This is a genomic window from Enorma shizhengliae (assembly GCF_009676995.1).
Lineage (GTDB): Bacteria > Actinomycetota > Coriobacteriia > Coriobacteriales > Coriobacteriaceae > Enorma > Enorma massiliensis.
Genome location: NZ_VTFZ01000008.1, coordinates 57,672 through 115,342, shown reverse-complemented (window position 1 = coordinate 115,342; position 57,671 = coordinate 57,672). Strand labels below are relative to the sequence as shown.

The window sequence follows — 57,671 nt, the reverse complement described above, 5'->3', positions numbered from 1 at the left end:
GCAAGACATCTGCGGCAACTTCATCGATCCCACGGATTACCGCATCAGCGCGCTCAACCTTTCCAATGCAGCCGCCGTTGTCCTCTATGAGGCGCTCCGCCAAACTGACTTCCCCGGCATGGACTGATAAAACGAACCGGGTTCGTTTTATCATTTTTACAGGGCGTCCTCACCGCGCTCGCCGGTGCGAATACGAACAGCCTCCTCGACCGGGGTCACGAAAATCTTGCCGTCGCCGACCTCGCCCGTCTTAGCGACCGCACAAATGATATCGATAAGCTCCTCGACTTCCCCATCTGCCACCACGAGGCACATCTTGACCTTGGGCACCATGTTGAGCAACACCTCGGTACCGCGATAGAACTCCTTCCAGCCACGTTGGTTGCCGAAACCCTGCACCTCCGAAACCGCCATGCCATGCACGCCCGCGCTGGTGAGCGCATCCTTGAGCGGCTCGAGTATCTCGGGTCGAACGATTGCCGTTATTTGCTTCATGGAATCCTCCTGTTGAATACCTTCGCTCTCGCAGGATAGGTGGCGGTTGCCGAGGCTACGGCACCGGACCGTCGCCCGCGTGGCAACACCAGCCGCCCGGGCATTGCCCCCTTGCCTGCGCAACATTCCCGCCGCCGGCTCGAACGGGCGAACCGCCTGTCCATGCTGCGCTGCCCGTTGCCCGCACTACCAGCGCGCCGCTACACATCCAGCCCCGTGTACGCCGGGTACGCGCTCTCACCGTGCTGAGCCACGTCAAGGCCGAGCGCCTCCTCGCCGCCGTCCACACGCAACCGCCCATGGAACACGGCTTTCACCACGAGCGCGATGGCCACATCGAGCACGAGAACGGCCGCCGCCGTAACGAGAATGCCCAGCACCTGGTCGGCAAGAAGCTCCGCATTGCCCGTGTAGATGAGCCCGCCGATCCCCGTCGGCGAAAGCTCCGGCACGCAAAAGATTCCGGTTAGGACACCACCCAGGATACCGCCGATGCCATGACAACCAAACGCATCGAGCGCGTCGTCGTAACCAAGCCGCGCCTTAAGATGCGAGATTGCAAAGAAGCATACCGGCGAAACGACAATCCCCATGACCACCGCAGCCCATGGCTCCACGTAGCCTGCCGCCGGCGTGACCACCACGAGGCCGGCGACGAGGCCCGTGCATGCGCCAACGAGCGTGCACTTTCCCGTTGCCAATCGGTCCACGACCATCCATGAGGCCATACCTGCCGCACTTGAGACCACGGTATTCAGCACCGCGAGCACCGCGATGTGATCGGCCGCGAACGCCGACCCGCCGTTGAAGCCGAACCATCCGAACCAAAGCAGCCCCGCGCCGAGCGCGACGAACGGAACATTGTGCGCGCGGTACGTCTTGAGACCGAAGCCCTTGCGGCCGCCGAGAAACAGGCAAAGGACAAGCCCCGTGAGGCCCGAGCTGATGTGAACCACGTCGCCTCCGGCAAAATCGAGCGCGCCGATGATACCCCCGATGAGGCTTTCCTCACCGCCCCACACCATGTGCGCGAGCGGCGCATAGACCACGACCGACCAGATGCCGATGAACAGCGCGATCGCCCCGAAGCGCATGCGCCCGGCCACTGACCCCGTCACGATGCCAGCCGTGATGAGCGCGAACGCCATCTGGAAAACGATGTCGAGAACCGTTGGGTAGAGGGTGCCGTCGGGCACGCTCTGGGCCTCCGCAAGGAGCAGCTCAACTGTTCCAGCGAGTCCCACCTGGTCGAAACCACCGATGATAGGATTGTCGCCGCCCCCGCCGTAGGCGAGCGACCAACCCACAAACACCCAGGTGAGCCCCGCGATGCCAATCACCATGAGCGACATGAACATGGTGTTGATGACGTTCTTGCGTCGCGAGAGACCACCGTAGAAAAAGGCGAGCCCCGGCGTCATCAGGAGCACGAGCATCGTGCAGACGAGCATGAACGCGGTAGAGCCAGTGTCATACATGCGCATTCCCCCTTCGTATCGAGCGGGGCGTGCACGGCTTCGCGGCTGCACGGCCGCACGGCTACGTGGCTGCACGGCACACTCCACACGCCGCGTGGCAACTCGTCACCTGATGGCACGCCGCGAATCCGATGGCCCGAACTCACGGTGAGACACCACGCCAGCACGCAGGCCCGCTTCCGATGGAATGCGACCATGGTAAAAAGCTAAACGGCCGCTGCCCGGCAGATTCGCCTCGTTTACCGATCTACAACGAGCCGGAAACATCGGCAACCGAACGGCAACGGGGCGGAAAGCACGCGTACACGCAAGAGAAACCAGCCCGCAACGCGCTGGAAACGCGCGTGTGCAGAGCCATGAACGCCATGGGAAGCCTCTCCCGGTCCCGTTGCGGCGCGCCGACAAGAGGGAAAGTCGACAGCCCCCTGTTCGCCATCCATGATCATGAGCTGGTGGTCTCCGGCGCGGGCGCGGGCGCCAGCAGACCGGACGCCCTGGGCGCGGGCGCCGGCGCTTGCAGATTAGAGGACCCCGGCGCCGGCGCTTGCAGACCAGATGCCTCCCCCAACACCGCCGCAGGCGCAGGCGCTTGCAGATCAGACGGCCCCACCACCGCAGGCGCAGGCGCTTGCAGATCAGACGGCCCCGCCGCCGCAGGCGCAGGCGCTAGAACGAAACGTTGCCGAATTCGGAAAGTTCGAGCTCGGGGTTGTGATCGTGCGCCCAGTCCACGTTCCAGGGGCTCGTGAACAGAAGCAGCTTGCTGCCGCGCATGTCTTCCACGCGCAGGGTGTCGCGCGTGAGGTCGAGCGCCTTCACGTCCACCGAGCCGGGTTCGTTGGCGATCCAGCGAATATCGGTGTAGCCGAGCGGCTGGCGGCGCACCTCAACGTGGTACTCGCTCTTGAGCCGCTGCTCCAGCACGTCGAACTGAAGCACGCCCACCACGCCCACGATCACACTTTCCATGCCGGCGCCAATCTCGCGGAAAATCTGGACCGCGCCCTCCTGTGCAAGCTCCTCCATACCCTTCACGAACTGCTTGCGCTTCATGGTGTCCACCTGGCTGATGCGCGCGAAATGCTCCGGCGCAAAGGTAGGGATGCCCGCATACTGCACGCGGCGCTTACCGGCGCAGAGCGTGTCGCCGATGGAGAAGATGCCCGGATCAAAGAGGCCCACGATGTCGCCCGCGTACGCCTCGTCCACGATGGCGCGGTCGTCGGCCATCATGGCCGTGCCCGTGGCGAGCTTGAGCTTTCGCCCGCCCTGCATATGGAAAGCGTCCATGCCGCGCTCGAACTTGCCCGAGCAGATGCGCAGGAAGGCGATGCGGTCGCGGTGGTTCTTGTCCATGTTGGCCTGGATCTTGAACACGAAGCCGGAGAACTCGTCCGATGCCGGGTCGACCTGCTCGCCCGTGAGCGCATCCTTATGCGGGCTCGGTGCCGGCGCAAGCCTCAAGAAGTCTTTGAGGAACGGCTCTACGCCGAAGTTTGTGAGCGCCGAACCAAAGAAGACGGGGCTGAGCTTGCCCGCACGAACGGCCTCGAGGTCGAATTCGTCCGCCGCTCCATCAAGAAGCTCGATGTCGTCCATGAGATTACGATGGTTCTCGGCCCCGATGAGCTCATCGAGCGCCGGATCGCCCAGCTCGGCCTCAATCTCATCCACCTTTTTGGTGGCATTCGCGCGGCCGTCGCCCTCGAAAGCGAGCACGTGGCGGCTCGCGCGCTCGAAGACGCCGCGGAAATTCTGTCCGCAGCCGATGGGCCAGTTCATGGGATAGGTCGAGATGCCGAGCACCGTCTCGATCTCGTCCAAGAGGTCGAACGGGTCGCGCGTCTCGCGGTCAAGCTTGTTCACGAAGGTGAAGATGGGAATACCGCGCAGCGCACAGACGCGAAAGAGCTTAACGGTCTGCGCCTCAACGCCCTTCGCGCCATCGATCACCATGACGGCGGCGTCGGCGGCCATGAGCGTACGGTACGTATCTTCCGAAAAGTCCTGGTGGCCGGGGGTGTCCAAGATATTCACACAGCAGCCGTCGTAGGTGAACTGCAGCACCGACGAAGTCACCGAGATGCCGCGCTGCTTCTCGATCTCCATCCAGTCGGAGACCGCGTGCTTGGCACTGCTCTTCCCCTTTACCGAACCAGCCGCCTGGATGGTGCCGGTATAGAGGAGGAGCTTCTCGGTAAGTGTGGTCTTGCCCGCGTCCGGGTGCGAGATGATGGCGAAGGTGCGTCGCGAAGCGACCTCTTCGGCGATGCTTGGCATGGGTCTCCTCTGCGCAACGCGCCGGCCTGACATGCGCTGGCATGTGGCCGCCGACGCGCGAGGCGACGAGCGGCAGGTGCAAGCGCGAGCATGGCCAGCGGGACGTGCGTCTGTGTTCCGATGATGTGCGATTTCAACCGGACGTATTGTAACGCACTTCGCCCGCGCCCACGGCGTCTGCGCACCCCCTCCGATGCCGAAAGCGTACGCGTCCGAACCGCCGACTCCTCATCGAACTTCATTCTTGGGCAAGATTGTGTCGAAACTCGGCTTCTAGAGCCCTCTTTTCGACACATTCTTGCCCGAGAATGAATTGCGCATGGAACCCCGCCACAGGGCTACTTCGCCCGCGTCCGTTCGTTACGCTCGTTCGCTTGCCGTTGCTCCCCAGAAAGGAAGGGCAGCCTGAACAGCCAACGCGCCAAGCAGCGCACCGCCGGGCCTGCCACGAAGAGCTGCCACAGAAGCGCCATGGGAAAGTTCATCGCCGTAGTTTGCAGCCACGTGGCAACGAGCTGCGAGAGCGGTGGCTGCTTGAACGCGATCGTGGCCACGAAGCTCATCATGGGGCACATAGTCCAGCAGGTGAAAATACCGAGGAATACGGTGATGAGCAGTGCTGGATCCTCGCCCGCCCTGAGGAACTTGAACGTGCAGTGATGCGCGACCTTACCGCCAACGAGCGCTTCGAGGACGATGACCGCCGCCATGAGCGGCACCATGTCTCCAAAGGGCACGAGGAACAGCTCGGTTGTAAGACCACCCGTCATGAGCGCCTGGTTGTAGAGCTCCATGCCGTAAACCATGGCAAACGCCATGAGTATCGAGAAAACGAAGTGCCGAGCGCGCGTGCTAGGCATGCAAACCTCCTGCTCGCCCAGCCCCTCAACACGAAAACGCGCCGCGGAAGGACAACTGGACTTATGCCTTCCGCAGCGCGTTGCTTGCGAGGTATGGTATCACCGAAACGCCCGTAGCAATCAAAAAAACCACGTTGCGATGGCCGGTGCATGCGCGAGGGCCGGTAGGAGAGTGCAGGTGCGACGGTCGGCACGGGCGTGCGGGCGGGTGCAGGGGCGTATGGGAGATCTCGAGGACTGTGCACACGCGAAGGCCGGCATGGGCATGCGGCCCGCGGGCGGGTGTGTGGACCGGTGAATGCGCGGCGGTCGGCAGGGGCGTACGGGTGCGAACGAACGAGCCATCACGGGCGCTCGAACCGATGCGAACGCTCAAGCCGGTTCGGCATGCGGGCGGCGGCTGCCAAACGACAACCGTCGCGCATCAACGCCCGCGCTTCAAGACCGCGCCCACCACGAGCAGGGCCGCGCCCAACAGGACGAGCACGGCGAGCACGTCGAACGTAAACGAGAAGCCCGCGAGGAAGAGCTCCGGGCGCCCCTCCACATAGCCGGTCACCGCATGGCCCGCCAGGGAACTCATCTGCCCGTACAACAGCACCGTGCCGCCCGTCACGCCAGCCGACATACCCATGTAGCGCACGAGCGAGACAAGGCTCCCCGCAAAGCCAAGGTCCTCCGTCTCAACCGACCCCATGACGAGCGCGTTGTTCGGCGACTGGAACAGTCCGGTGCCCGCCGCCATGGCCGCCATAAGCAACACGATAACGACGACGCCCGCATCGTCCGAAAGCCCGCCTACGAACCAGATACCCGCTGCGTAGATCACAAGCCCCACGAGGCACGGCCAGAAGCTGCCGATGCGGTCCGAGAGCGCACCGCCCAGCGGGCCCATGATGGCCATGCCGAGCGGGATCGCCGTGAGAATGAAGCCGGCAACATTCGACTCGTACCCACAGGCGTCCTGCAAAAAGAAGGGAAGCAGGTATTCGGTTGCGCCCACCGCAAGGAAGCAGAGGAACATCGCAGCAAGGTTGGCCGAGAAGACCGCGTTGCCGAAGAGGTCGAGGCGGACAAGCGGAGCCTCCACGCGGCGCTCCACCAACACGAACACCACGAGCAATGCAAGGCCCGCCGCGAGCAAACCCATGAGGAGCGGCGTGGCGCCGTTAGCGAGGTTGGTAAGCGAGAAGAAGGTGAAGAAAATCGCCGGAGCGAGTAATAGGGAACCCGCGATATCGAAGCCCGCGCGCGCGGACCGGTCGGCCTCGGTGCGCGGCGCGTCGCGCGGCAAAGTCTTCAGGCCCACCAGAAACGCCACGATGCCCACCGGCACGTTGATGAGGAAAATCGACTCCCACGGATACACCGCCACAAGCATGCCGCCGATCGTGGGGCCGCACATGAGGCCGAGCGACACGAACGTCGAGGTTATACCGAGCGCGCGGCCTCGCTGGCTCGCAGGGAACACCTCGGTCACGATGCCCATGTTGTTCGCCGTCGCGCTTGCGGCGCCGAGCGCCTGCACCACGCGGGCGCCAATGAGCACGGGAAGCGTCGTTGCAAGGCCGCAGAGCGCCGAGCCCGCTGTAAAGAGCGCAACGCCAACCTGGAAGAAGAGCACCTTGCCGTAACGGTCGCCCAAGCGGCCGAACACGAGCACGGTTACGCAGCATGCGAGCAGGTAGATGCTCGAAACCCATTGGATATCGGCAGCCCCCACGCCGAGCTCGCGCTGCATCGCGGGCAGAGCAACGTTCACGATGCTGCTGTCGAGCGTAGACATGAAGGTCATGGCCACGACGGTGAAGAGCACGACCCATTTGCCAGCGGTCGGACGGGGCGCAGGCACGGAATGCGGCGTCGGCGCGGACGGCGATGCCTGCGTAGAGCGCGGTACACGTTCGCCGCCCTGCGCGGAGTACGGCGACTCTGAAGAGCGCGACGCCCGAGCGGCGCATGGTTCCTGCGCGGCGCACGGCACCTGCGCGGCGCACGTCTCCCGCCCGCTGCGGGCCACTTCGATAGATTGCTTGTTCTCAGCATGATTCATGCGCAAACCTCCCCAGGCAAACGCGGACACATCCACGCGCCTTGGAGCGCGCCTCCCCGGGGCGAACAGCCCCAGGCGCTTATCGCGTGCGGGTGGCCGCCATTGACCGGCGACCGCACCGCGATCGGCCGCAGCATCATAGCACGGCAGCGCCAGCGAACAGCCTACCTCACGGTAAAATCAACCGCCCGCGCGCTCGCCCCGCCCCACCCGCCGCTTGCGTAGCCCGCCGCCCTTCCACAAGGAAAACGTCCGCTGCCCGGGTATAACCAAGGAAAGGTCGTCATGCGGGAAGGAGCCGCCATGTTCTTCAAAAACGTCCTGGTGCCCTACGACGAATCTGAACACGCCCTGAGCGCGCTGCACATCGCGTTCGGCATGGTGGGAGGAGACCCCGAAGCGACGATCCACGTTGTCACAGTCGTGGCGGCAGGGCCGCTCGCCTCGCCCACGCTCAGCAGCGACGCCTTCGATGCGCCCGATAACCTAAGCGAGGAGCTCGAATCCGACGGCATCATGGGGCCCGCGCTCCACCGCATGCGCACCGAGATCCAGCACGTGGTCGATGACGCGCGCGACGATGCCTCGTGCCAGATCGTGACAAGCGCGGCGCTTTCAGGCTCTCCTGTGGAAGGCATCGCGGAATACGTGGACAACCACAACATCGACCTCGTGGTCATGGGGCGCCGTGGCCTTGGAGCCCTCCGCGGCATGCTCGGCAGCGTGAGCTTCGGCGTGCTGCGCTCGGTCGACGTGCCGGTGCTTACGGTGAAGTAAGCAGCGTGCGTTCGCGCCGCTTACCCGATTTCCGCGCCGTACCAGTTCTCAATCATGTGCCGGGCGATGGACGCGCGGCCAGGCAGCTCGACCTCGCCCGACGCGACGGCACGGGCAAGGTCCTCGCGCGTGAACCAGCGCGCCGCCGCAACCTCCTCATGGTCGACGGCGACCTCTGCGGTTCGTGCGTGGGCCCGGAAGCCCAACATGATTGATGCCGGGAAGGGCCAGGGCTGCGAACCGAGATAGCACACCTCGTCGAGCTCCACGCCCACCTCTTCGTGCGCCTCGCGGCGCACCGCGTGCTCGAGGCTCTCGCCCGCCTCCACGAATCCGGCAGACACCGAGTAGAACCGCTCGCGCCACGCCGTGTTGTGCTGCAAGAGGATGCGCTCCTCGTCATCGACGATGGCCGTGATCACCGCGGGCTCGATGCGCGGGAAGAGCAGGCGGTCCGCATCTGCGGGATTCGTGCAGGCCTGCGCCCAGCCGGCGAGCGCGGGCCGCACCGGAGCGCCGCATGCTGGGCAGAACCGCTGCTGGCTATGCCATGCGCAGATCGCAACGGCACTCGTGGCCAGCCCAGCATCGCGCGTCGACGCGCAAGGCGCGAACGAGCGCAGCTCCACCCAATCAAAGTCGCGAAGCGCTCGCTGCGAAAAGGTGACAGCCGAGCGGCCGAGCTCGTGGTCGGCACCGACGGCAGCATTACGAGGCTCATCGACCGCGCGCGTGATGTCGAGGGCGAGATACGGAACAGGCTGTGCAGATGGCCCCATCTCGCGATCGAGCCCAAGATATACAAAGAGCGCTCCCGGCCGATGCTCCTCAGATCGCACATCGGCGGCGCCAACCGCTGCAAGTTGCACCGTCCCAACGGGAGCCTCGGCATCCGGGCGGGGCGCGGCGGGATCGGCGGTGCAATCAAGCGCCGCCGGAGTCGCCGACCCAAAGCGCTTGGGTACGGCGATGAGCCCGTTATCGACGATGACCACCCGCGTGCGGTCGCTTGCAAGCAATCGCCCGATGAGCCCCTCCTCGCTGCGCCGGTCGACATCGTAGTCAATGGTCGTCTGTGCAAGTAGCAACCGGTCCATGAATCCCGTCTCCATGTCTGCGCCTCCCCGTGGCGAGCCTAGCCACATCTATGATACGCGCCCGTCGAATGCGCAGCTCGACGCGTTGAACGCGCGCGCCACGAAACCATTGTCAATCGACCTTGGCGGACGCGCAGCGCTCTGCTATACTCTACCGATGCTGTCCCCATCGTCTAGCGGCCTAGGACGTCGCCCTTTCAAGGCGAAGATCGCGGGTTCGAATCCCGCTGGGGGCACCATATGCAAGAAGTACGAACCCGCGAGGCCTTGAGCCCTGCGGGTTCGTTCGTTTGCGGAGCGTAGTTCATGGCCAGAAAGCGGATGCCGACGAGCCCTTTTCAACTTTTGGGCACTTGCCCGAAGACTCGCCGAGTATACCCGGTCTAAGCGTTATCAAAACAGCAGGTCATCGGCTTGCCATGGTTTCGGCTACTCTGCCCATCGGCGTCCGAGTGCCCAAAAGTTGCAAGCGCCCCGCAGCACCCTCCCCTTTCCGCCTTTCGAGCAGAGTAAACGCAGGAAGCCCCCGCTTCCTCCTGAGCGATTCCGCAGGAGCTCGGCAAAGCCGAGCTCCGAGGACCAGCGAAGGAGGAAGCGGGGGCTTCTTCCGGGAGCGCACCCTACACGTAGAACAGGATGTCGTCGTACGTCGGTACCGGCCAGTAATCGGCGGCAACAATCTCTTCCATGGCATCCACTGCGGCACGCAGCGTCTCCATGGCGGGATTCACCTCATGCGCGTAGCAATTCGCCTGCTCCTGCGCGTCGAGAAGCGCCTCGGCCTTCTGATGCACCGCGTCGAGCGCCTTGATGGACTCGTTGATCTCGGTGATGCCGTTGCACAGTTTGTTGAGCGTGTTCTGCTCGCACTGCATGGCTGCGTCGGCACCGGCAGCGCGAATGGTCTCCAGGCCCTTGGCGACCTTGGTTGCGTAGGCGGTAATCACCGGACGGTACGTGCGGCGCGCCTCGCGAATCATCGTCGTGGCCTCGATGTTCATGAGCTTGTTGTACTTCTCGAGCTTCACCTCGTAGCGGCTGAACGCCTCGGTCTCGGTCAGCACGCCCATGCTCTGCCAAAGCGCAAGGTTCTTGGGGGCCACCATCGCAGACAGCGCGTCGGCCGTGGTGTGAAGATTCGCCAAGCCGCGGCGCTCGGCCTCGGTCTGCCATTCGTCGGAGTAACCGTCGCCCGAGAAGAGGATGCGACGGTGCTCGATCAGCTTCTGCTTGCAGTACTCGAGGGCCTTCTCGGCGAAGTCGTCCTCAGGTGTGCCCTCGAGCGCGTCGGCGAACTCCTTCAGGGCCTCGGCAACGGCGGTATCGAGCACGAGGTTCGGGTCGGAGGGGTTAGCCTCGGAACCCACCGCACGGAACTCGAACTTGTTGCCCGTGAAGGCAAACGGCGAGGTGCGGTTGCGGTCGGTGTTGTCCTGCTGCAGGTTGGGCAGCACGTCGGCGCCCAGGTCGAGCACGCCGTGCGTGGCGTGGACGCTCGCCTTGCCGTCCATGATCTTCTGCACGACCTCGGTGAGCTGGTCGCCCAGGAAGATGGAGATGATCGCCGGCGGCGCCTCGTTCGCACCAAGGCGATGGTCGTTGCCGCAGCTCGCCACCGACATGCGCAGCAGGTCCTGGTACTTGTCGACCGCCTCGATGACCGCCGTGAGGAACACCACGAACTGCAGGTTCTCGAGCGGGGTGTCGCCCGGGTCGAGCAGGTTCTCGTCACCGGCGCTGATCGACCAGTTGTTGTGCTTGCCGGAGCCGTTGATGCCCTCGAACGGCTTCTCGTGCAACAGGCACGTGAGGTCGAAGTTCGTGGCCACGAGCTTCATCTTCTCCATCACGAGCATGTTGTTGTCGATGCCCTCGTTGAGCTCGGTGTACACGGGCGCGAGCTCGTGCTGGCACGGCGCGACCTCGTTGTGCTTGGTCTTCGCCGGGATGCCGAGCGCCCACAGCTCGTCATCGAGCGCCTTCATGTATTTGGAAACAGAGGGGCGGATAGCGCCGAAGTAATGCTCCTCGAGCTCCTGGCCCTTGCACGGCGGCGCACCGAAAAGCGTGCGGCCCGTAATAACCAGGTCGCGACGCTTGCGGTAGGCGTCCTTCTTGATCAGGAAGTACTCCTGCTCGAGGCCCACGCTCGGCACCACGCGCTTCGGTGTCTTGCCAAAAAGCGCGAGCACACGCTTGGCCTGCGTGTCGAGCACCTTCATGGAGCGCAGAAGCGGGGTCTTCTTGTCAAGCGCCTCGCCGTTATAGCCGCAGAAAGCCGTGGGGATGCAGAGCACCTCGTCCTTGATGAAGGCCGGGCTCGTGGGATCCCATGCGGTGTAGCCGCGCGCCTCGAACGTGGCGCGGAGGCCGCCGTTGGGGAAGCTCGACGCATCGGGCTCGCCCTGGATGAGCGCCTTGCCCGTAAATTTGGTGATGGCCGTGCCGTTGCCCACCGGCTCGAGGAAGCTATCGTGCTTCTCGCTCGTGATGCCGGAAAGCGGCTGGAACCAGTGAGCGTAATGCGTCGCGCCGTGCTCGAGCGCCCACGTCTTCATGGCGTGCGCGACGGCATTCGCAACGTCCAGGTTGAGCGGCTCGCCTTCCTCGATGGTTGCAAGGAGGGTCTTGTACACGTCTTTGGGGAGGTAATCCTGCATGACGCTTTCCGAGAACACCATGGTCCCGAAGCGATCGGTTAGGTCTGCCATCGAGGCTCCCTTCGTTCACGCGCCGCGCGCACATACCGCGGCAACAACTGCCTGCTGAACACAAAGCAGGGTAGTCGCGCCATGTTTCCGCGGCATTTCGGACGCGTTGCGGGCGCGATACCATTCCGAGAAGCTAGTGTAACAGCATGAGCGCCGCGGAGGCTCGTTACGGCACGCTACCGGGGCGTGATAAAAATAATTTCTAAAATCAGCCTCACAGCAGTGCGCTCAGCTTCCATAATGCTAACAGTACCCGTCGTCTCGGCGGCACGCCGGACGCTGTCGTTGGCATGCCGGGCTCGCTGCCTGGGCGGCATTCCGGATGCGTTGCTCTGGCGTTGCTTCGGCGGCACAGCGCAGCGCGCCAGCTTGGTAGCGCCACCTCGGCGGCGGCACCGCGCGCCGGAGCCCGCCGGGACCCGCTGACCTCGCGGCACCGCACGGCGCATGATACTGGACAGGGCAACGATTCGAGCACCTCGACCGAAAGGCGAACCATGCACGTTGACGACATCTTTACCAAAGCCCACGCAGCAGGCAAGATCCCCGTTTCGTTCGAGATGTTCCCGCCCAAGGGGGAGCTCACCCTCGACAAGGCCCGCGACGCGGCAAAGAAGCTGAGCGCCTACGGGCCAGACTTCATCAGCGTCACCTGCTCTGCCGGCGGGGGCGGCAATTTCGCCCAGACCGCCGCCATCGCCTCGATGCTCGAGAGCGAGTTCAACGTCAGCTCTGTGGCGCACCTTACCTGCATTTCGCTCACGCGGGAAGGGCTCAAGGAGCGCATCGCCCAGCACAAGGCCGCTGGTGTGGAGAACGTGCTCGCCCTTCGCGGCGATCGGCCCACGAAAGACAGCCCGCTCTACGGCGCCCCAAGCGACTTCTCGTTCGCGGCGCAGATCATCCCCGCGCTCATCGAGGCCGGATTCTGCGTGGGCGGCGCAGCGTATCCCGAAGGACACATTGAATGCGAGAGCCTCGAGACGAGCGTCGAGCATCTTAAGCTCAAGCAGGATGCGGGGGCGAGCTTCTTCGTTACCCAGCTCTTCTTTGATAACGAATACTGCTACCGGTTCCTGGACCTTGCCGAAAAGGCCGGCATCACGGTGCCCATCACCTGCGGAATCATGCCGTTTGTGAGCAAGCAGCAGATTACGCGCATGGTGCTCATGTGCGGAGCGTCGCTCCCATCGCCCGTTATCAAGCTCCTGGCCAAATATGACGATGACCCGGCGAGCCTCGCGCAGGCGGGCATCGACTACGCATGCCGCCAGCTCCAAGACCTCAAGGAGCACGGCGTGGACGGCCTGCACGTCTATACCATGAACCGCCCCTCGGTCGCGTCCGCTGCGATGCAGGCGCTCGGCCGATAGCGCCGGAGCTATCGTGGCCGAACGCGAAACGGCAACAGGGCAAAGCGAAGCCGGACGGGCGCCCTTGCCGCTGGGCGTTCCACGCGTGTGGCGGCCAGGGGCGGGGGCGGCACCGCTCGACCGTGCCGAAATGCTCCGCTACCTTGGATACCACGGGCAAAAGATCGAGCCAGAGCTCGCCGAGCGCATCGATGCCGTCGCGGCCGATGCCGTGACCCGCACAGCTCCCGCTGGCGTCTGGGCAGTCTTCCCCCGCGGAACGGTATACGACACCCCGGTGAAACGCGAACACCCGGTGTCTGCGAACCAAAAGGTGAAACGCGAGCACCCGGTGCCTGCGAACCAAACCCCAGTTGCTGCGGGCCATATCGCGTTCGAGGGCACAGCGCTGGCGCTCACAGGGCGCGACATCTTTCGCCACCTCAAGGACGCACGATATGTCGCCGTTCTCGCCGTCACGCTCGGCATGGCCTCCGAGCAGCGCCTACGCGTGTTGAGCAGCCAGAACCCGCTCGAGGGAGCCGTCTTTGATGCAGCCTGCTCCGCCTTGGTGGAAAGCGCAGCCGATGCGCTCAACTGCGAGATTGAAGCTGCCGCCCAAGCCGCGGGCCTCTCCTGCAACGCACGGTTTAGCCCCGGATACGGAGACCTTCCGCTCGCCGTTCAGCCCACGGTGCTCGCCACGCTCAATGCCACGCGACTCTGCGGCATCACCGCCACGCCAACCAACCTGCTCATGCCCACCAAGAGCATCACGGCTTTCATCGGGCTCTTCGAAGGCGACCCGCACTCGTCGGATGCGGTGAGCTCTTGCGCGGGCTGTCGCGTGGCATCGGGATGTCCGTTCCGCGCTCGCGGCACGCGCTGCTGGTAGGCGCGGCACGCGCGCCAACACGCAAGGCGCTCACTGCTGGCAGGCGCGTTGCTTGCCGCCAACACGCAAGACGACACCCAGCCGCCTGGCACTCGTGGTTCGCAGCCTCCCCACGCCGCCACCAGATACCTGACGCGCCTTCGCAGCCCTCGACAGCGCACAAGGTGGCGTACAATCTCGTGCATCTATCGAAAGGATTCGCATGACCGTCACCCCCACCGCCTCGGCTACCCCTGCCTCCCCAGGCACCTCAACCGCCCCCACACCGAACGCATCTCTCGCCCCGCTCACCGAGCGACTTGCCGCCGGCGAGACCTACCGCCCGCGCACGCTCGACACACTTCGCATCGCTGACAAAGACCTGCGCCTCGTCCTCGAGGGCCGGCGCCACCTGCTCTTCGACGGCGGCATGGGCACCATGCTGCAAGCTGCGGGCATGGCGGCGGGCGAGGTCCCCGAGCTCCTCAACCTCACGAACCCAGAGGTCATCACTCGCGTGCACACCGCCTATGTTGAGGCAGGCAGCGAGGTGATCACCACCAATACCTTCGGTGCCAATGCGCTCAAGCTCGGCGACGCAGCGTCGGTTGAGGACGTCTTCACAGCTGCGGTGCAGGCGGCGCGCGCCGCGCATCCGCGCTATGTCGCAGCCGACATCGGGCCCATCGGCGCGCTGCTGCGCCCCCTTGGAACGCTCTCGTTCGATGAGGCGTACGCGCTCTTCGCCCAACAGGCACGTGTGGCCGAGCAGGCGGGCGCCGACCTAATCGTCATCGAGACCATGACCGATCTCCTCGAGGTCAAGGCAGCCGTACTCGCCGCCAAGGAGTGTACGAATCTGCCCATCATCGCCACGATGACCTTCGAGGCCGACGGCCGAACGTTCCTCGGCACCTCGCCAGAGATCGCCGCCGCATCGCTCGACGCGCTCGGGGTGGACGCCCTCGGCATCAACTGCTCACTCGGACCGCGAGAAATCCGCCCGTTCGCGCAGCGCATGCTCGCCGTGACCAACAAGCCCCTTATCGTTCAAGCGAACGCCGGGCTCCCTCGCGTGGAGAATGGTCAAACCGTCTACGACATCACGCCCGAAGACTATGCAGAAGCAGTGGGCGACATAATCGCCGACGGTGCGGGTATCGTTGGAGGCTGCTGCGGAACCACCCCCGCCTACATCCGTCTCCTCGCCCAGAAGCTTGGCGGCCATAAGCCCGAGCTGCGGCAGGCAACACATCCCTTCACCTGCACGAGCGCCCAAAAGCTCACCACGCTCGACGGCCGTCGCATCGCCGTCATCGGCGAGCGCATCAACCCAACGGGCAAGAAGAAGCTCCAGGCAGCGCTCCGTGCCGGCGACCTCGCCTACATCGTCGGTCAGGGCATCAGCCAGCAGGAACAGGGCGCCGACGTGCTCGATGTGAACGTGGGCCTGCCCGAGATCGACGAACCCGCCATGATGGTGCGCGCGTGCGAGGAGCTGCAGGGCTCGACCCTCCTCCCCCTCCAAATCGACTCGACCAGCCCCGTCGCCATCGAGGCTGCGGTGCGACGCTACCCAGGGAAACCCATCATCAACTCGGTAAACGGAAAGCGCGAGAGCATGGATGCGGTGCTTCCCATCGCGGCGCACTACGGCTGCGACATCGTAGCCCTCACGCTCGACGAGGCCGGCATCCCCGCGACGGCGGAAGCGCGCCTACAAATTGCCGAGCGCATCGTGAAGGAAGCCGCCCGCTATGGGATCGGCCGCGAGCGGATTCTCGTAGACTGCCTCGTCATGACCGCCTCGACGAACCAGCACCAAGTGCTCGACATCCTTCGTGCCGTCGAGCTCTGCCGAGAGCATCTGGGCGTGCGCACCTCGCTTGGCGTCTCGAACGTGAGCTTCGGTCTGCCTGCGCGCGAGCTCCTAAACGCGACCTTCCTCGCCGCCGCGCTCGGCGCGGGGCTCGATGCCGCCATCATGAACCCCGGCTCGGATCGTTATATGGATGTGGTGCGCAGCTTCCGCGTGCTGAACGCCGAAGACGAGGGTTCGGCCGCATTCATCGAGCGCTACGCGGGCGCCCCCGACCCCTATAAGGCTGCCGATGGGCGCGCCGAGGCTTCCCTCACTGGAGGTAGCAACAACGCCATGGCGGCACCTGCCACGATGAACGCTGTCGCAGCGAGCACCACGGGCGGTAGCGCCGCTGAGCCCGGCGCCTCTTCAGCCGACGCAAGCGACACCATTCGCCATCTCATCATCACTGGACGCAAGGGCGATATGCCAGCCGCCACGCGTACGGCGCTACAAAAATGTGAACCCATGAAGCTCATCAACGAATGCTTTATCCCTGCGCTCGATGAGGTTGGCGACCGATTCGACCGCGGAGCCTTCTTCCTTCCCCAGCTCATGGCCTCGGCGGAAGCGGCACGGGCAGGCTTTGACACCATCCGCGCGGTCATGCCGGCCAGCGAGCTCGGCGACAAAGGCGGCATTGCGCTTGCCACCGTAAAGGGCGACATCCACGATATCGGCAAGAATATCGTTCGCATGCTGCTTGAAAACTATGGTTACGCGGTCTTCGACCTGGGACGCGATGTGGACCCGCACGCGATACTCGATGCCGTGCGCGAGCGCGACCTCAAGCTCGTGGGGCTTTCCGCCCTCATGACCACCACAGTCGCCAATATGGAAGAGACGATCGAGCTTCTGCACCGCGAGGCACCGGAAGTCAAGATCATCGTCGGAGGGGCCGTGCTCACCCCGGAATACGCCGAGCAGATTGGCGCGGACTTCTACGCCAAGGATGCCGCCGCGACGGCGCGCATCGTCGAAGACGTGCTCAAAGAGTGATGCCGGCTGCGCGCCGTCGCGGGTGCGCCCAAGGCCGATGCCGACCTCACGCGCCGTCGAGAATGCGTGCAATGGGCGAAGCACGGCCCGGGCGCGGCAATAACGCGCGCAAGCAGGACCATGCTTCGCCCGTTTTTGCAAAACTCCTGCCAAAGGATCATTTTTTCGCGGACAGCCTTAGTACACTGCCTACACAGCAGCAAGAAACACCAGCTCACGAGGGTGCCCGATTTTCTGCACTTGACCCTTAGCCCAAAATTCGATCCTTTGAGGCAAGTTTTGCTTCAAACCACTATCGAAGGAGAGATGATGCCCCGCTTGCCCCGCCGTTTTGCCCGATGGCTCGCCGCTATCGTCGCCGCGCTCGCCGCGCTGGGCGGCTACGCCGCCGTCGATGGGCCAAATCCGCTTGACGCGCTGCTCGCAGCATCGGGTTTTAGCGAGACCACCGACACCAGGTCGCCTGAACAGGCCAACAATGGAATCGCGCAGCTAGGCGAAGCAGATCTCACCTGGTCGGCTAACGACTACCCCGACTATTACCGCGTGCTCGGCACGGCGCAAGATGTTGATGAAGGCGCCGATCCGGGCATTGCCTACGGCGACCTCGACGCTCTTGGGCGAGCCACCTGGGCGGGCGGTTGGATCACGGGCGAGATGCGCGCCGCCGCGAGGGCCCAGGATCGCAATGACGCACCCGACCCAGCAGACCCCGTTGGCTGGCCGCGCATAAACCCCGAGGTCTCAATCGAGGGAATTGACGGAAGACGCACCTACCACGGACGCTTGTGGAACCGCAGCCATCTCGTCGCCTGGAGCTTGGGCGGTTCCATGGAAGCAGAGAATATCGTGCCCGGCACCCGTACTCAAAACATCGGTGACAATGTTTCGCCCGGTGGTATGGGCTACACCGAAGACCTCGCACGCACGTGGCTCGACCAAAACCCGCAGGGCAAGCTCTGGTACGCTGCGACCCCCATCTATCGAGGTGACGAGACCATCCCCCGCGCCGTGGTCGTGGACATCAGGACCGATGACGGGAGCATCGACGAGCGCGTGCTTGTCTACAACACCGCCAATGGCTGGGATATCGACTACGCCACTGGTGACGTGCAGGCCGCATAACCACAGGACCTGCGGACCTCGTTCGCGCAGGGACGCCCCGCTCTCGCCTGCTCGCGCCTGCCCTCGCCTTTGCGCGCCGCGCGCACCCACGCATCTGCCCTCGACCGCCGCTCGCCTGCGCGCCACGTTCGTACCATTCTCATGTTAACGTGCGAGTAACGCCGCACTTCGGCGCGGCCTAGCACCCGCCCACGGTAGAATAGACGGACGTGAAACGGCAGACAGGAGCTCCTATGGCTATCACCCCGGCAGAAATCGCCGAAACCCGCGGCATGGTCGCGGAGCAGCATCTGGACATTCGCACCGTGACCATGGGCATCTCGCTCATGGGCTGCGCCGATGAGGATCTGGGCCGCATGTGCACCAAGGTCTACGACCACGTGACGTCGACCGCCGAGCATCTGGTGGAAACGGCCGAGAGCCTCGAGCGCGAATACGGCATTCCCATCGTGAACAAGCGCGTCTCGGTTACCCCTGTGGCGCAAATCGCCGCGTGCTGCGCCGAAGAGGACCTCACCCCGCTCGCGCACGCGCTCGACCGCGCTGCCGAAACCCTCGGCATCGATTACCTTGGCGGATTCTCGGCTCTCGTGCAAAAGGGCGTCGGCGACGCCGACCGACGGCTCATCCAAAGCATTCCCGAGGCCCTTGCCAACACGAGCCGCGTGTGCTCGAGCGTGAACGTGGCGAGCCTGCGCGCGGGCATCAACATGGATGCCGTGCTCATGGTGGCGCAGACGGTCCTCGATGCAGCGCGCCTCACCGCCGACGAGGACTCCGTGGGTGCCTCGAAGTTCGTGGTTTTCGCCAACATGGTCGAGGACTCCCCCTTCATGGCCGGCGCCGTGCACGGCTCCGGCGAGGCCGACGCCGTCATCAACGTGGGCGTCTCCGGCCCCGGCGTGATGGCCGCCGCGCTCGAGCAACTGTCTGAGACCGCCAACATGATGGAAGTAGCCGAAGAAATCAAGAAGACTGCGTTCAAGATCACGCGCGCCGGCGAGCTTATGAGCCGCGAGGCTGCGCGGCGCCTGGGCGTGGAGAAGGGCATCGTAGACCTCTCGCTCGCCCCGACGCCTGCTATCGGCGACTCGGTGGCGCGTATTCTCGAGATCATCGGCGTCGGTACCTGCGGCGGCCCCGGCACCACCGCGGCGCTGGCGCTCCTCAACGACTGCGTAAAGAAGGGCGGCGTCATGGCCACCTCGAGCGTGGGCGGCCTTTCGGGTGCGTTCATCCCCGTGTCGGAAGATGCTGGCATGATCGAAGCGGTCGAGGCAGGCGCCCTGTCGCTCGAAAAGCTCGAAGCTATGACCTGCGTGTGCTCGGTGGGCCTGGACATGATCGCCATCCCCGGAGACACGCCGGTCGAGGCGATTGCGGGCATCATCGCCGACGAGATGGCTATCGGCGTGATCAACAACAAGACGACGGCCGTGCGCGTGATCCCTGCCATCGGCAAGGGCGTGGGCGACACGGTCGAGTACGGCGGTCTTTTTGGACGCGCTCCGGTCATGCAGGTGAACCCGCACGCCGGTACGGTCTTTGCGCACCGCGGTGGGCGATTCCCGGCACCACTCAATTCGCTCAAGAACTAGGCTCCCGGCGGGGCCCGGCATCTTCCTCCGACGCTCGAGCAGTCCTCGCTGCTCGTAGCAAAGCTACGAGCAGCTGCGGAACTCGCAGCGGAGGAAGATGCCGGGCCCCTGCGCTACGTACTTGCAGGGCAAAGGCCAGGTACGAGCACATGGGGCGATGGGCGCTGCCGTGAGCTTGACCGGTGTGGGCTTTTTGGGAGCCTCGCACTAGATAGAGATCGATGCAGGCTGTTTGGGCATACGGAAATGCAAGACGTAAACGGGGCTGAGGAGGCGGAAGAATTTGAGAACGGTTACGCGGGCCATTGCCGGAACCTTATTGGGAATTGTAATCGTGCTGGGCGTGCTCTCGGCCGCGTGGAACTTTGCGCTCAAAGGCACGCCGCTCGAAGACATGATCGGCACCGGCGTTGCCAACGCCGCCCTTGATGCATCGGGCATCAAGGGTCAGATCGACAGCACGCTGCGCGAGAACGTTTCGGCTATCGCTTCTGCAACCGGCATGAGCGAGAGCCAGGTTACCTCCGCCATCGACCAGCTCAACATCGAATCGTGGAGCGTGACGACGCTTCCCTCGGATGCATCCGCAAGCGGAACGTTCAACACCACCTACCAAGGAGCAAGCGCAACGGTCACCACCTATGCCGACCCCTCATACGTCACGGTTGACGCCTTGGGCCAAGAGCTTACGCTCTCCGTTCCCGAAAGCGCCCAATCTTACGTCTCGCTCCTTGCCTACCTATAGCTGCAGATGATATTCGGCAGAGCAAATCGGCAGCTGGCCCCATAGGCCCAACTTCCCTGCCGCCTGCCTCGCGAGCCAACCCCAGGGCACAGCCTACCCCCGTGGCAAATCGATAGCGTACTGCTCGCCCGCATCATCGGTGAGAATGAGCTGCGCATTCTTGATATCGATGGTCGAAATCGTGCCCGTGCCGCTGTAGTAATCCGCAGGGATCGACCCGTCGCTCGGAACGAAAGACTGCACGTAACATGAGCCGTCCGCATTTGACACCACATAAAACGTGCCGCGATGGATCGCGAAGCCGACCGGCTCTCCCGTGACCTCAAAAAGCGCCATGGGCTCATCCGTCGAGCCCACTCGCTGGCTTGCAAAGGAATACCCGTCGCCGGACGAGACGAGCGAGTAGACCGAACCATCGAGTTCTATCGTCCCGCCGTCCGCAGCGAGCACAAACACGTCCTCGGGCGTTGTACTCGCCGCGCTATCGTTTGCTGCAACCTCAGTACGAGGCTGCTCGTCCTGCAACAAGGCGCCGACCACCGCGCTGCCCACCACCACGAGCAACGCCACCGCGAGCGCAATGCCAACGAGCACCGAGACGACTACGAGCGCGCGGCCCGATCTGCCCGCCCCAGGCGATGCTTTTGCAGCAACCGCATGCCCGGCCGCCTCTCGACGGAACCGCTCAACCTGCCCGGCGTCGGATCGGGCGGCCCGGTGAGCCGCGTCAACGGCGTTGATAGGCGCCTGAGCAGCGCCGCTCGCATGGGCTCCAGCGGTGCGGCCGACAGACGCCGCAGGCCGAGGGACCTCGCGCTCGGGCGCGCGCATATGGGCGCCTGCAGCGGACGCGGAACGGTGGATGCCTCCAGTTCGCGCGGGGCGATGGGCGCCGCCAGCGGCAGGCGTGGAACGATAAGCGGCCTCAGAGCACTGGGCACCGCGAGCGGGAGGCATGGAACGATGGGCTGCCTGGGACTGGGTGGGCACAGAGCGATGGGCTGCCCGGGACTGGGAGCCGCCCGCGGCAGGCGCGGAGCGATGAACAGGCTGCCGAGAAGATGGTGCCTGATGAGGCTGAGAGGGCTTGGATTCTCGTGACATGAGAACTCCCTTGTCTCGCGTAACGAGCCCTCAGCTTACCATCGCGCGCCTCGAAGCCCCGGCTCCCCACTAAAAAGGTACGGATTGCGGCCAGGCGCTCTTAATCTAGGTGAACGACACCTCGCAGTCAGACGATACCGCGCGGACAGGCATCCGAATGGCAAACGCACCCGGATGCCAAGACGCGTATGGGCATCGAGCGGTATCAGCTGCACCCCGTCGTGGTACCGCAGTCCATGCACACCTTGCACGTTCCGTTCTGCACCATGCGGGAGCTTCCGCAGGTCGGACAGGTGCTTCCGTCGTACAGGCGCTCTCCGTGAAGGGCGGCGTCATGCACGGCTTCGTTCACAAAAGCCGCCGTATAGACATCGCCGGTATCAACAGCGCCCGTCTCTTCGGCAAGCTCCTGCTCCTTCACCGCTGTAAGACGCGAAAGCTCTTCCTCGGTGGCTACAGGCTCCTCGTCGGGATCGGGCTCGGCCACGCGCGGCACGGCCGCCGGCGGAGCGGGCGTGGCGCCAGCAATCTGGCTCCAGCCCTCAGGCTTCACCTGCACGCGCGTGTAGTCCCCTAGCTCGATATCGATTACCTTGGAAATAAGGTCCGAGATGCTCGTCACGTACTTGATGTTCGGATGGCTCTGAACAAAGCCATAGGGCTCATACATCTGACCGCGCAGCATCTTGGAGATGCTCTCCGGCGGAATGCCGTACTGCAGCATGACCGAGATGGTCTTCGAAAGCGAGTTCAAAAGGCCCATGATGGTCGTGCCCTCACGGTCGGTCGTTACGAAGAGCTCGGAGATCTTGCCCGCATCGTTTCGGTTCACCGTCGTGTAGATTTTCACGCCGTCGATCTGCGCCAGATGCGTGCGCCCGTCGCGGATGCCCACGATGCGCTTACGCTGGGCAGGCTTCTGGGCGGTGGCGAGGCGCCCCTGTGCATCGCGCGCATATGCGAGCAGCGCCTCGTGCGAGAGCTCGCCCAAATCCTTCTCGTCGGTGTCGTCGGCAAGCGTCGTGTTGAGCGGCTGCGCATTCTTGGAGCCGTCGCGATAGAGCGTGATGCCCTTGCAACCCGTCTGCCAGGCGAGCATGATGACGTCTTTGAAATCCTGAACCGTAGCCTCGCGCGGCAAGTTCACCGTCTTGGAAATGGCGCCGGAGACGAGCGGTGTGAGCGCCGCCACCATGAGCACGTGCCCGCGCGGAGCGATGAAGCGCTCGCCCGAGCCGCAAACATTCGCCGTGTCGAACACGGGCAGATGCTCGCGCTTGAGATGCGGTGCCCCCTCGATCTTGCCGTCAACGATCATGCCATTCTCATCCGTTGCCTGCACGTAGGCGAGGATGTCCTCCACCTCGTCCTCGGTGTAACCCAGATGGTGCAAGGCATCGCCGATCACCGGGTTCGCGATGGTCATGAACCCGCCGCCCGAGAGCTTCTTGTACGCCATGTGGCTAAAGAACGGCTCGATGGAGGTGGCCCCACAGTCCATAGCGAACGAGATGGTACCCGTCGGTGCCATGACGCTCACCTGCGCGTTGCGATACCCGTAGCGCTCGCCGAGCTCCTCGGCAAACGTCCAGCTCTCGATGAGCGCCGAGGCGAGCTCCTCCTCGCCCGCAGCGGTGAGCAGATCGAAGTCCACGATGGGCGGCTCGACGGTAAGGCCCTCGAAGGCATCGTTGCGGGCGCCTGCCACACGCGCGTGATTTCGAATCACACGCATCATATGGCGCTTGTTGATATCGAAGCAATCGAACGGCCCTACCTTGCGTGCCATGATGGCGGAAGCGGTGTAGCTGCGCCCGGTCAGCGTGCCCACAAGTGCCGAGGCAAGGGCGCGGGCGGCAGCAGAATCATAGGGCAGCCCCTTCGCCATGAGCAGGCTCGCAAGGTTAGAGATGCCGAGGCCCGTGGCGCGGAAACGATAGGTTTTGCGTGCGATGTCTTTCGTGGGGAACTGGCCCCATGCGATGGACGCCTCGAGCGCGAGCTGGATCAAGTCGATTGCATGCTCGTACCCTTCGACATCGAAGCGGTCCGTCGCGGGGTCGTAGAAGCGATAGACGTTGATCGATGCGAGGTTGCAGCTCGAATCGTCAAGAAATGCGTACTCGCCGCACGGGTTCGTGGAGTTCAGGCGGTTGTAGCTCGCGCCCACCACACCGTCCTCGCCGCCCGGGCAGGTGTGCCACTCGTTGAACGTGTCGCTGAACTGCGGGGCGGGGTCGGCGCAACGCCACGCGCTCTCGTTAAACGTGTCCCAGATGTGCTTGACGGAAACCTCGTGATCGAACGACGGGTCCACGCGCCCCTTGAGCTCGTAGGTCACCTCGGGGTTCTCCGGCAGCTCCATGACCTTCGCCATGAACTCGTTGTCAATGCGCAGCGAGTTATTGGAATTCTGGCCCGAGACGGTGGAATAGGCCTCGCCGTTGATATCGCCGTCGTAGCCCATCTTCATGAGGGCGAGGGCCTTGTCCTCCTCTTTCGCCTTCCACGTGATAAACTGTTCGATATCCGGGTGGTCGATATCAAGGCAGACCATCTTTGCGGCCCGGCGCGTGGTGCCGCCGCTCTTGATGGCGTCGGCGTTGCGGTCGAGGCCGCGCAAGAAGCTCATGACGCCGCTCGAAACGCCGCCTCCCGAGAGCTTCTCGCCCTCGGCGCGAAGCGCGCTGAAGTTGGAGCCGGTGCCCGACCCGCCCTTGAAGAGCTTGGTCTCCGTCACATATTCATCCGAGATCGAGTGCTCGCCCAACAGCTTGTCTTCGACGCTCACGATGAAGCACGCGCTTGCCTGGGTTCGGGTGTACTGGTCAATCGATTCGACGACCTCACCGCTCTGAGGGTCTACGTAATACATCTCCTGAGGTTCGCCGGCTATGCCGTACGAACGTTTGAGCCCGGTGTTGAACCACTGCGGCGAATTGGGGGCAAACCGCTGGTCCAAGATGAGGTAAACGAGCTCGTCATACAGTATCTGCGATTGCTCGCCCTCCTCGATCATGCCTTCTTCTATGAGCGCGGCGACCCAGAAATCGACCATGCGATGCGCCACCTGGCGGAGCGACACCTCATGCTCGGTGCCGGGAACGCCGGCGCGGCGAAAATACTTGGACGCGATGATATCCACCGCATTTTGGGAATAGCTCACGGGAAACTCAAGATCGTGCATCTCACAGAGCGTCTTGCCCGTTTTGTAGTCCGTGAGAAGCACGTCGCGCTTCGACCAGTCAAACAGGTCGTAGACGGTTTTCCCGGCATTCTCGGGCCGCTCGAGGTCGCTTGTGAACCGGCGGCTTACGAGCTCGTCAATCGTGGTCGCCATGGATATGCCTCGCTTTCTTGAGGGCGCTTCGCGGTACATGGAGTATTGCGCCGCGTGCGGACAGAATAGGACCGACTCCGGCCCAAGAGCCGAAGCCGCGACAGCTGTATTCGATTCTATCAACATCCCGTCAACACGCATCCAATATCTTGTGTCATTCCGTGAACGGTATCACAACATATAGTTGATGGCCTTGAGTGCTTCCTGCGCAAACGTCGGCGCGGGTAAATACGCACCGCGCACGCACCGAAAAGACGCAGGCAGAGACCACGCCCTCCTTGTTCTCTGCACGAGGTCCTTCACACAAGATACGCGCTGCACCCCCCGACGCCACACGGCGCCGTCCTGGAGATAGCCGCCGCCGGGCGGGGGGGCCCGCCCACGTGAAACGTGAGGACCACCCTGCTCGGAAGCTGTGAAGTCTCGCATGCATCCTTGCCGTTGACCGGCTCTTTACGGTATCGTGTTCGGGCTTATAGAACATGCATGCGAGCACACCCGGAAAGCGAGCAAAACCATGGCATTGACCGGCAAGAACATCAGGCAGCTGCGCAGCTTGGCGCACCATCTTAATCCCACCATCATCATCGGCAAGGGAGACGTGAACGACGGCACGGTCGAGCAGGCGAACGCCGCGCTCGAGGCACACGAGCTCATCAAATGCTCAGTGCTCGACACCTCGAGCCTCGACGTCCGCGAAGCCGCCAACGAACTCGCTGAGCGCTGCGGTGCTGAAGTCGTCCAGGTTATCGGCAGGAAGTTCTCGATCTACCGCGAAACTTCCCGAGATGACGTCGAGAAGATCAAGCTCGACTAGCTCCACCGGCTAGACCCCAAGGCCCAGCCGGATTATGTTCGGCCAGACCACGAGGCCAGGCCCCAAGGCCCAGCCGGACCGCGCGGACGAGCATCATCGCCACTATATGATGCTTCGCAATCGATACCGTTCGATGATTTCACGGTAGAGCCGCTTCGTCTCCGGCTCCGGGCCTCCCTTCCCCTGCATCTCCAAGCTCTGCATGCGCGCGCCGTAGAGCTCCACGATATCCTTTCGCCGTCCCAGCTCGTCGTAAACGTGCATTGCGCTGCGCATCAAGTCTTCTCTCGTTGCATCCTGTTGAAGACCAGCCTCTGCCATCCAAAGTGCCGAGGTCAGATCCTCTTCGGCGAGGGCAACATCTATCCCGCGAACCATGCAGTCGATGAACTTCGACTGCAACACGTGCTTCATCCTTTGGAAGTACGTTGTGACGCCGTCCGTGGGGACAAATAGCGGCCCTGCATAGAGCTGCTCGATGCGCAGGCAGAGCTCTATGGTCTTCGGAGCGCTGAGCTGCACATGGCCGAGCAGCACGATGCGCGCGAGCTTTTCGAAGAACTGCACATCTGAAGAAATGAACTCCGGATTGACGCCAATGCTTCCCCCTTGAAGCACGATGTACTGCGGGCCATCTTTCCCGTTCTCGCCGAGCGAATGCCGAAGCATCGATACCGTTGCGTAGAGGTTTTCGCGAGCGTGCTTGTAATCCATCTCGGGCCAGAACTCGTCATACAGCACCTGACGATCAACAAGCCCACCCTGTGCCAGGGCAAGCCGGGCCGCGAGCATGCCCGTCTTCTTGCGTTTCCAGATGTTTGACGTGATGATGTGCCCGTTGCGCTCAATCGAAAACCCTCCGAGCATGCGGAAGGTAATGTGCCCCACTGCCTCTTCCTGCTTGGCCGCGCGATCGGGCTCGTCGAACAATGGGGCGGGCACCACGCCGACATCCAAGATGTAGTACGGAAGCATGGGGCGAGGCAGCATCCTTCGAAGTGCGTCCGCCTTCTCGCCCATCACCGAAAGCGCCAAGCGTGCGAACAGCCTGAACGAAGGAGTGAACAGCGTATCCTTCTGCAGCGAGCACCAAGCCGTCAGTTCCGCATCGCAATGGGCTGCGGACAGGTAGAGCGCGCAAGCCCACGCATCCTCGGCATCTACATCGCGCCGGTTGAGATCGATCGCGCCTGCTTCCTCCCGAATGGCGAGCTGCGATATGCTGCGCAGGCTCGCTACCCGCTCGAGAAAGAACGCTCCGCGTGCTAGAAACGGATGGCGGGCATCGGCCAGCCTTGCCGCCTGCTGCCCGCGAAACCGCGCGCTGCCCGCCTGATTGACCGTGAGATCCTGCCACCCTTCCATAATCGTGCTGAACAGCTGCAGTGACAGGTCGGACGTCCTCACCGCCAGCGTGTTGGCGTCTACCACCGCTTGCTCGTCGACCAGCGGGGTGCCCGAAAGAAGCCTTCGGACCGAGCACACGAGCCGCACGTGGTTCAAGATTGGCAGCAGGCGCTGCTCACGGAGCGGCTCGACGAGCGCCGCAAGTGCGCTATCACGTTCGTCGATGCGGCCGAGCACCCCAGTGAGCGCCTCCGCAAGCAGCGCATCGCAGGTGAGCAGAAGATTCGGAATGTCAATCCCGCAGGCAACCGAATCCGAGGCGAGCGGAAAGGGCTTTCCAACCCGGCGCTCCAGGAAGCGCTCGACCTCGCCCGTCCATGTTCCCTGCTCGATGAGGCCGCGAAAACAGCGCTCATGAAGGGCAAGCGCTTCTGCATCTTGGCAGGAGTCCGGAGAAAGCGCCGCGAACCCCGAAACCTCCGGAAGCCCGACGCCACGACAGGAGGACCAAAGAGACCCCAATGCGCGGGCCACTTCCCAATCATGCCGATCAACGTGCGAAGCAAGGCCCTCCGCCTGTATCGCAAACGTACCTGCCAAGGTGCGAGCAAGGCGCATATCGCCCGAAATGAGCGCCGCGCCATACACGGCAAGCTCGAGGTTGGGATCGGCATTCGTTTGCTCCTCCAAACCTTTCGACCCGCCGATAATCCTATTGATGAAGGGGGCCTGCCCTGAAAGCACGAATCGCATAGGATCGTGCGACAACACATGGAGAGCGTCGGCAGGCGATAGGAATCGGTCCAGAAGCTCAACCGCCCGGCCCGCTCTCCCTGCTCTCACCTGGATGCGCACGGCACGGCGCACAATCTGCGGCATGCCCTTCGCGATACGCTCTCCTATTGGCTGCAAAACGCCCTCGTCTGCCCCCATGCACGCGAAGCTGTTCGTCGCGGCATCGTATCCGAAAACCGGATAATCGTGCACGAGCCGCTGCAGGCACGACATATCTACCGGCGTTCCCGCCGCCGCAAAATCCCTCAGGGATCCACTTCCCACGAGGAGGAGCGTTTCCGCAAGTATTCTAATCGCATCATCGGCGCGCTCCAGCTCGTCGAGGACCGAGCTGTACAGATTGCAGGTCGCCGTGGCAAGCGGTTGCCGCTCCTCCCCCATCGTATCGACTGTCGCCTGCAAGGCCGCCACCAACGCCGGTACGCCCTGGGTGAGCTTATAGACATCGAGTTTGCTGGAAATGGCGAGCACGCGCGACCACTCAGCGAACTCGCGCGGGCGCACCGCGAGCTGTTTGGCCGTGAGCTTCGCAGAATCTGAGAGCAACCGCACCGTTTCTCCAGCCAATGGCGTGCAGGCGATGGCAAACTCCACACCTTGCTCGCGCATGCCGCGCACATGGGCGACAAACTCCTTTGCCGCCTCGCCCTCGAAAGCGGGAAGGTCGTCGATGGCAATGACCGGGTGCAGCACCTGCGCGCATTCACGTTCAATCGTATCGAGTTGAACAATCAACTCGTCGAGCATCGCCTCTCGCGCATCGACCACGCGAACCGTTCCCCTACCGGGATCTCTGCGCACCTCGTCGGCAAACTGCAGCAGCAGTGCAGTCTTGCCGAATCCACTCGGGGCGCATAGCACGACGACCCCCGATCGTCGCACTGACCGGACCATCTCTCGAATGAGCTGCGTCCTCGCAACCGTGAAACTCGGCCCCATGGGCAACGGCCACTGCGCGTCGTGAACGCGCCCAACCTCCGTCTCGCGCATGCGCCTACGACCCGTCTTGTTTGCTTTCGTTGAAAGCGCTGAGCTCTTGCGTTTCTTTACCGTCGTGTTCATCCCCAACTCCTCATCCTTCCCTACAACACACGGTACCGGGACATGCGACCACATACCGCGACGTGTCCCTGCAAACATCGCACCGATTTAGAATAGGATCAGATTTTGTTTAGGTGGGGGTACATTAATGTGTCAATAAATGGTTCTCGCGTTATAGCAGTTAATGGGCCGTGTAATGGTTCACCCGATATCTCGTGCAACACAAATGAAACATTCGTGGTCTCACACAAAACCGTCTACGTATTATGCAACCCCTCTCACAGAATTTTGATTGCACACTTGGACCAACTAGGAACACTCCTCTACATGCCGTGAGAACCCGTTCTTACCAGCATTTGTTCAGATTGCAGCCAGCTCCGACGCATCTCGGTTGAAAAACCTAGAAGCTCTGTTGAAAACTGCACAGGATAGAGAATCATGCACTGCCACCCACCCAACAGCAAAAGGCGCGGCCGCCATCCACGATGGAACAGCTAGCCATCGTGTCAAGCGGCTGCGCCCTAAAAGAGCCTACGCGACATCCAAAAGCCTTTATCGAGCACGATCTCTTCTATGCTCTCTCATAAACCGTGCCCTGAATGAACTTGGGCGGTATCGAAAGCGGAGCCCTCCATGCAAAGAAGGGGCGCTCCCCCAGCAAAGAGAGCGCCCCTTTCCAATCAGGCGGAATGACCCCTATGAGCCTCTTTATTTCACCCTACTCGCAGAGCGAAAGCGCTTCCTTGTCGGCAACGAGGACGACGTTCGGATGCAGCTGCAGAATCGAGGCGGGGCACTGCGGCGTAACCGGTCCGAAGCACATATCGTGAACAGCCTGGGCCTTGGCCGCGCCGTTGGCGACCACGAGAATCATGCGAGCATACATGATGGTCTGCACGCCCATGGTGTATGCCTGACGCGGCACGTCCTCCTCACGCTCGAAGAGGCGGCTGTTCGCCTTGATCGTGGACTCGGTGAGGTCGACGCAATGCGTGCCCTTGGAGAAGTGGTCATCGGGCTCGTTGAAGCCGATATGGCCGTTGTTGCCAATTCCAAGAAGCTGAAGATCGGGGTAGCCCGCATCGGCAACCATCTTGTCGTACTCGGCGCAGGCCGCCTCGGCATCCGGATTGGCGCCATCGGGCACATGCGTGTTGTTCAGGTCGATGTTGATGTGATCGAAGAAGTTATCACGCATGAAATAGTGATAGCTCTGCGGGTCGTCATGGCTCAAGCCGCGGTACTCATCCAGGTTATAGGTACGAACCTGGGAAAAGTCGACGTCGCCCTTCTTGTACCAATCAATGAGCTGGCGATACGCGCCAATGGGCGTGCTGCCCGTGGCAAGGCCCAGCACCGTATCCGGCTTCAGGATGACCTGAGCGGAGATGATGTTGGCCGCCTTGCGGCTCATGTCATCGTAGTCGCGCGCGCTGACGATCTTCAACATACCGAACCCCTTTCACCTGGGTATGACTGCGAGCCCGATTGGCTCGACGTGCCTAGGTTCCGCGCGCTACCGCTCGCGCGCCGTGATGAGCTGCTCTAGCTCAGAAACCGTGTCCCCAACATTCCCCTTGATGCTGGAAAACTCGACGGAATTACATATCAGAATAGGTGCGGTAATATCGTACCCCTCTTTGCATATCGCGTCGCGGTCGAATTCGATGAGGACGTCGCCCTTCTTGACCGTGTCGCCTACCGCAGCGTGGACGGTGAAATGGCGGCCATCGAGTTTTTCGGTATCGAGCCCAACGTGGATGAGCACATCGAGCCCCTCGTTCGTATGGAGCGCGACGGCATGGCCCGTGGGGAAAATCGCTTGGATTTTTGAATCCGAGGGCGCAACAACTTTACTGCCCGTCGGCTCGATCGCGACGCCATCGCCAAGCGAGCCCGAGGCAAACGTGGGGTCCTTGACGTCTGAGAGCGGGATCACCTTGCCGGCCAGAGGCGAAAGCAGCACGCTATCGCGCCCGTGCAGGCGAAGCGATTTCAAAAACGATTTGAGCATGATCCCCCTTGGAACAACCAATGAGCTCAGACGGAATTGAATCGGCACTATCGTACCGCAAATCGAATGGAGCGGGGAGCATTCGAACCCATCGAGTCGCCGCCCCCGCTTTGAAGCGCTCGGCGATACCTTCGCGCGGGCGACCTGCCAGCGCGGCCCCTCGCGCAGCCGCCCGCCGGCACGGCACGCCCTCCCACGCGCCATGGTCATCCCACGCGCGGGCGCGTCGCCGCCCCATCCCTCGCACAACCGTCTGCCCGCGAGAACGCGCAAAGAAAAAGAGCCCACCGATCGAGTCGGTGGGCTCCGCAAAGGAATCGGTATAACGCCGATAAGACCTTAGCGCTTGGAGAACTGCGGAGCGCGACGGGCCTTCTTGAGGCCGTACTTCTTGCGCTCGACCACGCGGGAGTCGCGGGTCAGGTAGCCAGCGCGCTTGAGGTCAGCACGGTAATCGCCGGCAGCGAGGAGCGCACGGGCGATGCCCAGACGGAGCGCCCCGGCCTGGCCGGAGATGCCGCCGCCATCGCACAGCGCGATGACGTCGAAAGAACCCATGGTATCGGTCGCCTTGAAGGGGGCGAGGGCGCCATCGAGCAGCTGCTGACGGCCGAAGTACTCGGCAGCATCACGCTTGTTGACGGTCACCTTGCCGGTACCGGGAACGAGACGGACACGGGCCACGGCGTTCTTGCGGCGCCCGGTGCCCTGATAGACAACGGTGTTCTCAGCCATAGCTTATGCCTCCACCTCGATCTTGACGGGATTCTGCGCAGCGTGCGGATGCTCGGAGCCAGCATAGACCTTGAGCTTGGCGAGCTGCTTGCGACCAAGAGTGGTCTTGGGGAGCATGCCGCGAACGGCACGCTCGATGACCTTCTCCGGGTGCTTCTCCATCGCCGTGCGGAAGCTCTCAGCCTTGAGGCCGCCGTTGTATCCGGTGTGGCGATAGTAGGTCTTGTGGTCGGCCTTGTTGCCGGTAAGCTGGACCTTATCGGCGTTGATGACCACCACGAAGTCGCCGCAGTCGGAATTGGGCGTGTACTGCGGCTTGTTCTTGCCGCGCAGGATCATGGCGATCTGCGTGGCCAGACGGCCGAGCACCTTGCCCTCAGCATCGATGAGGACCCAGTTGCGGGCGACCTCACCCTGCTTGGCGTAGTGAGTCGACTTTGAAATCACTTCGGACTCCTCCAATAAGACGTGTCGTAACAGAGATTCACGGGGCTCTGCAAATGACCGTAGAAGTATACCGCATCTAGCTGCAGGGTCAACGATTTTTCTCAGAGTCTTCGCATCCCGAAGGTGGTGGAAGCCGGCCTTGCTCCACAGGGGCTTTTTTCGCACATGACCTTTCTATGCCGTTGAGGCGTTCTCTGTGGCTAAATTATCGAACTTTTTATCGATTTTTCGTTCCTACTTTCTACAATTTATTCGATAATTCTGAGAGATGGGGTGCAACGTTGCGCCATCGCACGCCGTTGTGGCGCTTTATGGCTTTCGGCTATGTGGGGAGGCCCGTATGAGCAGGGCTGTTGACCAGGAACTTGACCGGTTATTTGCCGAGGCAGAGCGTTCCAAAACCTGTCTGGCTGCCCCAAGTGAGCGCACGGCCCGCCTGCTGAACCAACGGGCACGCGCAGGGCACGTGGTGCGACCGCGCCGCTCGCTCTTTGCTCGCACGGCATACTGGAATGCGCTTCGCCCCGACGAGCAAGCGCTCCATATCGTACGCGGATTGCAGAAGCTGAACCCCTCGTGGACGTTTTGCCATGAATCCGCAGCTCTTGTGTGGGGGCTGCCACTCACCTACCGTCGCATGGATGCGGTTCATGTCGTGAACACGCGCGCAATGCGACGGTCTGGCGGCAACGTCATCTGGCACGTCATCGAGGGGGACAGCGAAACCGTCGTCGAGGGTGTGCGCGTCACCTCGCTCGAGCGGACGCTGTTTGACTGCCTCCGCTCAAGCACGTTTGCCGAGGGACTCCCTCTCGCTGACCGGGGGCTTGCGCTCTTGAACAGCGGGCCGCAGCGTCTTCAGGACGCGTTCGCGCGCTTCGGCAAAGGGTGCGCCAACATCAGCCGCGCTATCGGCACCCTGAGCTACGCTAACGCTCGCAGCGAGAGCTGGGCGGAATCAGTGGCTCGAGCACTCATGATTACCCAAGGATTCGCGCTACCGGACCTCCAGGTCGAGCTTCCGCGCCCGCTTGAATCCGACCGCTCGTATCGCGTCGATTTCTTCTGGCAGCATGCAGGCGGACGGTCGGTTATTGGCGAGGTCGACGGCATGATCAAGTACGCCCGAGACGCAGCGCGGCGCGGCCAAACGGCCATCCGCGCGCTGGCCGACGAGCAACACCGCGAGGCGCAGCTCACCATGTACCGCATGCCGATACTCCGGCTCTCGTACCAAGACCTCATCAACACCAAACGCTTCGTAGAGAAGCTCACCGCCTATGGGATTCCGCGCGATCCGCATGTTGCTGACGCCATCAAGCGTTTGGGAGCGAAATCTCCGCGCACTGCCCTCTTGTATCAGGAAATGAGGATTCCAAAAGAAATTATCGAACAATTTATCGCTTCTTGAATGCAATTATCGACAAACTTTACGACGATTATCTTAGCAAAGAGCCCTGGAGCACGGGGCACTTGGGTCCGTCGACATCTACTGCCTGCAGGGCTGCGGTCGTGCGAGGGCGCCCGCGCGCCTGGTTGCCGGTTGCCGCGTCGGTCGCGCTGGACGTGCGCGCCGGCTACCACACGGTTGACGAGCAAGCCGCAAAGGTCAACTACTGCTCGCTTTACCTGCCGGTTTATCCATCGCACAATGGTTGCAGGATGCATCCGGGTATCGTTTCCAAGCGAAAGGAGCGACATGGACAACCGTATAGGAGCTGTCGTTGCCCGCGAACGCAAAGCGCTCGGCCTCACGCAGGAAGAACTCGCTCGCCGCTTAGGAGTAACCAAAGCAGCCGTCTCCAAGTGGGAACTTGGCCAGAGCATGCCCGACGCGGCGCTGCTACCAAGCATTGCGGCGCAATTCGCGCTCAGTATCGACGAGCTCTTTGATTGGCGAGCCCACCTCACCGATGCCGAAATCGAGACGTGCGCGCGAACCGCCCGCGAGAAGCTCGCTGCCGATGCGTCTAAAGGGGCGACGTACGTTCGAATGTGCGCACGCGAGCATCGTTCGTGCTGGAAATTGCTCGTTCGCTTGGCGTCAGAGCTGCTGAGCGCTGCAAACCGCGTGGCGCTCGACACCTATCAGGATGCGCCCGATGACGAGCAGGCACAAGAACGTGCGCGAGAGACGATGCGCGCACTCGCTGAGGACGCACGCTCGCTTTGCGAACCGGTGCTTGATGGATGCAACGACGCGGAGCTCATGGCTGATGCCACACGCGTTTGCGCGGCGTCCTCCGTGCTCACGGGCAACCCCGCCGAAGCGATTGCGCGGCTCACGCCACTCTACCAAGCGCAAACGCATCGCGTAGGAACAGAACTCGCCTCCGCGCAGCTGGCCGCCGGCGAGCAGGAAGAAGCTGCAGAGACGCTCGCCGCATGCGTGACGGCATCCGCTTTAGAGCTAACCTCGCTTGCAGGAACCTTGTTAACGCGCGCAGCATCCACGACCGAGGTCGCCGCATATGTCCATGCAATGGAAGCAATCGACCGCGCATTCGACCTCTCTCATCGCTCCGCGCCAACGCTGCCTGCTATGCATATCGCCGCCGCAACGACCATGAACACGCTCGGCGATGACGCGGCGACACTCGAGCTGCTCGAGCGAGCGACAGATGAGGTGTGCGCACTCGGCAACGGGCGCATTCCGGAGAACCCGCTGGGAGACCGCGTCGCAAGCAACATGCTGCCCGCGATTACCGACGATGAAGCGCTTGCCCATATGCGCGAGAGCGCAAGCTACGCCCACTACCCCGAAGCCGCTCGACACATGATTCTCGACGCACGCCTTTGGGAAGCTCTCGCGCAGAGCCCCGAGTATGCGGCTCTCGCAAAACGACTCGATGCTGAGTGAAGGCCCTGATCACCTGATGCCGCCGCGACACCACTCAGCGCATCGCGAAAATTGTCGAATGAAATGGACGATTTTCAACGTCAAAAGCAACAATTTGTACGACAATCATCTCGAGAAGCACAAACGCAATCCAGCGGCGACACTGCCTACCACCGCACTGCCAACTATCACGTTCCCAATCTAAGTCGCAGGCCGTAAGCGCAAGACGGGCGGACATATCGCGCTGGCGCAGCTTCGCAGGACGGGCGGACATATCGCGCTGGCGCAGTTTCACAGCAAAACCGCGTGCCTTCTCTGCCCTCAAGTTGGAGAACGTAAGCGCAAGACCTCTGACCATATCGGCAGCGCGAGTTCCGCACGCAAAGGAGGCCCCAGTGGGGCCTCCGTCTTGCGCAGGACTGCTCGAGCGCGGTCGATAGGGGCAGGGTCCGTCGGGAGCGAACGGCCTTCGCTTACCCCGTGTTCTGAAGCCCCGCCGAAACGCCGGTCACGGTCGAAAGGATGAGCGACAACAGCTCCGCCTTCGCCTCCTCGGAGAGCTCTTCCTGCTGCTCGCGCACCACGCGAAGCGCGCGCACCTGTGCGAGCGACAAGGCATCCACATAGGGGTTGCGCACGCGTACCGCCCGGCCAAGCACATGGCGATGCTCCAGCGGCCACGCGTCGCCCACGATGGCGAGCGTCCACTTTCGCGTGAGCTGCATCTCGTCGTACACCTTTTTCGCAAGGTCATCGCGGTCACCGAGCGCCAGATACATCTTGGCGATACGCCCGTCGGTCTTCGCGATGGACATCTCGATGTTATCGATGAAGGTGCTGAAAAGCGGCCATTCACGGTATGCGCGCTGCAAAAGCTCAAGGTCGCCGAGCGACTCGCAAGCACTTCCCAGGCCGTACCAAGCCGCCAGGTTGATGCGCGCCTGCGACCACGAGAACACCCACGGAATGGTGCGCAGGTCGTCGAGGGACTGCGCCCCCAGGCCGCGCTTGGCCGGACGCGAGCCGATGGGCAGCAAGCCCACCTCGGTAAGCGGCGTCACGATGGAGAACCACGGCGCAAAGTCGTCGGTGTTCAGCAGGTCGAGGTACCGGTCATGTGAGACATCGTTCAGGCGTTCCGCCATCTCTGCATAGCGCTCGGTGGTCTCGGTGTTGGTCCGCTCCACGGAAGGCGCGGAGTTGAGCAGCGTCGCCGCGGCAACGCTCTCGATGTGGCGACGGGCCAGAAGCGGGTTGCCGTAGCGCGCGAAGATGACCTCGCCCTGCTCCGTCACCTTGAAGTGGCAGTTAACTGAGCCCTTGGGCTGCGCGAGCACCGCTCGGTTGGCGGGACCACCGCCGCGGCCCACGGCGCCGCCGCGGCCATGCATGAGCACGAGGTCGATATCGTTCTTCTCTGCCCATTCGGCGATACGCGCCTGCGCGGAGTGGAGCGCGAGCGTAGCGGTCGTGGGGCCGGCGTCCTTCGACGAGTCCGAGTACCCGAGCATGACCTCCATCTTGCGATTGGTCTGCGCTAGGCGCTTCTGCACGGCGGGCAGCTCGAGCATCTCGTTCAACACGTCGACGCAGCCCTCGAGGTCCTCGAGCTGTTCGAAGAGCGGAATCACGTCGAGCGCGGGCACGTCCTCCGGGTGAGCGAAGGCAAGCTGAGCGAGCTCGTACACGTCGGCCACGTGCTGGGCGCTCTTGGTGAAGCTGATGATGTAGCGGTGCGCCATCTTCTCGCCGTAGCGCTTCTGGATGGAACCGATCGCACGGAACGTATCGAGCACTTCGCGCGTCATGGGCGCAAGGTCGCCGTGGCGGCCATGCTCGCGCACATCGGCCAGCGCACGCGTGTGCACGAGCGAATGCTGACGGAACTCCATCTCGACCATATGGAAGCCGAATGTCTCGACCTGCCAGATCAGCGTCTGCACCGGACCGTACGCCGCGCGGGGTGCGCCGGCATCGGCAAGCGAGCGCTGCACGATGCGCAGATCGGCCAGGAAGTCGTCGGCCGAGCGATACATGGTGTCGGCATTGCGACGCACCGTGGCGTCGAGGCGATCGGCCATGACGAGCATCACGGCGCGGTGCGGCTCGGACGCGCTGATGGCATCGGCGCGGCTCGTGAGCACCTCGCTCATCTCGACCTGATGGTTCCAGAGGTTCAGCAGCTCGTCGGACGGCTTGGTGTAGCGTGCCTCGAGCGTGAGGTTGCGTCCCACGCGGCGGCACTTCTCGGCAAGCTTCTGAACCATATGCGTAGCGAACTTAGCCGCTACCTGCCGCGATACCTTAGCGGTGACGTTGGGATTTCCGTCGCGATCCGAACCGATCCAGCTACCGGGATGGAAGAACGCCGGGCACACCGGCGGCACCGAGCCGGCATACTCGCCCAGAACCCAGTCGTCGAAACGACGATATACCTCGGGAATGGTGTCGAAGAGCGTGTTGTCGAAGATATCGATGATGGTATCGGCTTCCTCGACGGGCGTCGGCTTCTTCACCGCGATGGGGCTCGTGCGCACGAGAGCGTCGATCTCCTGCAAGAGATGCCGCTCGTTTTCCACGAGAGCTGAGCCGCCAAGGCGCGGATGCTCGACCAGCAGCTGCGAAATGCGACGAATCTTGCCTTCGACGGCCTTGCGGCGCGCCTCGGTGGGGTGCGCGGTAAAGACCGGATGAAACTCGAGCTTGGCCAAGAGCTGCGTCGCCGGACCGCCCCCCATCTCGCGCACGAGCTGGTCGTAGGCAACCGTGAGCTCATTCGACGAATCGATGGCAGAGTCGATAGAAACCTCGCGCTCGCGCTCAAGGAGCGTCTCCACGCGATAGTTCTCCTCGGAGAGATTCGCCAGATGGAAGAACGACGTAAACGCGCGCACCACCATCTGCTTCTCGTCGATATCAAGACTGTCGAGCATAGCCACCGCATCGCGGAACGCGCGGGCGCTCTCGGTGTCCGCGGTCGGGACACCCTCCCCGTCGGTGGTCTCAGCCGCCGCCATGCCGCCCGGATCGCCCTCGTTGGCGCGGGTCACGTTGTTGAGCAGCTGATCAAAGGTGTCGCAAAGCTTCGGACTGTAGTCGCGGAGCACCTGCCGCTCCAAGCGCATGAAAAGCGCCAGGTTATCGCGCAGGCTCTCGGGCAGCTCGATCTCAGCGTAGCTTCTGATCACGAGGTCGGTGTCGGCAGCGCCGAGCTTATGCTCCGCCACCTCGCCGCCTAGATAGCCGCCGTTGCTTACACTCTCCACGGTGCCTCCTTACTGGTCGGGAACATCCCACAATGGGCACGCCGCGTCACATTATAGGCAAGTTGCTCCGTTGCGGCCGCATGCCGCCGAAGCGATAACGACTATTCATATCTCTGTTCATATCGCGAACCACGACTATAGCTGCAACCGGGGTCCCGCGACCCGCGAACCACGACTATAGCTGCAGCCTAGAGCCGAGCCTTAGGGGCTCACAAGCGCGCGCGAACCTCTTCAACGAGCTCATCGCGCGCAACGAGCGCTTCGTCATGCGTTGCCATGTCGCGCAGACGCACGACGCCCTGGGCAAGCTCATCGCCACCCACCACCGCGATGAGACGCACGCCGAGCTTATCGGCCTGCTTAAACTGGCTCTTGAGGGAGCGGCCCTGATAGTTTGCCTCGGTTCGCACGCCCGCCTGGCGCAGCTCATGGGTGATGCCGAACACCTCACCGCGAAGCTCGTCACCGGCGTTCGCCACGTACACGCAGGGCTCGAGCTCGTCGCCAAGCTCCACGCCGAACGCCTCGAGTGCGAGCATGGCCCGCTCGAAGCCCACCGCGAAGCCAACGCCCGGGGTCGGCTTGCCCCCCTCGAGCTCCACGAGCCCGTCGTAGCGCCCGCCGCCGCCGATGGAACCCACGCCTGCACCCGGCGCCTCTACCTCGAAGACCGTGCGCGTGTAGTAGTCCAGACCGCGCACGAGGGTCGGGTCCTCGATATAGGCGATGCCCGCCGCATCGAGGTAGCGCTTAACCTGCTCGTAGTGGACGCGGCATTCGTCACACAGCTCATCGCGCATGAGCGGGGCGTCTTTCATGATTTCGCGGCAATGGTCGTTCTTGCAATCGAAGGCGCGCAGCGGGTTCAGCTCTGCGCGCTCGCGGCATTCGTCGCACATATCGTCCGCATGGTCGAGGATGAACTGACGCACCTTATCGCGGTATGCAGGCCGGCACGCCGGATCGCCCATCGAATTGATGAGCAGGCGCAGCTTGGAGAGGTCGAAGCCCAGGCGCTGGTAGAACTCCATGAGCATGATGATGCACTCGGCATCCGCCGCCGGATCGGGCGCGCCGAGCCATTCGATACCTACCTGGTGGAACTGGCGCAGGCGCCCCTTCTGCGGGCGCTCGCCGCGAAACATCGCCTCGGCATAGTAGAGCTTGACGGGCGAGGCACCCTGCGGCACGAGGTTGTTCTCTACCACGGAGCGCACCACGCCGGCCGTGCCCTCGGGACGAAGCGCGAGGCGCTGCTTGGCCTTGAGCTTGGCGTCCGTGCCCTCCGCAAGCGCGCGCTCAAGGTTGGCGCCCGAGAATACGCGGAACATCTCCTTGCGCACCACGTCGGTGGATTGCCCGATGCCGTGCACGAACACGTCGACCTGCTCGATGGCAGGCGTCTCCACGGGCTCGAAGCCGTACGGCCCGAACACCTCGGCAGCCACGCGCTGCATGCGCTGCCATGCGCGCATCTCGCGCCCGATCAGGTCCTTGGTGCCCTCTGCTTTCTGTGCCTGCATGGCATGCCTTCCCATCGTCAATCGCCCTGCGCGGCGAGTCAGCCTACCCGAGAAGCTCGCTCGCGCCACGGCCTCGTGCTATTCGGGCACTTATTATATGGGCGCGAGTTTTCCCTCGCAAACCGAGCCCACCCGCAAGGGCAATCTCGACATAAATTGGCAATGGGCCGCGATGGCGGAGTCGGAGTAAACTGTCGAGTTGACGATGAAGGCGTGGCAAATGAGCCGGAAGCGGCCCTCGGCCCTGAAGCAGCCGCCGGCCCACTGCCGCACCTTCAATCCAGCCGCACGAACCGACGCGTATGAAAGAGGCACCCATGCATCAATTCCGCAACGACTACAGCGAGGGCGCCGCGCCCGCGATTCTCGACGCGCTTGTGCGAACCAACCTCGAACAATGCGTGGGCTACGGAGCCGACGAGCATTGCTCCCGGGCGGCCGAGCTCATCCGCGCCGAAATCGGGCAACCAGACGCCTCCGTCACCTTCGTTCCCGGGGGCACGCCAGCGAACATCCTCGCCATCACGAGCCTGACCGAGGAGTTCGAGGGCCCGCTCTGCGCCGCCGACGCACACCCCACCATCCACGAGACGGGCGCGATCGAGGCGCACGGACGGCGCCTCCTGGCCACGCACGACCCCTTGGGCCGCCTCACCTGCTCTGGCATGGAGCCGCTTTGGGCCGCCAGCGTGGCAAACGGCGCCGCCACCACGCGCCCCGGCATGCTCTACTTCTCGCAGACAAGCGAGCTCGGATATGTGTATACACGCACCGAATTCGACGCACTCTGTGATTGGGCCGCCGAGCGCGAGCTTGCTGTTTACGTGGACGGCGCACGCATGGCAAGCGGCTGCATGGCGGCGGGCACAGACCTCACCATTCAGCACATCGCCGAGCGAGCAGACGCGTTCACCTTGGGAGGAACGAAGAACGGCATGCTCTTCGGCGAAGCTCTCGTGGTGAGCCCGCGCACCGCGCGCGGCAGACACGCCATCGAACGGCTCCCCTACCTCACCAAGCGCGCGGGGCAGCTCACCGCAAAGGGGCGCGTGATGGGCGTGATGTACGAGGCGGCCTTTGACCCCGCAACGCGCGATGCGGCAGGCGAGGTGCTCTACTGGCAGCTCGCACGGCATGCGAACGCCTGCGCTGTCGAGCTCGCACGCGGCCTCGCAGACGCCGGTTATGAGCCGCTCCTTTCGACAACGGGCAACCAGCAGTTCTTCTGGGCCACGCCGGGAGAAGCGGCGCGCCTTGCCGAGGGCCTCGGCTGCGAGCCCATGGCGGCCGACGACCCTTCCGGTACCGGACGCGGGCTTGTCCGTTTCGTGACCAGCTGGGCAACCCCGCAGAACGCAGTCGCCGAGGCCGTTGCCTTCGCCCGGTCGGTAAAGGAGTAGGACGGCCGTCGCGCCGGTGCGCTCGGCACTCGCCCGGCCCGGTGCGTGCACGCTGCCGCTCAGCTCTGCAGATAAGGGGCTACGCGCCGTTCGATGTCGCAGATATGGAGTTACCCGCGCCGAGCGCTGCAAATCTGGAGTTACCGGCCCCGGCAGACGTCCTTAACTCCGTATCTGCAGCGCTCGCCGTTAATAACTCCGTATCTGCAGCGCTGAGCGAGAGGGACGCTGCCGATAACTCCATATCTGCCGCATTCGACGCGTTGCGGCCTCATGCAACTCCAAATCGGCGACGCTCGTTCAACACCGATATGCCAGCAACGACCATCTGCGGGAAAAGGCGGCAGCAACGCACAAGGCGGAGGCCCAATTCTGGACCTCCGCCTGCACATCGCAGCGATCATATTCAGAAGGCGGCAGGGGCACGGCCCGCCGGATCGCGGCGTCCACCGGGGCACGGTGCGCCCCGCCCCAGCCCGCCTCGCGCTCCGAGGCCTCTTACAGCACCTGCGCGACGTAGACCACGTTGGTGGACACCTGGCTGCCCGGCACGATCACGGGGATCGCGGGGTCACCGGCGGTCACGACAACGAGGTCGTCCTTGTTCACGATGCCAGACTCCTTGGCCTCGACCATCGCGTTGTTAACCACGTACGCGATGCTCCCCACGGTGTGACCGGAAAGCTTGGGCTCAACGCCCCAGTACACGGTCATCTTGCGCATGGCCCACTCGTTGGGCGTAGCCGCCTGGATGGGCAGCACCGGACGGAAATTGGACACGAGGCGCGCGGAGCGGCCAGAGTTCGTCGGCGTAAGGATGGCCTTGGCGCCCACGTTGAACGCCGTGGTCACCGCGGAGAGACCCACGGCGGCATTCACGCGGTTGCGGCCGGGATCGATAAGGTCGAAATCGAACGGCTTGTGCTCGGGAATCGTCGCCTCGGTGGTGAGCGCGATGTTCGCCATCATCCGCACGGCCTCGAGCGGGTACTTGCCAGCGGCGGACTCGCCGGACAGCATAACCGCATCCGTGCCGTCGTTAATCGCGTTGGCGACGTCGGTAACCTCGGCGCGCGTGGGGCGCGGGTTGCGAATCATGGAATCGAGCATCTGCGTGGCCGTGATGACCGGCTTGCTCGCCGCGTTGCACTTAGCGATGATCTCTTTCTGGATGGTGGGGCACACCTCCGGTGCCACCTCTACGCCCAGGTCGCCGCGGGCGACCATGATGCCGTCGGACACCTTGAGGATCTCGTCGAAGTGATAGACCGCCAGCGCGCACTCAATCTTGGGGAAGATGTCCACGTGCTCGCCGCCGTTCTCACGGCAGAGATGGCGAATCTCGCGCACGCCATCGGCATCGCGGATAAAGGAGGCAGCGATGAAGTCGATGCCCTCCTCCAAGCCGAAGAGGATATCCGAACGGTCCTGCTCGGTGATGCTCGGTAGCGAGAGCTTCGCGTTGGGCACGTTCACGCCCTTCTTCTCACCAAGCTCGCCACCGTTCTGAACGGTGCAGAGGATGTCTTGGCCCTCGACGCTATCAACGGTGAGGCCGATGAGGCCGTCGTCGATGAGAATCGTGCTGCCCTCGTGCACCTCGCGCGGCAGCTCGAGGTGGTCGAGGTAGAAATGCTCGGCGGTGCCCTGGAGCTCCTCAGAGGTCTCGGCGGCAGTCACCGTAACCTGGCTGCCGGCAACAAGCGTGACCTTGGCATGGCCCTCAAGGAAGCCGGTGCGAATCTCGGGACCCTTGGTGTCGAGCAGGATGCCCACGGGGATGTCGAGCTCGCGGGAGATGCGCTTCACGCGCTCCATGCGTTCATGGTGCTCTTCATGGCTGCCATGGCTGAAGTTGAAGCGGGCGACGTTCATGCCCGAAAGAATCATCTCACGAAGGATGTTCTCGTCGTCACACGCCGGTCCCATGGTGCATACGATCTTGGTGCGCTTGTTCATGAATTCCTCCATCTGAGCCGTTCGTCATAGCCTGCGGAGCGGCGCGGCGCTGGCCCGTTCCAACTGTCTATAGTAGAGAATCGCACGTCGAAATGATATGACGCGACGCGCGCATTTTCTGCATCCCCTCAGACCATAAAGCAAGAACCCCCAGCATGGCGCAGGTCCTACGAAGTTCTTACCAAATATTTGCCTGTTGTTTGCACGAAGGTTGCGTTGGCCGCCCATGGGCCACGTATGCCCTGGAAGAACAGACCCTCAGCTGGATGGAACCCTCCAACAGGACAAGACCAGCCGAGCGAACCCAGCCGGGCGAACCCAGCCGGGCGAAACCTTCCATCAGAACGAACCCCCAACCAGGCTATCCCCCACTAGACGAAAAAGTTTTCGGGCAGATAATCGCAAAATGAAGCTATTAATAACCCCTCTATACTGCGAATTCCTGCCTGAAAATGCGATGCTATGCGGGAGGATGAATGTGCGAGAAGACGCTCGGGCGGCGCTACTGCCGCGGCGCCGACCCCGTTGCCGCTCCAATTCTGTTGCTGCAACGAACCCGTTACCACGGCACTCCCATCCCCTATTTGAAGCCTCTAGATGCAAGTAGCGCCGAAGGTTCCCAAACCGTAATCCGCAGCGCAAAGCGCAAGGACATCGGCGTGGAACCTCCGGCGCCACCGTCGGAAGTTAGGAAGGCTTCGAGCTTACGCGCGGCCCACGGAGCCCAGGTTCTCCATGCGGACCTTCACGATGTTCGTGATCTCGGCCATGCCCTGCTTGGCGGGCTTCTTCGGATCGAACACGCCGGGGTTCTCGGCCATGAAGGCCATGTAGCCCTTGGTGTAGGCCTGACGCAGCTCGGTGGCGTAGTTCACCTTGCAGATGCCGTTCTTCACGGCCTCGGCAACCTGCTCATCGGGCACACCGGAGGTGCCGTGCAGCACGAGCGGCACATCCACGGCGGCGCGGATGGCCTTCACGACCTCCTGCTCGATGTGCGGGGTCTCGGTGTAGACGCCGTGCGCGGTGCCCACGCCAATAGCGAGCGAGGTGCAGCCGGTGCGCTCGACGAACTCGCGCGCCTCCTCGGGGTCGGTGTAGGGGTTCTCGCCCTCGACCGCCGGGCCGTCGTCCTCCTTGCCGCCAACCTTGCCGAGCTCGGCCTCAACCGGCACGCCCATGGCGGCGCCGGCGCGGGCAACGCTCGCGGTGAGGGCGATGTTGTCCTCGAAGGACTCGTGGCTGCCGTCGATCATGACGGAGGTGTAGCCGGTGCGGAAGGCCTGCATGCAGCGGTCGTAGCCGTCACCATGGTCGAGGTGCAGCGCCACGGGCACGTCGGTGCGGGCGGCAGCGGCGGCCACCATGCCGTAGAAGTAGTCGAGGCCGGCAGTCTTGATGGTGCCGGGGGTGGTCTGCATGATCACGGGAGACTTGGTCTCCTCCGCGGCGGCGAGGACCGCCATCACGAACTCGAGGTTCTCGACATTGAAGGCGCCCACAGCGTAGTGGTTCTTCTGCGCGTCGAGCAGCATCTCCTTAGTGGTAACGAGCATTGTGTCTCCTCTCCCTGCCAAAGGCAGCTAAACCTTGCGTTTATTGTACGCAGCGCGAGGCAAGAGCAGGATCAGAATCCTTCGGGCGAGCTCCGCCAAAAGAGCAAGTAAACACAAGACTCGACTTGACCAACACGACTGTAACTGCGAGCTCTACATGCTTTTTGCATATAAAGGAAAGCATAATTTTTACTTTTATTTTCCTTTTAAGCTTGAAAGGAAACACACTATCTGCATATTCATGGAACCGGCTGTCGAATTTCCCAGCTGGTCGGACGCCGCTCGCCCTCGGGAAACGCTGATTTTATCTTTGGGACAATCGGGATTGCAGCTTTTGGGCACTTCGGGGCGGAGGGCCCGGGTAGCCGCGCCGCGGCCGGGAGGGCGCCGGCCTCCTGAGCTGCTCCTTTCCCTTCCCCTCGCTTTCCTCTACCCGCCCGCCGCGTCGGAAAGTGCCCCAAAGTTGAAACCTCGACAGGACGGATGGCTCCGACGCCCGATAATCAGCATCTCCCTAGCGCGTAACTCGTCTCCGCCAGCCTTGCCGCCCTCCCCGGCCCGCCGCATCGCCCCCCCGCCAGCGCGCGGCTCGCCCCGGCCAGCCGCGCCGCCCTCCCCGGCCAGCCACGCGTATTTTCGTTTTTAATCATTTCGGCAAAATCGAAAGCATAAACGGTTCAAATTGGCCGGTGAACTACAAACTTGCATTAATTCTACAGGTCAATAGATTCTTTCGAAATCTTTCGTATACCATTACCGCAAGAAGTCGCATCGTATCTATGCCGTGAGCCGGCCAAGCAATCGGCGCTGCGGTGCGAAATCGTGTTCCCATAGGGTTCGGCGCTCAGGCGCCGAGAATTCGAAAGGAGGGCTGCGTGGCACAGTACGACATCATCGCGGCCACCGGTTGCCCAACGGGCATCGCGCATACCTTCATGGCGAAGGAGGCGCTCGAGAAGGCAGCCGCCGAACGCGGGCTCACCATCAAGGTCGAGACCCACGGCCAGGTTGGCATCGAGAACGAGCTCACGCGCGGCGAAATCGCCTCGGCGCGCGCCGTCGTTGTCGCCGCCGACAAAGACGTTCAGGCTGAACGCTTCGCTGGCAAGCCCATGGTTTCCGTGGGCGTCTCCAAGGCGCTCTCGGTCGAAGAAGCCGGCAAGCTCATCGACCGTGCCCTCGCCGCCAAGGGCGACGACTCCGCAGTCGTTGCAGCGGCAGACGATGACGACCTCGAAGAGAAGGAATCCATCGGCCACCAGATCTACAAGCACCTCATGAACGGCGTCAGCCACATGCTGGTCTTCGTAGTCGCGGGCGGCGTGCTCACCGCCATCTCGTTCCTGTGGGGCATCACGTCTTACGACTCCACCGCCTCGGATTACAACTCCTTCGCCGCCATGCTGAAGATCATCGGCGGCATCGCCATGAACCTCATGGTGCCCGTCCTTTCGGCATACATCGCTGAGTCCATCGGCAAGCGCCCGGCGCTCGTCCCCGGCTTCGTGGCCGGCATGATTGCCATCCAGGGCCTGCCTGTGAACGCCGAGACCGGCCTCATCGACGCCGGCGGCTCAGGCGTGGGCTTCGGCTTCCTCGGCGGCATCGTGGGCGGCTTCCTCTCCGGCTACACCATCGTGCTGCTCGAGAAGGTCTTCTCCAAGATCCCTGAGAGCCTGAACGGCCTCAAGGCGATCTTCCTCTATCCGCTGTGCTCCACTGCGATCGTGGGCCTCGTCATGCTCGGCATCTCCGGCCCCATGGCCGCCATCAACCAGGGCATGATGGACTTCCTGCAGGGCCTCTCCAGCTCCGGCCCCGTGGTTCTGGGCCTCGCCATTGGCTGCATGTGCGCCTTCGACATGGGTGGCCCGGTCAACAAGGCCGCTTACACCACCGGCACGCTGCTCTTGGGTACCGCCCTTGAAGCGGGCGTGGGCACCGAGACCTACAACTTCGGCACCAACTTCATGGCCGCCGTCTCCGCCGCATGCATCGTTCCGCCGCTCATCACCACCTTCGCCGTCATCGTGGGCAAGAAGTACTTCAGCCAGGAAGACCACGACGCAGGTATCGTCAACCTCATCCTGGGCTGCACCCACATCACCGAGGGCGCCATTCCGTTCATGACCAAGAACATCATCCCGGTCATGCCCATCATGATGATTGGCTCCTCCATCGCATCCATCCTGACCATCTTCTTCAACGTTCACGATCCCGCGCCGCACGGTGGCTTCCTCGTGCTTCCGGTTGTCGAGAACGGCCCGCTGTGGGTGCTCGCCATCCTCATCGGCACCGTGGTGGGCGGCGTGCTCTTCACCGCGTTCAAGAAGTACGACTACGACAAGAACGCCAAGAAGGACGCCGAGCAGCCGGTGCTCGAAACCGCCGGCACCGCGACCGCTGCCGTGAAGGCCGCGCCCGCCGCACAGGCGCCGCAGACCACCGACTTCGTGAAGCCCGAGCAGGTCTTCGTGGGCGAGTCCTTCGCCTCCCGCGACGAGCTCCTCACCTTTGTCTCGAAGAAGGCCGTGGAGCAGGGCATCGCCCAGGACGCTGATGAGCTCATGAGCGCGTTCATCGCCCGTGAGGACATGGGAACCACCGGCATGACGGACAACTTCGCCATTCCGCACGCCAAGTCGACCACGGTGACCAACGCCGCCGTGATGGCCATCAAGACCTCCGACATCGCTGGCTGGGAGACGCTCGACCAGAAGCCCGTCGAGGTTGCGATCGCGCTCCTCATCCCCGATACCGAGGCCGGCACCACGCACCTCAAGCTGCTCTCCAAGGTTGCCGAGGCGCTCATGGACGACGAATTCCGCTCCGCCGTCAAGGGAACCGATGACGCGGCGACCATCGCCAAGCTTATCAACGACCGCTTGAACGCCTAAACGCTCGCAAGGGGTATCATCGGGGAGTGAAGCCGCGCGCTTCGCTCCCCTTCCCCTCAAGAAAGGCCCTCCATGATTTACACGCTCACCACCAACCCCGCCATCGACATGAACATCACGTCGGACACGCTCTCGCACGACCACATCAACCGGACGCGTGACGCGGTCTACACGCCCAACGGCAAAGGCCTCAACGTCTCGTTCACGTTGAAGCACTACGGCGTCGACTCGACGATCTTGGGTTTCTTCGGTGGCTTCTCCGGCGAGTTTATCGTTCGCGAGGCGGGGCACATCTGCCCGGTCAAACCCATCGAGATCGATGGCATCACGCGCATCAACGTGTTCCTCTCCACACCGGAGGGCGAGTTCGTCATGCCGAACGCCGGAGCCCCGGTACCGCGCACCAAGCAGGAGGAGCTGCTCGAGCTGCTGCGCGGGCTCGACGATATGAGCTGCCTCATCGTGTCGGGCAGCCTCTCGCCCGAGATGGATCCGAGCTTCTATGACGAGGTCATCGACATTGTGCGAGAGAAGGGCGCCGAGTTCGTGCTCGACATCTCGCATGCGCATCTGCGCGAGCTCATCGAGAAGAAGCCGCTGCTTATCAAGCCGAACGACGACGAGCTTGCCGATATCTTCGGCGAGGCCATCGAGTCTCGCGCCGACGCCGTGGCCGCACTCGGCCGCTTGCATGAGCGCGGCGCGCAAAACGTGCTGCTCACCCTTGGCGGCGACGGCGCGTATTTCTCGAACGGAGAGCACGTGTGGCATGCAAACGCCGCCGAGAAGGACTCGGTCCTCTCTACGGCTTGCGCGGGAGACGCCACCCTCGCAAGCTTCCTGTCGCTGTGGCTCGCCGACCGCGGAGCCGTGGAGCCGGCGCTCACGCGCGCCATGGCAACCGGCGCCAACGTCACCATGTGTGCGGGGCTGGGAGACTTCGCCCGCGTTGACGAGCTTGCCAAGACCGTGCACGTGAGGCAGGTCGCGTAGAGGCGCAAGCCTAAAGGCGCATTCGCAGCCGCGCGCCCCGAGGCGCACGGACGAGATGCGGCGCAAGGGGATGGTATCATCTCGTTGCGCCGCATTTTTATGCAGCGACATTTGGAAAGGCACGTCATGGCAGACCAAACGACATCGACCCCATCGGCGCCGGCATCCGAACGGGCTGCCGCGAACGCCGCAGCAACCACCGCAACGCCCGCGCAGTCGCCCGCCCCCAGTGCCGCGACGGCGGCATCCGAGCAGGCCTCCGCCCAAGCAGATGCCCCCGACCGCCACATGCTTGCCAGCGAACGGCGCGGGCTCATCCTCAACATGCTCCGCGACCACGGATCGGTGAGCGTGTCCGACGTTCGCGCGCGGTGCGGGGTTTCCGCAGTGACCATTCGCAACGACCTTGCCTACCTCGAAGACGAAGGTCGCCTGAAGCGCACCCATGGAGGTGCGGTGCCTGCAAGCGAATACATCGTTCCCGTCGTTTCGAAGCGCATCCACAAGAACGTGCGCGCCAAACAGGCCATAGCCCAAGCCGCTGCTGAGCGCGTGCGCGACGGCGAGATGATCCTTGTGGGCTCGGGCTCAACGACTCTGGAATTCGTGAAGGCTCTGACCGAGAAGCAGAATCTCACAATCGTTACAAACTCCTGCCACATCATCGAGTTTGCCGAGCAGCACATGCCCCAGGCAACGATCATCTCGACGGGTGGGCAGCTTGCACGCACCTGGCGTCACTACACCGGCTCATTTCTCGCGGCAAGCCTCGCGGACGTCTATGTTGACCAGGTCTTTCTTGGTGCGGATGGCTTCGAGCCGAGCTTTGGCTTCCTTGCCGAATACGAGGAGACCGCGCGCGCCAAGGTCGAGTTCATGCGCCACGCACGCAGCAAGATCATCCTCATGGACGCGACGAAGGTCGGCGCGAGCCAGCTGTTCCTGCGCTTCGCCAAGCCGCACGACGTCGACTGCGTCATCATGGATTATGACCCTGAGGGGCTCGTTGCCTCTGCCTGCAACGATGGGGCACGGCCAGTGCAGGTCCTCGAGACGCTCGCGTAGCATCACATAGTTGGGAGCCGCCATGCTGGACACCGCGGAAAAGCAGGCCATGCGTACCCCTGAGGAACGTCGGGCCGAGATACTTTCCCTGCTTGACCGCACCGCCTCGGTGCAGGTCTCCCAGCTTGCCGAACGCTTCGGCGTCTCGCGCGTCACCGCCCGTGCGGATCTTGATGCCCTCGCCCGCGATGGTAAGCTCAGGCGCACGCACGGAGGAGCCATTTCGCTGTCCAAGACGCTCACCGTATCGGTCCAAGACAAGCGCGTTAACGTGAATGCCGAGGCAAAGCGCGCCATCGCGCGAACCGCGGCCGCGTTCGTGCAAGATGGGGACTCGGTGCTCGTGGACTCCGGAACCACCGCGCTCGAATTCGTGAGGGCGCTCGCCGACCATACGGGCATCACCATCGTTACCGACGATTTCAGCATCGCCGACTATATCGACCGGTCCACCCCGGCGCTCGATGTCATCATCTTGGGAGGGAGCCTGCGCAAGGGGCATCGCTACATCACGGGACCGCTCACCCTGCGCATGCTCGAGATGCTCAGACCAGGCAAAGCGTTCGTAACGCCCACCTCATACGTGCCCGGACGTGGCCTTATGACCAACAACCAGGAGATGGCCGAGCTCAAGCAGGCGTTCTTGCACTGCGCGAACGAGACCTACGTGCTCATGGACGCCTCGAAGATCGATGCGCCCGGGCTTCTTTGGTTCGGAACGCTCGAGGGCGTCGAAGCCATCGTGGTAGACGCCGATCCCCATGGCCTCGTTGCGGCCGACGCCGAGGAGGCGGGATGCGAGCTTATCGTGGCTCCAGCCGACCAGTAGGTCGGCTAGCATATTGCGGCGGGAAGGCAGCCGCGCAACGTGGCCGCGTGCCGAGCGGGCGACAAGCGCGGCATCTCACCAGCACGCTATTCGTGACCAAACGTTAACGGGCAGGATATCGCAGAATAGAGCTTTTTATAGCCCCTCTTTTCTGCGATTTCCTGCCCGAAAATCGACGGTGCTGTTGGAAGGCGCCCGTGAATGCGCGGGTGCCGCTGTGGGGTGCCCGCAAACGCGATAGTGCTGCGGCAAAGCGCCCGTGAATGCGCGGGTGCCGCGTCGCTGCGTTCGTTACAGCTCGGTGATCTGCACCGCGTTATAGACCTCGTCCCAGCGCTCGATGACCAGGTGGCCGGTCTTGGGATCCATGGCGTTGAGCTTACCGCAGGTGTTGCCGCAACGAAGGACCTCATCGTCGCCAGCACCGCGCGCGAGCGCGTGAGCGAAGCCGGCGATGGTGGAATCGCCGGAACCGGTGGCGTTGACCGCCGGGATATTCGGCATGACAACGCGATAGCCCTTCTCGCCATGGAAGGCAACGGCGCCTGCGCCACCCATGGTCACCACAACCCAAGGAATGCCCGAGAAGCGATCATCGGCCGCAAGGGCAGCCTGCAGGGCGGGCAGGTCGTCGGGCGTGAAGCTCGTGCCCAAAAGGCCGTTGATCTCGGTGAGGTTAGGCTTCACAAGCGTCGGCTTGACCTCGGCCTCGAGCGCGGCGTCGAGCGAGGCGCCCGAGGTATCGAGAAGCACGGGCTTACCCGCCGCTGCCACAACCGCAACCATCTTGGCGTAGCAGTCCGCCGGCACGCCCTTGGGCAAGCTGCCAGAGATCGTCACGCAGTCGGCCTTCTCGACCAGCTCAGAGAAATGCGCCATGAAGGCGTCGAGCTCCTCCGAAGAGACGGTGGGGCCGCTCTCCAAAAACTCGGTCTGGTTTCCGTCATGAAGCACCGCGATGCAGATGCGGCTCTCGCCAGCGATGGGCGTGAAGTCGTTCGGGATATGATCGTCCGTCATGCGGTCGGCAAGAAACTCGCCCATATGGCCCCCGAGCAGGCCGGTGGCTAGCACCTCGTCGCCTAGCTGCACGAGCACGCGGCTCACGTTGAGGCCCTTGCCGCCCGCCGTCTTCTCGGGCACGACGCGGTTCACATCATCGATCACCAGGTGGTCGATGTGGTACGCCGTATCGATGGACGGGTTCATCGTTACCGTGAGAATCATGGCTCCTCCTTGAAGCAGGATGTAGGTGCTCATATTGTAACCCCGCTGCAGGGCCTCGCGACATGAGCAGTCCCGCTCGCTGAAATGCGAACGGGACTTCGTCGATGCCACCGCAAGGCAACCTTGGGAGATGGGGCGGTGCAAGACGACCGATCAGGGCTCGTTACCGATAGCCGCAAAACGAGACAGTTTAACCTGGCACAACTGTCTCCCCCGGTGTGCGTGAGACAGTTTAACCCGGTACAACTGTCTCGTTAGTCGTGGTACTCGCCGCGATCCCACTTCTCAATGAACTCATCGAAGAAGTGCGGGTCGGCCTGCGCCGCGGGGTCGGCTTGGTTGATGGCGTCGAGCTTGGCCACGAGCGCGTCGTGTTCGGGCGTGGCCTCGTACTCGGCCTTGAGGAAGGCGAGCATCGTGTCGGCCATGAGGAACTCGCCGGTAATCTTGCCGCCAAAGCCAACCACGTTCGCGTTGAGCACGCGGCGCGCATAGAGCGCGCTCGTCATGTCGCGAACGAGGGCGCAGCGCGCACCCGGCACCTTGTTCACGGAGTTGGTAATGCCGATGCCCGTGCCGCACAGCACCACGCCCAAGTCGGCGCGGCCCGAGGCCACAGCTTCGCCTACGGCCTTGCCGTAGATGGGGTAATGCGTGCGGGTATGGCTATAGGTGCCGAGGTCCAGCACCTCGTAGCCCGCCTCTTCAAGACGGTCATGCAGGTAGGTCTTCTCATCGGTAACGATATGATCGCAGCCCAAGGCGATAATCATGATTTGGTCCTTTCTCTTGGAGGGTGCGCCGACTGGCAGGCGCAGTGCCCGCGCCGACGCCGGCAGATGAACGCTGATAGGGAGGGTGCCGCAGCGACATGCGCCGCGAAGGCGTTCGCTCAAGCGGCATTACGCCATCTTGTTGAGCATGTCCACGCGAATCTGGTGGCGCCCCCCGGCGTAATCGGCAGCGAGGAACTCGCGAGCGATCTTTGTAGCGATCTCGGGACCAACTACGTTGGGACCCATGCACACCATGCGGCAGTTATTGTGCTCGCGGGTCATATAGGCAGAACGTTCGTCGGAGATGTTGGCCGCGACCATACCCTTCACACGGGTAGCGGCCATGTAGCTGCCCACGCCGTAGCCGTCGAAGGCGAAGCCGAGCGAATCCTCGTGCTCGAGCAGGTCGCGTGCGACCGCAAGCGCGGAATCGATAAAGTCTGCCGCAGGCTCCGTTGAATAGTCGACCACCTCGTGGCCATCGGCGATAAGCACGTCTTTGATGATTTCCTTGAGGGACATGCCCTCGGCGTCGGAACCCAAAACGACCCTCATATGCTCTCCTTTGCTCAGTTAATTACCCATACCACCACACCCGGCGGCTTCATATGCGAAGCGCATTCAGGTTGTCGTTAATGCGCGCTTCGTATTTCGTTTATTTGAACATATTCAAACATATGATTCAAGCAATTATGCACAATTTTGTCTTCTATTTGTTCGTTTACCGTTCACCGAACATTCTTGACCGTCCATCTTTGTTCATTTGAAATAGAAGGGAACGGGAACGCAGTATGTTAACGTTATCATATGACCGTTATCGGCCACGCCGACTATAGACCCAAAGGAACAGGATAGGAGTCCCATGGCAACCAAAGAAGAAATCTCGATGATTGGTTTCGAAATTGTCGCTTATGCAGGAGACGCTCAAACCGACCTGCTCGCTGCTCTCGACGCAGCACGTGAAGGCAGATTTGAGGAGGCGCATAAACTGCACGAACAGGCAAACCAGTCCCTCATCGACGCCCACGATGTTCAGACGAGACTCCTCGCTCAGGAAGCCGGCGGCAGCACCATGGAGGTCACCTTCATTATGGTGCACGCTCAGGATACGCTTATGACAACCATGCTCCTCGAGAAGCAAGCGCGCTTCCTAATCGATGAATACGAGCGCATCTCCAATCTCGAGCAAAACCTCAATCAGTAGCCTATATGGGCGCTGCCGCCCTTCTTCAGATTGAACAACGCGCACGCGGTACCCGCTACCGTGTGCGCGTTTCCGTTTACCGACACCCTACACATCGCAGCCTCCATGCCGGGTGTACCGGGAGTATTATCAAGAAACAGCTGCTTCATATGCCGTGCACCACCAGCCTACAGAGGCCCATGTTTTATCACGGAAACTGCGCAAAGCCTGGAGCACCAACCAAGAGACGAGGTTCGCACGAATGGGGAAACACCGCTCAGTATCCATGATGGATGTAGCACGGCACGCAGGCGTGTCGGCTCAGACGGTGTCGCGCGTAGCAAACGGCTCTGATGCCGTTCGTCCCGAGATGCGCGAACGCGTTCAACGCTCGATGGATGCCCTCGGTTACCGACCGAACTCAGCAGCCCGAATGCTCAAGCGCGGAAGGTTCGGATCGATTGGCCTCGTAATGTTTCGCGTAGCAGGCACCGGAAACCTCGCCACGCTGGAGGGCCTCAGTAAAGCTGCACTCGAACACCGCTATGCCCTCACGCTTACCGAAATGCCCCGAGATCGGGACCAGTCGCTTGAAGAAGCGGCTCGTATTATGTCGAACCTTCCAGTAGATGCAGCAATTATCAACGTGAATTACCGCACTCCCGACTTTGAGACCTTTTCACCTCACCCTAATCTGAAAACCGTTATCATCGCGCCTGCTGCCCAACCCAACTGCACTACGGTGGGCATCGATCAACGGGCCGCTGCGCGTGAGGTGACCGAGCACTTGCTCGGACTCGGCCACCGCACAGTCCATTTTATTTCAGGCCCTACCGCTTCGATACCCAATCGGCTGCGCTGCCGCGGCTGGATGGAAACACTTGCAGACCATGGCGCTCCCTGCCCGAAGCCAACTATGGGCAACGGCGACTGGACTGCCGACAGTGGATATATTGCTGGACAGCAGCTCGCGCTCGACCCATCTTGCACCGCAATCTATGCAGCAAACGACGCTCTTGCTTATGGAGCAATCGAAGCGCTCCGCTCTGCTGGAAAACGGGTGCCCGAAGACGTAAGCGTCGCAGGAACCGATGATTCTTATGACGGTGTTGTTCCAAGTAACAAGCTCACATCGATTCGCTTCGACAACCACATGAAAGGACGAATCGCCTTCCAAGAAGCACTCGGCGCCGACAGCATCAAAGAGCCGCACCAGGTCGTTGTGCCCGCCCATCTCGTCGTGCGGGGAACCACCGGACCCGCCCCACATAGATAGCGAATAACCGAGCAGGCAATGCATCTGGGCCCATCAAACGTCAGCTGATCATTTCTGCACGACATTATTCGAAATCTTCATTCCAAAAAAAACGGGTGGGATGTATCTTGCATCCCACCCGTTATTGGAACAGGAACTGAACCCTATTCTTTACATGGCTTTACTCGTCCTCGCTCATTTTAGAAAGCACGAACTCAATCGCACCCTTGGGGTCGTTCGTGAGGGCAATGTATTCCTTACCCCGCGTAGAGATGAGCTTGATGCCCAAACGATCAGTATCCTGCTTAAGGTCGTTATAGTAGTTGCGAACCTGAGGTGCAAGAACAACAACATCAAAACTCGGCAAGAGGTCGTAATGCGAGCCGTAGGCACCCGAGCTAGATTTGAGGGGAATCCCTTCTTCCTCTGCGCCTTCCCTGAGCGCATTGGCAAGCAAAGCGCTCGTCCCAGACCCTGCGCACAGCACGAGCACACGCAGCGGTTTATCAGAACTCGCGAGCTTCTCGCGCTCTGCAACCATAGCGTCTTCAGGCTTCTTCTTTCCGGAAGCAACCGGCGCCGCCTCCGCCGCCGCGCGGATAGCTGCCATACCGCCCTCGACTTCCTCTCCCTCGGCGATACGGCCTTCCTCTTCAAGAAGCTGCTTATCATATGCCATGCAGAACGGGAAGTAGATCAAGACATCAACGATGCAAAGCACCGCCACAAGCAGAATGCCTTGCCACTGGAAGTGCGTATTGAGCAAGATACCGAGGGGTGCGGGCGTAGACCACGGAAGCGTGTACATGAATCCATCCATACCCAAAACCAGGATGAAGAAGGACCCGATGAGTACGTTGGCGACGGGAGCCAGGATAAACGGAACAAGGAAATACGGGTTCAGGATAATAGGGGCACCGAAGAGGAGCGGTTCATTGACAGCAAACAGGCACGGAATGATGGAAGCCTTGCCCACGGCCTTGGCCTGACGGGATTTCATGAACAAAATGAAAATCAACGGGATGAGGAAGGTTGCCCCGGTGCCACCCATCTGGCCAATGAAGTTACCGAAGTTTTCGCACAGCAGGTGGTAGGGATGCTGGCCAGCAGTGAATAGTTCGAGATTCAGGTTGGAATTTTCGATAAGCGCGGCCTGAATAGGAGGCTTGACGATCGAGGGGCCATGAATGCCCATGAACCAGAACAATGGGGAAAGGAAGAACCACAATGCAACGCCAGCGGGGCTATCCGCAGCGTTAAATAGCGGCGAAAGCAACGTCTGGAAGAGCATGCCGAACGGCGCGCCGATAAGATTGCGGCAAACCAAATCAATAAGACCGCATGCAATGATGGCAAACGAGAAGGGGAAGATGTCGCGGAACGACTGCGCAATAGCGCCCGGGACTTCCTTGGGGAGACGGATCGTGATGTCGCGCACGACGCAGAAGCGATAGATGTGCACGGTCAGGAATGCCGAAACGAAGGAGGATAGCAGGCCCTTCGATCCCATGTAGCCGGTATCGAAGCCAGTCATGGCAGCGCCGTCAACCTCGGCAGAGAAGGTGCTTACAGCAAGCAGGAGGAAACCGCACATGGCCGCAACCATGGTCGAGGTCTCGTTGATGCGCTTGCCCTCCGGCATACGATGATTAATGAATCCAGTAAACACCTTGGCAGTAGTTCCAGCAACCATAACGCCCAAAAGGCCCATCGTATAGTTGTAGACCTTGTTGCACCAATCCACGACCTCCTGGGGCAACACGATGCCGAACGTGGCCGGCAGCGAGGCGATCAAGAGGAACAGGCTCGAGAAGAGAATGAGCGGCATGCAGCTTACGAAGCCGTCTTTGATTGACTGGAGGTAAATGTTCCTCGAAACCTTCTCGAAGAACGGCTGGTATCTCTCCAGCCATTTGATGATTGCGTTCACATCGATCTCCTTTTCCTATCTTGCGCGGAATACCTCCGCGCGACCTATAGGCATTTCACTCGTATTCCAAACCGACGCACAAAGCGCCGCGACGCACGCCGGCAATTCCCTACAGCAAATGTCCCGTACGCGAGAGCTGCTCAAACCAATACGCGCTTGCCTTCGGATAGCGCTCCTGAGTCTCAAAGTCAACGTAGAACAGGCCATAGCGTTTGTTATAGCCATTCGTCCACGAAAACTGGTCTTGGAGCGACCATACGAAATAGCCCATCACGTTTACGCCGCCTTCCACCGCGCGCAATGTCCAATCGAGATGCTGGCGGATGTAGTCGATGCGCGGCTCGTCGTCGATGATGCCGTTTTCAAACGTATCCTTATAGCCCATACCGTTCTCGGTAATGTAGAGCTTTTTATAGTTGGGGTACGCAAGCTTGATGTGCATGAGCAGGTCGTAAAGGCCCTCGGGGTAGATAATCCAGTCCCAATCGGTGGTCTTGAGCCCCTCACGCATGCGGTACTCACCCACACCCTTAAGTGCATAGCGCGACGAACCCTTATCGCCCGTGCTGTTGCTATGGATGTCGTTCTCGCCATCGTATGCACGCACGAATTGCGAGCGATAGTAGTTCACGCCCATGCAGTCATTCAAATCAGCCGCCTTCGTAAGCAACTCGATATCCTCGGCACGAATATCGAGCTTCCCACCAGAAAGATCGGCTAAGTAATCCATTATTTCGCGAGTATCTGCCGCATACGAGCCTCGGAACGTTGCATCGAGAAGCAGGCGATTTTTAATCACGTCATCGCGCGATGCAGCAATGATGTCCTCTCGGCTATTCGGATCATAGGGATACTTAATGTGGAGGCAATGCACGATACCGATTTCGCCTGCATAGCCACCCTGCTTGTAGGCAATCACTGCACGTGCATGCGCCACCATCATGTTGTGCTCACATTGAAGCGCCTTGTCGATTCGGTATTTTTCTCCCATGGGCCAAGAGCCCTCAATGAAGCGGCAAAGCGCGTTC

Annotated in this window: 41 protein-coding genes, 1 tRNA gene and 1 pseudogene (2 of these 43 cut by a window edge); 20 read left to right on the top strand and 23 right to left on the bottom strand. The window is 62.3% G+C overall.

The window, feature by feature from the left end:
* On the top strand, window positions 1-127 hold the 3' portion of the coding sequence (locus GJE22_RS06975; protein ID WP_144688598.1) for a tRNA (cytidine(34)-2'-O)-methyltransferase. The gene continues 518 nt to the left of window position 1, outside the view; only the last 127 of its 645 coding nucleotides appear in the window; its start codon lies beyond the left edge, outside the window; the stop codon is at window positions 125-127.
* A 29-nt stretch (window positions 128-156) separates the two neighbouring features.
* Here GJE22_RS06975 and GJE22_RS06970 read toward each other — a convergent pair whose 3' ends face one another.
* The 5 genes from GJE22_RS06970 to GJE22_RS06950 form a co-directional block, all read right to left on the bottom strand.
* Entirely contained in the window at window positions 157-495 is a 339-nt protein-coding gene (locus GJE22_RS06970) for a P-II family nitrogen regulator (RefSeq protein ID WP_144688597.1), read from the bottom strand.
* A gap of 200 nt (window positions 496-695) precedes the next feature.
* A complete protein-coding gene (locus GJE22_RS06965; protein ID WP_144688596.1) occupies window positions 696-1,973 on the bottom strand; it encodes an ammonium transporter in 1,278 nt (425 codons plus the stop codon).
* A 666-nt stretch (window positions 1,974-2,639) separates the two neighbouring features.
* On the bottom strand, window positions 2,640-4,253 hold the full coding sequence (locus tag GJE22_RS06960; protein ID WP_144688595.1) for a peptide chain release factor 3: 1,614 nt from the start codon (window positions 4,251-4,253) through the stop codon (window positions 2,640-2,642).
* 338 nt (window positions 4,254-4,591) lie between these two features.
* Window positions 4,592-5,113 (bottom strand): DUF2798 domain-containing protein, encoded by a 522-nt coding sequence (locus GJE22_RS06955; RefSeq protein ID WP_144688594.1) that lies wholly within the window; start codon window positions 5,111-5,113, stop codon window positions 4,592-4,594.
* Window positions 5,114-5,537: 424 nt separating this feature from the next.
* Entirely contained in the window at window positions 5,538-7,166 is a 1,629-nt protein-coding gene (locus GJE22_RS06950; RefSeq protein ID WP_235895849.1) for an MFS transporter, read from the bottom strand.
* 303 nt (window positions 7,167-7,469) lie between these two features.
* Between GJE22_RS06950 and GJE22_RS06945 the strand changes: the two genes are divergently transcribed.
* A complete protein-coding gene (locus GJE22_RS06945; protein WP_144688593.1) occupies window positions 7,470-7,943 on the top strand; it encodes a universal stress protein in 474 nt (157 codons plus the stop codon).
* A gap of 20 nt (window positions 7,944-7,963) precedes the next feature.
* On the opposite strand, the gene nudC is transcribed toward GJE22_RS06945, so the two are convergent.
* Window positions 7,964-9,055 carry an NAD(+) diphosphatase gene (nudC, locus tag GJE22_RS06940; RefSeq protein ID WP_144688592.1) on the bottom strand — a complete coding sequence of 364 codons (1,092 nt, stop codon included), beginning with the start codon at window positions 9,053-9,055 and terminating at the stop codon, window positions 7,964-7,966.
* 147 nt (window positions 9,056-9,202) lie between these two features.
* On the opposite strand from nudC, the gene GJE22_RS06935 reads away from it, so the two are divergent.
* Window positions 9,203-9,279 (top strand) — tRNA-Glu (locus GJE22_RS06935).
* A gap of 381 nt (window positions 9,280-9,660) precedes the next feature.
* Here the strand turns inward: GJE22_RS06935 and GJE22_RS06930 are convergent.
* Complete coding sequence (locus GJE22_RS06930; RefSeq protein ID WP_144688591.1) at window positions 9,661-11,751, bottom strand: glutamine synthetase III family protein; 2,091 nt, start codon at window positions 11,749-11,751, stop codon at window positions 9,661-9,663.
* Between the two features lie 497 nt (window positions 11,752-12,248).
* On the opposite strand from GJE22_RS06930, the gene GJE22_RS06925 reads away from it, so the two are divergent.
* The 6 genes from GJE22_RS06925 (at window position 12,249) to GJE22_RS06900 (ending at window position 20,305) form a co-directional block, all read left to right on the top strand.
* The gene (locus tag GJE22_RS06925) at window positions 12,249-13,124 is read left to right on the top strand and encodes a methylenetetrahydrofolate reductase (RefSeq protein ID WP_144688590.1); all 876 of its coding nucleotides are present in this window, start codon (window positions 12,249-12,251) and stop codon (window positions 13,122-13,124) included.
* A 13-nt stretch (window positions 13,125-13,137) separates the two neighbouring features.
* Window positions 13,138-13,998, top strand: a complete 861-nt coding sequence (locus GJE22_RS06920; RefSeq protein WP_235895848.1) for a hypothetical protein — start codon at window positions 13,138-13,140, stop codon at window positions 13,996-13,998.
* A 202-nt stretch (window positions 13,999-14,200) separates the two neighbouring features.
* Window positions 14,201-16,837: a homocysteine S-methyltransferase family protein gene (locus tag GJE22_RS06915; RefSeq protein ID WP_144688589.1), complete on the top strand. Its 2,637-nt coding sequence runs from the start codon at window positions 14,201-14,203 to the stop codon at window positions 16,835-16,837.
* 309 nt (window positions 16,838-17,146) lie between these two features.
* Entirely contained in the window at window positions 17,147-17,962 is an 816-nt protein-coding gene (locus GJE22_RS06910) for a DNA/RNA non-specific endonuclease (RefSeq protein ID WP_186297442.1), read from the top strand.
* Window positions 17,963-18,195: 233 nt separating this feature from the next.
* Window positions 18,196-19,560 (top strand): PFL family protein, encoded by a 1,365-nt coding sequence (locus GJE22_RS06905; RefSeq protein ID WP_144688587.1) that lies wholly within the window; start codon window positions 18,196-18,198, stop codon window positions 19,558-19,560.
* 319 nt (window positions 19,561-19,879) lie between these two features.
* The gene (locus tag GJE22_RS06900; RefSeq protein ID WP_235895847.1) at window positions 19,880-20,305 is read left to right on the top strand and encodes a hypothetical protein; all 426 of its coding nucleotides are present in this window, start codon (window positions 19,880-19,882) and stop codon (window positions 20,303-20,305) included.
* 93 nt (window positions 20,306-20,398) lie between these two features.
* Here GJE22_RS06900 and GJE22_RS06895 read toward each other — a convergent pair whose 3' ends face one another.
* Entirely contained in the window at window positions 20,399-21,136 is a 738-nt protein-coding gene (locus GJE22_RS06895) for a hypothetical protein (RefSeq protein WP_144688585.1), read from the bottom strand.
* Window positions 21,137-21,614: 478 nt separating this feature from the next.
* Complete coding sequence (locus GJE22_RS06890; RefSeq protein ID WP_144688584.1) at window positions 21,615-24,749, bottom strand: vitamin B12-dependent ribonucleotide reductase; 3,135 nt, start codon at window positions 24,747-24,749, stop codon at window positions 21,615-21,617.
* 517 nt (window positions 24,750-25,266) lie between these two features.
* Between GJE22_RS06890 and yhbY the strand changes: the two genes are divergently transcribed.
* Window positions 25,267-25,566: a ribosome assembly RNA-binding protein YhbY gene (gene yhbY / locus GJE22_RS06885; RefSeq protein ID WP_087185904.1), complete on the top strand. Its 300-nt coding sequence runs from the start codon at window positions 25,267-25,269 to the stop codon at window positions 25,564-25,566.
* A 102-nt stretch (window positions 25,567-25,668) separates the two neighbouring features.
* Here yhbY and GJE22_RS06880 read toward each other — a convergent pair whose 3' ends face one another.
* From GJE22_RS06880 to rplM, 5 genes are all read right to left on the bottom strand, one after another.
* On the bottom strand, window positions 25,669-28,770 hold the full coding sequence (locus GJE22_RS06880; RefSeq protein ID WP_186297441.1) for an AfsR/SARP family transcriptional regulator: 3,102 nt from the start codon (window positions 28,768-28,770) through the stop codon (window positions 25,669-25,671).
* Window positions 28,771-29,467: 697 nt separating this feature from the next.
* Window positions 29,468-30,199 carry a glucosamine-6-phosphate deaminase gene (gene nagB / locus GJE22_RS06875; RefSeq protein WP_144688582.1) on the bottom strand — a complete coding sequence of 244 codons (732 nt, stop codon included), beginning with the start codon at window positions 30,197-30,199 and terminating at the stop codon, window positions 29,468-29,470.
* Window positions 30,200-30,265: 66 nt separating this feature from the next.
* Complete coding sequence (locus tag GJE22_RS06870; protein ID WP_019128898.1) at window positions 30,266-30,763, bottom strand: PTS sugar transporter subunit IIA; 498 nt, start codon at window positions 30,761-30,763, stop codon at window positions 30,266-30,268.
* 339 nt (window positions 30,764-31,102) lie between these two features.
* Complete coding sequence (gene rpsI, locus GJE22_RS06865; protein WP_019128897.1) at window positions 31,103-31,498, bottom strand: 30S ribosomal protein S9; 396 nt, start codon at window positions 31,496-31,498, stop codon at window positions 31,103-31,105.
* A gap of 3 nt (window positions 31,499-31,501) precedes the next feature.
* Complete coding sequence (rplM, locus tag GJE22_RS06860; protein WP_019128896.1) at window positions 31,502-31,945, bottom strand: 50S ribosomal protein L13; 444 nt, start codon at window positions 31,943-31,945, stop codon at window positions 31,502-31,504.
* Window positions 31,946-32,285: 340 nt separating this feature from the next.
* Here rplM and GJE22_RS06855 point away from each other — a divergent pair, with 340 nt between their 5' ends.
* Both GJE22_RS06855 and GJE22_RS06850 read left to right on the top strand, forming a co-directional pair.
* The gene (locus GJE22_RS06855; protein ID WP_144688581.1) at window positions 32,286-33,356 is read left to right on the top strand and encodes a type IV toxin-antitoxin system AbiEi family antitoxin domain-containing protein; all 1,071 of its coding nucleotides are present in this window, start codon (window positions 32,286-32,288) and stop codon (window positions 33,354-33,356) included.
* Between the two features lie 288 nt (window positions 33,357-33,644).
* Entirely contained in the window at window positions 33,645-34,805 is a 1,161-nt protein-coding gene (locus tag GJE22_RS06850; protein WP_186297440.1) for a helix-turn-helix domain-containing protein, read from the top strand.
* Between the two features lie 452 nt (window positions 34,806-35,257).
* Here the strand turns inward: GJE22_RS06850 and GJE22_RS06845 are convergent, their stop codons facing one another.
* On the bottom strand, window positions 35,258-37,972 hold the full coding sequence (locus tag GJE22_RS06845; RefSeq protein WP_407923530.1) for a phosphoenolpyruvate carboxylase: 2,715 nt from the start codon (window positions 37,970-37,972) through the stop codon (window positions 35,258-35,260).
* 287 nt (window positions 37,973-38,259) lie between these two features.
* Complete coding sequence (gene hisS / locus GJE22_RS06840; RefSeq protein WP_144688579.1) at window positions 38,260-39,573, bottom strand: histidine--tRNA ligase; 1,314 nt, start codon at window positions 39,571-39,573, stop codon at window positions 38,260-38,262.
* 317 nt (window positions 39,574-39,890) lie between these two features.
* Here hisS and GJE22_RS06835 point away from each other — a divergent pair, with 317 nt between their 5' ends.
* A complete protein-coding gene (locus tag GJE22_RS06835) occupies window positions 39,891-40,973 on the top strand; it encodes a threonine aldolase family protein (RefSeq protein WP_144688578.1) in 1,083 nt (360 codons plus the stop codon).
* A 498-nt stretch (window positions 40,974-41,471) separates the two neighbouring features.
* Here GJE22_RS06835 and pyk read toward each other — a convergent pair whose 3' ends face one another.
* Window positions 41,472-42,932 carry a pyruvate kinase gene (gene pyk / locus GJE22_RS06830; RefSeq protein WP_235895846.1) on the bottom strand — a complete coding sequence of 487 codons (1,461 nt, stop codon included), beginning with the start codon at window positions 42,930-42,932 and terminating at the stop codon, window positions 41,472-41,474.
* A 704-nt stretch (window positions 42,933-43,636) separates the two neighbouring features.
* Window positions 43,637-44,488, bottom strand: a complete 852-nt coding sequence (locus GJE22_RS06825; protein ID WP_019128889.1) for a class II fructose-bisphosphate aldolase — start codon at window positions 44,486-44,488, stop codon at window positions 43,637-43,639.
* Between the two features lie 935 nt (window positions 44,489-45,423).
* Here GJE22_RS06825 and GJE22_RS06820 point away from each other — a divergent pair.
* The 4 genes from GJE22_RS06820 (at window position 45,424) to GJE22_RS06805 (ending at window position 50,272) form a co-directional block, all read left to right on the top strand.
* Window positions 45,424-47,385 carry a fructose-specific PTS transporter subunit EIIC gene (locus GJE22_RS06820; protein WP_154324135.1) on the top strand — a complete coding sequence of 654 codons (1,962 nt, stop codon included), beginning with the start codon at window positions 45,424-45,426 and terminating at the stop codon, window positions 47,383-47,385.
* Between the two features lie 72 nt (window positions 47,386-47,457).
* A complete protein-coding gene (locus GJE22_RS06815) occupies window positions 47,458-48,378 on the top strand; it encodes a 1-phosphofructokinase family hexose kinase (RefSeq protein ID WP_144688575.1) in 921 nt (306 codons plus the stop codon).
* Between the two features lie 126 nt (window positions 48,379-48,504).
* Window positions 48,505-49,443 carry a DeoR/GlpR family DNA-binding transcription regulator gene (locus tag GJE22_RS06810; RefSeq protein WP_186297439.1) on the top strand — a complete coding sequence of 313 codons (939 nt, stop codon included), beginning with the start codon at window positions 48,505-48,507 and terminating at the stop codon, window positions 49,441-49,443.
* 22 nt (window positions 49,444-49,465) lie between these two features.
* Window positions 49,466-50,272, top strand: a complete 807-nt coding sequence (locus GJE22_RS06805; protein WP_235895845.1) for a DeoR/GlpR family DNA-binding transcription regulator — start codon at window positions 49,466-49,468, stop codon at window positions 50,270-50,272.
* A gap of 291 nt (window positions 50,273-50,563) precedes the next feature.
* Here the strand turns inward: GJE22_RS06805 and GJE22_RS06800 are convergent, their stop codons facing one another.
* The 3 genes from GJE22_RS06800 to lacA all read right to left on the bottom strand — a co-directional run bounded on the left by GJE22_RS06800 (window position 50,564) and on the right by lacA (window position 52,830).
* The gene (locus GJE22_RS06800; RefSeq protein ID WP_144688573.1) at window positions 50,564-51,499 is read right to left on the bottom strand and encodes a hexose kinase; all 936 of its coding nucleotides are present in this window, start codon (window positions 51,497-51,499) and stop codon (window positions 50,564-50,566) included.
* Window positions 51,500-51,753: 254 nt separating this feature from the next.
* Window positions 51,754-52,272: a galactose-6-phosphate isomerase subunit LacB gene (gene lacB / locus GJE22_RS06795; protein WP_144688572.1), complete on the bottom strand. Its 519-nt coding sequence runs from the start codon at window positions 52,270-52,272 to the stop codon at window positions 51,754-51,756.
* 129 nt (window positions 52,273-52,401) lie between these two features.
* A complete protein-coding gene (lacA, locus tag GJE22_RS06790; protein ID WP_144688571.1) occupies window positions 52,402-52,830 on the bottom strand; it encodes a galactose-6-phosphate isomerase subunit LacA in 429 nt (142 codons plus the stop codon).
* Window positions 52,831-53,137: 307 nt separating this feature from the next.
* Here lacA and GJE22_RS06785 point away from each other — a divergent pair, with 307 nt between their 5' ends.
* The 3 genes and pseudogenes from GJE22_RS06785 to GJE22_RS06780 all read left to right on the top strand — a co-directional run bounded on the left by GJE22_RS06785 (window position 53,138) and on the right by GJE22_RS06780 (window position 54,734).
* Window positions 53,138-53,479, top strand: coding sequence for a PTS lactose/cellobiose transporter subunit IIA (locus GJE22_RS06785; RefSeq protein ID WP_144688570.1), 342 nt, complete (start codon window positions 53,138-53,140; stop codon window positions 53,477-53,479).
* A 241-nt stretch (window positions 53,480-53,720) separates the two neighbouring features.
* Window positions 53,721-53,867, top strand: a pseudogene (locus tag GJE22_RS10310) (LacI family DNA-binding transcriptional regulator); the annotation flags it as partial.
* Between the two features lie 24 nt (window positions 53,868-53,891).
* Window positions 53,892-54,734, top strand: a complete 843-nt coding sequence (locus tag GJE22_RS06780; RefSeq protein ID WP_235895844.1) for a substrate-binding domain-containing protein — start codon at window positions 53,892-53,894, stop codon at window positions 54,732-54,734.
* Window positions 54,735-54,894: 160 nt separating this feature from the next.
* Here GJE22_RS06780 and GJE22_RS06775 read toward each other — a convergent pair whose 3' ends face one another.
* Complete coding sequence (locus tag GJE22_RS06775; RefSeq protein WP_144688568.1) at window positions 54,895-56,643, bottom strand: PTS lactose transporter subunit IIBC; 1,749 nt, start codon at window positions 56,641-56,643, stop codon at window positions 54,895-54,897.
* A 109-nt stretch (window positions 56,644-56,752) separates the two neighbouring features.
* A protein-coding gene (gene lacG, locus GJE22_RS06770) for a 6-phospho-beta-galactosidase (RefSeq protein ID WP_144688567.1) crosses the window boundary here: on the bottom strand, window positions 56,753-57,671 show its 3' portion. It continues 497 nt past the right edge of the window; the window shows 919 of its 1,416 coding nt (coding positions 498-1,416); its start codon lies off the right edge, out of view — the gene reads right to left on this strand; it ends in the stop codon at window positions 56,753-56,755.

Coding starts and splice junctions, on each gene's coding strand:
- yhbY (WP_087185904.1), top strand. CDS start 25,267: ATGGCATTGACCGGCAAGAACATCAGGCAGCTGCGCAGCTTGGCGCAC.
- GJE22_RS06800 (WP_144688573.1), bottom strand. CDS start 51,499: ATGATTCTCACGGTAACGATGAACCCGTCCATCGATACGGCGTACCAC.
- nagB (WP_144688582.1), bottom strand. CDS start 30,199: ATGTTGAAGATCGTCAGCGCGCGCGACTACGATGACATGAGCCGCAAG.
- GJE22_RS06895 (WP_144688585.1), bottom strand. CDS start 21,136: ATGCGCGCGCCCGAGCGCGAGGTCCCTCGGCCTGCGGCGTCTGTCGGC.
- GJE22_RS06805 (WP_235895845.1), top strand. CDS start 49,466: ATGCTGGACACCGCGGAAAAGCAGGCCATGCGTACCCCTGAGGAACGT.
- GJE22_RS06965 (WP_144688596.1), bottom strand. CDS start 1,973: ATGTATGACACTGGCTCTACCGCGTTCATGCTCGTCTGCACGATGCTC.
- hisS (WP_144688579.1), bottom strand. CDS start 39,573: ATGCAGGCACAGAAAGCAGAGGGCACCAAGGACCTGATCGGGCGCGAG.
- GJE22_RS06835 (WP_144688578.1), top strand. CDS start 39,891: ATGCATCAATTCCGCAACGACTACAGCGAGGGCGCCGCGCCCGCGATT.
- GJE22_RS06960 (WP_144688595.1), bottom strand. CDS start 4,253: ATGCCAAGCATCGCCGAAGAGGTCGCTTCGCGACGCACCTTCGCCATC.
- GJE22_RS06930 (WP_144688591.1), bottom strand. CDS start 11,751: ATGGCAGACCTAACCGATCGCTTCGGGACCATGGTGTTCTCGGAAAGC.
- GJE22_RS06970 (WP_144688597.1), bottom strand. CDS start 495: ATGAAGCAAATAACGGCAATCGTTCGACCCGAGATACTCGAGCCGCTC.
- GJE22_RS06905 (WP_144688587.1), top strand. CDS start 18,196: ATGGCTATCACCCCGGCAGAAATCGCCGAAACCCGCGGCATGGTCGCG.
- GJE22_RS06780 (WP_235895844.1), top strand. CDS start 53,892: ATGCTCAAGCGCGGAAGGTTCGGATCGATTGGCCTCGTAATGTTTCGC.
- pyk (WP_235895846.1), bottom strand. CDS start 42,932: ATGAACAAGCGCACCAAGATCGTATGCACCATGGGACCGGCGTGTGAC.
- GJE22_RS06815 (WP_144688575.1), top strand. CDS start 47,458: ATGATTTACACGCTCACCACCAACCCCGCCATCGACATGAACATCACG.
- GJE22_RS06850 (WP_186297440.1), top strand. CDS start 33,645: ATGGACAACCGTATAGGAGCTGTCGTTGCCCGCGAACGCAAAGCGCTC.
- GJE22_RS06910 (WP_186297442.1), top strand. CDS start 17,147: ATGCCCCGCTTGCCCCGCCGTTTTGCCCGATGGCTCGCCGCTATCGTC.
- GJE22_RS06950 (WP_235895849.1), bottom strand. CDS start 7,166: ATGAATCATGCTGAGAACAAGCAATCTATCGAAGTGGCCCGCAGCGGG.
- GJE22_RS06955 (WP_144688594.1), bottom strand. CDS start 5,113: ATGCCTAGCACGCGCGCTCGGCACTTCGTTTTCTCGATACTCATGGCG.
- lacB (WP_144688572.1), bottom strand. CDS start 52,272: ATGATTATCGCCTTGGGCTGCGATCATATCGTTACCGATGAGAAGACC.
- GJE22_RS06945 (WP_144688593.1), top strand. CDS start 7,470: ATGTTCTTCAAAAACGTCCTGGTGCCCTACGACGAATCTGAACACGCC.
- GJE22_RS06810 (WP_186297439.1), top strand. CDS start 48,505: ATGGCAGACCAAACGACATCGACCCCATCGGCGCCGGCATCCGAACGG.
- GJE22_RS06915 (WP_144688589.1), top strand. CDS start 14,201: ATGACCGTCACCCCCACCGCCTCGGCTACCCCTGCCTCCCCAGGCACC.
- GJE22_RS06925 (WP_144688590.1), top strand. CDS start 12,249: ATGCACGTTGACGACATCTTTACCAAAGCCCACGCAGCAGGCAAGATC.
- GJE22_RS06880 (WP_186297441.1), bottom strand. CDS start 28,770: ATGAACACGACGGTAAAGAAACGCAAGAGCTCAGCGCTTTCAACGAAA.
- GJE22_RS06855 (WP_144688581.1), top strand. CDS start 32,286: ATGAGCAGGGCTGTTGACCAGGAACTTGACCGGTTATTTGCCGAGGCA.
- nudC (WP_144688592.1), bottom strand. CDS start 9,055: ATGGAGACGGGATTCATGGACCGGTTGCTACTTGCACAGACGACCATT.
- GJE22_RS06890 (WP_144688584.1), bottom strand. CDS start 24,749: ATGGCGACCACGATTGACGAGCTCGTAAGCCGCCGGTTCACAAGCGAC.
- GJE22_RS06820 (WP_154324135.1), top strand. CDS start 45,424: ATGGCGAAGGAGGCGCTCGAGAAGGCAGCCGCCGAACGCGGGCTCACC.
- GJE22_RS06825 (WP_019128889.1), bottom strand. CDS start 44,488: ATGCTCGTTACCACTAAGGAGATGCTGCTCGACGCGCAGAAGAACCAC.
- GJE22_RS06785 (WP_144688570.1), top strand. CDS start 53,138: ATGGCAACCAAAGAAGAAATCTCGATGATTGGTTTCGAAATTGTCGCT.
- rpsI (WP_019128897.1), bottom strand. CDS start 31,498: ATGGCTGAGAACACCGTTGTCTATCAGGGCACCGGGCGCCGCAAGAAC.
- lacA (WP_144688571.1), bottom strand. CDS start 52,830: ATGAGGGTCGTTTTGGGTTCCGACGCCGAGGGCATGTCCCTCAAGGAA.
- GJE22_RS06870 (WP_019128898.1), bottom strand. CDS start 30,763: ATGCTCAAATCGTTTTTGAAATCGCTTCGCCTGCACGGGCGCGATAGC.